We start from the raw sequence: 46,434 nt of genomic DNA, 5'->3' as shown, positions 1-46,434 counted from the left end.
GGTCTCGTTGGCGGCGAGACCGCCGAGATCGGTTGCCGTCACCTTGACGCCGTAGGTCCCGGCTGTCGTCGGCGTGCCGGAGAAGGTGCGCGTCGCGGCGTTGAAGGAGAGCCAGGCGGGAAGTGCCGTGCCATCGGCAGCCGTTGCCGTGTAGGTCAGCGTGTCGCCGCTGTCGACATCGGTGAAGGTCGTCGTCGGCACTGCGAAGGAGAAGGCGGAGCCTACGGTGGCATTCTGGGTCGTCGTCTGGACGGCGAGCACCGGTGCATCGTTGGCACCGTGGATGGTGATGGTCAGGCTCGCCGTGGCAGTGGCCCCGGCGCTGTCGCGCATCGTGTAGCTGAAGACATCGCTCAGCGTGTTGGTCGACTGGCGCAACGCCTGGACGGTCGCATTATTCTCGTTGATCGCATAGCTATAGGCACCCGATGCATTGAGCACGAGGCTGCCATAGGTGCCGGCGAGCGCCGTGCCGAGCGTGCCCGCCGTCGCACCGAAATTGACCGCCGTCACCGTCTTGGTGTCGCCGGCATCCGGGTCGGTGTCGTTGGTCAGCACGTTGCCGCTCGCAACCACGCCGCCCGAACCATTGGCGACACCACCCTTCTCGGTCGCGTCCCCCGTATCGGCTACCGCCGTCGGCGTCGTGTTGCCGGGCGTGGTCGACACGGCGATGCTGAAGGTCTCGTTGGCGGCGAGACCGCCGAGATCGGTTGCCGTCACCTTGACGCCGTAGGTCCCGGCTGTCGTCGGCGTGCCGGAGAAGGTGCGCGTCGTGGCGTTGAAGGAGAGCCAGGCGGGAAGTGCCGTGCCATCGGCGGCCGTTGCCGTGTAGGTCAGCGTGTCGCCGCTGTCGACATCGGTGAAGGTCGTCGTCGGCACTGCGAAGGAGAAGGCGGAGCCTACGGTGGCATTCTGGGTCGTCGTCTGGACGGCGAGCACCGGTGCGTCGTTGGCACCGTGGATGGTGATGGTCAGGCTCGCGGTGGCAGTGGCCCCGGCGCTGTCGCGCATCGTGTAGCTGAAGACATCGCTCAGCGTGTTAGTGGACTGGCGCAACGCCTGGACGGTCGCATTATTCTCGTTGATCGCATAGCTATAGGCACCCGATGCATTGAGCACGAGGCTGCCATAGGTGCCGGCGAGCGCCGTGCCGAGCGTGCCGGCCGTCGCACCGAAATTGACCGCCGTCACCGTCTTGGTGTCGCCGGCATCCGGGTCGGTATCGTTGGTCAGCACATTGCCGCTCGCAACCACGCCGCCCGAACCATTGGCGACACCACCCTTCTCGGTCGCGTCCCCCGTATCGGCTACCGCCGTCGGCGTCGTGTTCGACGACGATGTCGGATTGAACATCACATCGACCCAATAATTCGTCTGCTGGAAAGTGGCCGAGGGGAACAGGCTGCTGGCGCCGTATCTGTATACGCCGTTGCCGCTCGCAGGTGCCGTCAGCGGGCCACTGGTCACATTGGAGGCGAAGTAGTTTGCGGTCGAGGAATAATGACCGGCATTGGTGTGATAAGATGCCGTGTAGGTCTGCCCCGGCGTCAATGTCACTGGACTGGAGAAAGTCGCGGTCTGCCAGCCGCTGGCGGTCTCGTTGGTGAAGGTGAGAGTGGCGAGCTGCGTACCCGTGCTCGACCAGAGCGTCCCTGTATGCGTACCCGTATCCTGGCTACCCTTGTAAAAACGAAGGCCGGTGACGGTTCCTGCGACAGAGGTCTGGAACTTGACGCCGAGCTCGACGGCAGACGTGTCGTCGGTATTGACGACCGCCGGCGTGGCCGCGCCGAACAGGGTAGCATAACTCGGCCCGCTAACGGTGACCGTACGTCCCGCCGAAGGGGTCTCAAGGTTGACGCTATCGTCCACCGCACGAGACAGGATCGTGTAGGTACCGGCTATCTGCGGCGACCAGCTATAGGTCCAATTCTCATCGCCTGTCGCTGGATGCCAGCTCGCACCATTGTCGGTCGAAACCTCGACGCTTGCGATGACCCCACCGCCCGTGTCGACGGCGGTGCCCGTGATCGTGACAGTGGATCCAACCGCCGCCGTGGAGGGTGATGTGATGACGGAGGTCGGTGCGGCATGGTCCGTGGAACCCGTTGCGGCCGTGAGCCCGGATTGCAACGTCCCAGGCTGAATGCCCATGTCGGCAAGCAAATTGACCATCGCCTGTTGCACGCGAGGATCGGACGGGGTGGCCTGATTGTCGTGATTATCGCTCAAGCCCCATGTCCAGTAGACAGTACCGGCGCCGAACACCAGCGCACCGCTGGGGGCACGATAGAGCGTCAGATTATGGGTGGCGTTCGCATTGCCGGTCGTGTTTCCGTAGTCGAGCAAGTAAGTGCTGACCGGGAGCGTCGTCGACGACAGCTTGACGAGGCCAGCAGGATCGAAGCCATTATCCGGCGCCTCATCCCACTCGTAACCAAGATAGTTCTTGGTGAGCGTCGCCGTCTGGCCTGGTTGAAGATTGGCAACGCTCGTATTGCGCCAGAAGCGCAGGTTGGCGTCGTCATAGCCAACGGTGATCGCGCCGAGGTTGCTGCCGACATCATCGACCTTGAATAATTGGCCGGTCAGCGAATTCTCGGGATTGCCGCCGCCAATGGCGGGTGGGCTGAAGCGTGGATCGCGGAAGGTGCCTGTCCATTGGTCGGAAGGATCAATGTCGCTGCCGGCCCATGTCTCCTTGTAGGTGATCAGGGTGCGATAGGGTGTGCCGTCGGCGCTGTAGGCATTGCCCCAGCGCGTGCGCCAATAGACCTCGTTGCCGCTCCAGAACATAAGGTTGACGCCGGCATCGCGCGCAGCTTCGACATTGGTCCTCTGCTGTCCCGACCAATATTCGTCATGCCCGGCATCAACATAGGTCTTGTGATTGAGCAGTAGGCTGCCATAGCGGTCGACATCGATGCCGGACATGTAGGAGACGTCATAACCGTTCTGTTCCAGCCAATAGATGCCAGCATATTCGGCGCCGAACAGATAGTCCTGCGGACCGGCATAGGTGCCGACCCCGCCGCGGGTTGCAATCGGCCTGTTGTAGCTGACCGCATAGGCGCGGCCAGCCCCTTGCCCCGTCGCTGGACCGTTGCCGCCGTACAAGTTTGCGCCACCCCAGCCGTTATAGGCCTGCCAGGTCTCGTCGGCGGTCTGGAACACGATGTCGCTATGGCTGGCGTCGTCGCGCACGATGAACGGGATTTGATTTTCGCCGAAAGTGCCATCCTGTCGAACGAGCTTAGCGATATAGACGCCGGAAACCGCGTCGGCAGGTACGGTCCAGGAAGCCGAAACCGCCCAGTTACCGGCGTCGACCGTGCCTGTCGTGGCATTTCGCAACGGATTGGGCTGAACCTGCAGTCCGGTGTGCTGCAGGGTGTCGACCTTGCGCGCACCCATACCGCCATAATAGCCAAGCCGGTAGATATCGATGCGATAATTGGTGGAATTCGTATTGATCTTGAAGTTGATCGTATTCCCGTTGTCGACGCTGATGTCAGTCGCAAAGCCCTCGATGTTGGAGCTGCCGGCACCATCGATGCCCCACTCACTCTCCGGGTTACCCTGCTTCTGGTTTTCCAGTACGATGGGGTTGACGGCCGTCGCCGCTGCCGTTGCCGTTGCCGTCAGGCTCTGTGTCCGCAATGACGGCTGCGAACTGCGCATTGTGGTGACCGAGCCGGAAAGGGTGCCGATGCCCATGCCCGTACCGGTCGCCTTCCCCGTTTCTCCACCGCCAGGCAACGAGCCGTTCCCCGTCGGGTTCGTCCATCCGGCGGTTCCGCGCCAGCCCACAAGCGGAGACAGGTCACGGCCGAGAAGCGGATCGCTGACCGAAGCCCCGAAGGCGGCCTTGAATGTTGTCACATGGTCCGGCCCGTCGGTCAGCCTGGTGCCGGGCAGTTGACCGTCCTGCTGCATCAAAGCGCTGCCATGGGCCCAATCGAGAAGACGTATGGGCGAGGTATAGTAGCCGCATCCGCAGATACCATAGGGCATGCCAGACGCCAGTGATCGAGCTCCAGCAGCTTGCTCAATCGCCTGCGCTGACGGACTCGACTCGAGAATGACGACATTGCCGGACGCAGTGCGTTCTCCTGCACCTGTGGCCAAACCTTCTGCTGATGAGGTCAAGCTCGGCTGCAGATATGGCGCCAGGGGATCGTCGCCTATCAGGTTCATTCCAGCATAGGCGCGATAAAGGGACGATACGGCCCCGAACGCAGTTCCGCTCGCACCGTGCTCGAAAGGCGCAAAGACCGGCCCATGAACGCCCGGCAGAGGCGTGGCAGAACCACCGCTTCGAGCTCCATGGGCCACTGCAAAAGCGTCGGGCAAGGCTACGTGATTGATATTGTCACGATCGTCCGTGTCGCCGATCACCTCCACTCTCTGTTCAAGGTCATGTCCATTGAGCGCAGAGTTGTTATGGGAACTGTCGACAGGGGTGCCATGCTTTTTTGCGTCCGCAGTCTGTACGGGTGTCGCAACCTGAGCACTGTCCTCTTGCTTATCGGCGGTCTTGCGCGACCTCGCCTCTCCACCGACGGCTAGCCACCGCGGGACCCACGAATCCATCAAAATTGGGCGCGAAGCCCACCGATAAGCATTGCGATACATGGTGTGACCTCTCGCGAAATTGTCAGGATCAAAATCAATGAGGATCGTTCGATACGAGGCGCTCCAAGTATAGCTAAAAAACAGGCGGGTATATCCTACCCATTTCGACCTACATGAGGTATCCCTTTAGGCAAAAGCTCTTTCTCATAGAGAAGTCGCTCGCTTTCCACGCAGCAACCGATCGCACGATCGTGCCCGGCGACGACCTCTAACCGACTTGAGCGGTCATGTCTGTTGCCTTCCAAAATCCGTGCACTGCCTCAAAATCGTGCGCCTGACCGCGTCCGGAGCCGTTCCAATCCGAAAGAACTAGCTTTTGACGCAATCTTCGCCCGTTTGGAGTATTGATGCATCGCTGTAACAATATAGGCTCTGCCCCGCCGCAACAGCACGCCGATATCGCAGGATATCGCCTGCAAGGGAGGGAGCCCCTTGTGCGGTCAAAATCTGGAAAAAGCGAGAACTGACATGAGACAATCCATGGAGAGGGTCATGGAGCGGCGGTTGAGTGCTATACTCGCCGCCGATGTGGTCGGTTACAGCCGGCTCATGGGCATGGACGAGACGGGCACGCTGCAGGCATTGAACCGCCATCGCCGCGAGCTGATCGATCTCAGCATATCCGATTACAAGGGCCGGATCGTCAAGCTGACGGGGGATGGCATCCTGGCGGAGTTTCAGAGCGTCGTGAATGCTGTCGCCTGCGCTGCCGAAATCCAGCGAAGTATGGCCGTGCGCAACGAGAATGTACCAAGGGAGGAGCGCGTCGAATTTCGCATCGGAATCAATCTCGGCGATGTCGTGGTCGAAAATGACGATATCTTCGGCGACGGCGTCAACCTTGCCGCACGTCTGGAAACCGTCGCCCCCGCTGGAGGCGTCGCCGTCTCGTCAATCGTGCGCGATCAGGTTGGTTCACGCCTCAATGTCGGTTTCGAGTTTTTAGGTGAACACGTGTTCAAAAATATCCACCAGCCGGTCCAGGTCTATATGGTTTCCTTCGAAAGACCGAGTTCGGCGCGCTTTGTCGCTCAAAACCGCAATACGTGCTTCATCGCGGTCCTACCCTTTACCAATATGAGCGGGGATGCCGATCAGGATTATTTCTCCGACGGCATCACGGAGGATATCATCACCGATCTTTCGAAGATCTCCAGCCTGCATGTGGTACCTCGCAACACGGTCTTCACCTACAAGGGCACCTCGGTGAAGGTGAAGCAGGTCGCCCAGGAACTCGGCGTGCGTTACGTGCTGGAGGGCAGTGTGCGCATCGCCGGCAAACGCGTACGCATCTCCGGTCAGCTCATCGATACGATGAACGGCGATCATCTCTGGGCCGAACGCTATGACCGCGACCTCACCGATATCTTCGCCATCCAGGATGAGATCACCAATGCGATCGTCGAGCAGCTGAAGGTGCGGCTTCTGCCGGAGGAGCGCAAGGCGATCGCCGCCGAACCGACGGCTAATGTCGAAGCCTACACCTATTATTTGCGTGGCCGGCAGCTTTCCCACAGCTGGACCAAGTCTTATCTGCAGCTTGCCCGGCGCATGTTCTACAAGGCCGTCGAGCTCGATCCGGACTACGGCCGCGCCTATGCAGGCATTGCCGACTGCGACGCGGCGATCCGAGACTGGGCACCAGCAGACGTGCCCTTGGAGCGTATCCTTCAAACGAGCGCGAGAGCCCTCGAACTCGACCCGGACCTTGCTGAGGCCCATGCCTCCAGGGGCCTAGCGCTTCATCAGAATGGAGAGGACGACGAGGCGACGGCATGTTTCGAACGCGCCCTGGCCCTAGATCCCAATCTCTACGAGGCGAATTTCCACTATGCCCGCATCTTCTTCATGCGTGGTGATTTTGCAGAAGCGGTGCATTACTTTGCGCGCGCGGCCGACATTCGTCCCGACGATTACGTATCGCCGATCCATCTGATGTCCGCGTACCACTCTCTCGGGCGGGTGCGAGACAAAGAAAACTGGGCGCGCATAGGCATTGCAAGAGCGGAGCGGGCGCTGAACCTCAACCCGGAAAATTCGGGCCCGGCCCATCGCGGCGCCCTTGCCCTTGCCCATCTCGGCGATGCGGTGCGCGCCTACGATTGGGCTGCACGGGCAATCGCTATCGATCCCGATGATATCGTCGCCCAATACAACCTCGCCTGCGTCCACTCGGTGCTGGGCGATGTGGAGCGGGCAATCTATATCCTGGAAGGTCTGTTGCCTCGCAGCTCCGTCTACCACATCAAGTGGTTCACGCATGATTCCGACCTGGACAATCTGCGTGGCCATCCGCGCTTCAGGACGCTCTTGACAGAGGCCATGAGAGAAAGAGAACGGATCACCGAATAAGGCTGGAGTGGGAGAGATTGCTGTCTGGGCGGCCAGCATTTCCCCATCTGAAGGGCCTACATTACGACCCGGCGCTATCGCAGGGTCACCCGCGCGCGCCAAGCCGGCGGGAAAAACCGGCTCGGCAGTTTATTTGACCGGACACAGCAAAAGTGCCGCACGAACCGAACCTGTGCTTTCGATTGATTGGCGACCGAAATATCGGCCAAATTGGCTCGTTACCGTCGTTGCCTACACCAAAGTCCAGTTTGATGCCTCCGCCACTCTGGTAATTCCCAGGTTGAGAAGCTTAGAGCGAAGCCTAGCTTCCCGTTGCGATCCACCCCTAGACAAAGCACAGGAGCCTTTCGATGAAATCCAAGGTAGCTGATGTCCTGACAGAAGTGCTGCATTCGGCGGGGGTCAAGCGAATATATGGCGTGGTCGGAGACAGCCTGAACGGGCTCACGGAGGCGCTTCGGAAAAGAGGCGATATCGAGTGGGTCCATACCCGCCACGAAGAGACGGCCGCCTTTGCGGCGGGAGCCGAGGCCCATCTCAGCGGCGAACTGGCCGTGTGCGCCGGAAGCTGCGGCCCGGGCAATCTCCATCTCATCAACGGCCTGTTCGACTGTCATCGTTCGCGGGTCCCGGTCCTTGCCATTGCCGCGCAGATACCTTCGGCCGAAATCGGCAGAGGCTACTTTCAGGAAACGCATCCCGACCAGCTTTTCCGGGAATGCAGCCATTACTGCGAGCTCGTCAGCCATCCGGAGCAATTGCCGGCTGTCATCGAAACGGCCATTCGCACAGCTATCGGAAAGCGCGGCGTTGCCGTCGTCGTCATTTCGGGCGACGTGGCATTGACCGATTTTGCTGCCAAGATTTCGAACCCAGCCGCGCTCACCCTGTCCCAGCCCAACATCGTGCCGGTGAACGATCAGATCGATCGATTGGCCGCGCTACTCAACAACAGTTCGAAAGTCACTCTGCTTTGCGGCCGTGGCTGCGAAGGAGCGCATGACGAGCTAATAGCATTTGCGGATCGGCTGAAGGCGCCTATCGTCCATGCGCTCGGCGGCAAGGAACATGTCGAGTGGGACAATCCCTTCGATGTCGGCATGACCGGTCTGATCGGCTTCTCTTCCGGTTACAAGGCCATGCTTGAGTGCGACACGCTTGTCATGCTCGGCACCGACTTCCCATATCGGCAGTTCTACCCGACCGATGCCGAGATCGTGCAGGTGGATACTCGGCCGGAAAATCTCGGCCGCAGGGTGCCTTTGGATCTGGCGATCGTTGGTGATGTCAAATCGACATTGACCGCGACGCTGCCGAAGCTCACGGAGCGAACGGACAGGGATCACCTGGACGAGTGCCTTGCCGCCTACAGGAAGGCACGGGAAGGCCTCGATGACCTCGCCACCGGCCGAGAGGGCGGCAAGATTCATCCGCAATATGTGGCACGCCTTCTGAGTGAACATGCATCTGACGATGCCGTTTTCACCTTCGATGTCGGCACCCCCACGATCTGGGCCGCACGTTATCTGAAAATGAACGGAAAGCGTCGTCTGATCGGATCCCTGGTTCACGGATCGATGGCCAACGCCCTTCCTCAGGCGATCGGGGCACAGGCAACATACAAGGGGCGCCAGATCATCAGCATGTCCGGCGACGGCGGCTTTGCCATGTTGATGGGCGACTTTCTGACGCTCGTTCAACAGAATCTGCCGGTGAAGGTCGTCGTCTTCAACAATTCCGTTCTCGGATTCGTAGCGATGGAAATGAAGGCTTCGGGGCTCCTTGAGACCGGCACCGAACTCAAGAATCCGGATTTTGCGGCGGTTGCCCGCGCAGCCGGAGTCCATGGGCTTCGCGTGGAGAATCCCGCCGAACTCGATAGCGCCATCAGGGAAATCCTGGCGCACCCCGGCCCGGCACTGCTCGACGTCGTTACAAATACCCAGGAATTGTCGATGCCGCCCAGGATCGAAGCGGCGCAGGTGAAGGGTTTCGGTCTCTGGGCCATTCGAGCGGTGATGAACGGCCGGGGAGACGAACTCGTGGACCTGACTGTCTCGAATTTTCTGTCTCGATGAGGTCAGACGCTGCCCGTCGGTGCCAATACTGACCGAAGCCCCAATCAGTTCAGGTAAGCATCGCGCCAATCACTGCCGGAACCGATCGTCGTGCCAGCCGCGTCGAACAAGTGGACGAAAGGTTCGCGTATGGCGATCGGAATCCGCTCACCGGAGACCGCCCGGCTGATGCCACGCAGAGCGACGGTGAAACCATTCCCGGCCGCCGTCTCGGCATGGATGATTGATTCCGAGCCGAGGATTTCGGTATCACCGACGGTAATTTGCAGGCCGCCTTCGCCGATCTCGCAGTGTTCGGGCCTGATGCCGAATGTAATCGGGGCGCCATCGGCCAGATCAACCTGGCGACCGGGCAAGGGAACATGGGTGCCATCCTCCAGTGTGACGCCCAACAGGTCACCGGTGCGGCAGACCTGACCCGTCAGAAGGTTCATGGGCGGTGCGCCCAGAAAGCGAGCAACGAAGAGGTTTGACGGGCGCGCATAAAGCTCGATCGGTGGGCCGACCTGTTCGATGCGGCCTTCGTTGAGCACGACGATCTGATCGGCCATGGTCATCGCTTCGACCTGATCATGCGTGACGTACACCATTGTCGACTTCAGCCGCCGATGCAGGCTGATCAGCTCGCCACGCATTTTCACACGCAGCTCGGCATCGAGATTGGACAGAGGCTCATCGAAGAGAAAAGCCTTCGGTTCCTTGACGATGGCGCGGCCGATCGCAACACGCTGGCTCTGGCCGCCGGAAAGCTGGCTCGGGCGACGCGCCATCAGATGCTCGATCTGCAGGATGTTCGCAGCCTTGGCGACGCGGGCGGCAATCTCCGGCTTGGCGAGCTTTTGGTTCTCCAGGCCGAACTTGAGGTTCTGCTCGACACTCATATGCGGATAAAGCGCATAGGACTGGAAGACCATCGCCATGCCGCGTGCGGACGGCAAAAGATGATCGCAACGCTGCCCGTCAATGCGGATTTCGCCTGACGTGACTTCCTCCAGTCCCGCCATCATGCGCAGCAGGGTCGACTTGCCGCAACCGGAGGGTCCGACAAAGACAGTGAACGAACCGTCGGCGATCGTCAGATCTATACCATGGATGACTTCGAGACTTTGAAATGCCTTGCGGACATCCTTGAGTTCAATGCCGGCCATTACGCCACCGTCCCGAGTTCAATCGACTGCCCTGCTCCGATGGGCGTCTTTCCGGCAAGCCGATGCTTCAACCCGTCCACCGATATTTCGGCGGCGTTGAGGCTGCCGCCGAGCACTGCAAGACTGACGCCATCGCCCTTGCGGGTCAATGTGCCGAATGCGCTGCCGGCCGACCAGAACAGCTTGTAGTCGCCTTCCACTTTCGGTGCGAAGGCAAGCCTGCCAGAGACGAAATCGGCGCTGAGACCGGAGAAGGCGTTGACCAGCTGCCAGGCCGACATAGAGCGTGCATAGTAGGAGCCGCATTCGATATCGTTCCAAGGGTTGCGGCGCGAACCGTCGTGACGATTGCGGGCAGCGCGGACGATATCCATGCCCTCTTCGATCAGGCCATGCATAATGAGGTGTGAGGCGGCCATATATTCGATGCCGGTCCAGACCTCCTCCGCATAGGGGGCAGCCACCATCGGCTGGCGGATGCCTTCGGGATAGGTTGCGATCAACAGTCCCGCCTCATTTTCATAGGCGTAGTTGCGGCAGGGATTGAAGTGGTCCTCCAGCGTCGGGCGAAAATTGTTCTTGTGCACCGATTTCAGTGCGGTCCTCACCTTGTCCGCGTCGAGGAAATCGCCGATGCCGGCAACCTCGGCATGCCACTGGCCGAGGATTTGGTCGGCGATGCAACCCTCGCCCATCTGATATTTGAGCTCCTGGAACTCCTCCGACCAATAGGTTTCCATGAAGCCATCGGCAAGCACGCCGGCGGCGCGGCCGACATCGAAGGGGGTGAGCACCCCCTTGTCCGATAGGTCGATCTTCTGAATGAACCAGCGGCCATTGAAGAGCTCGGAATTGATATAGGCTGCGCCCGCTTTTCCCATCCGCGCTGTCTTTTCCGACAGTTCACCGTCGCCGAGGACGGCCGCCATTTCGGATATGCCAAGGAGAGCCGCCACATACATGGAGGCGAGCCAGGAGTTCGGGCCGAACAGCTCCATGTCGAGCGTCTGGTGCTGGCGGCCGGATAGGATGCCGCTTTGATCGGGATCCCAGCGATCGGGATTTTCCGGCGACCAGGCATATTCGATGGCCCGTTTGACGTTCGGCCAGTAGCGCCGCAGCCAGTCCGTATCGCCGCAGAGCTTCCAGTCGCGATAAGTTTTGATGATCGCACCGAAATGGCCGTCGGCGCAGGGGCCGATAATATCGAAACCGGAACCGAGCGGCAGTTTCTGGCGGAAGGTCAGCCCGCCCGTCGGCAGCTGATTGTAGGTGAACTCGGTCTCGCGCAGCGTCCGCTCGATTGCGGGAAAGAGGTGCGAGATCGCCTGCTGATAGTTCCAGACATGGGTGCAGCTGCCTTCGCAGGAGCCATCCTGAGTATGCTGGCCTTCCCAGGCCCAAAGCTCGCCATTCTCCAGGCGGATGCAGGTGGCCGTGCGCAGTAGCGCCAGCGTCGCGCTCGCTGCATCCTTGACTTCCGCCGGAAGCGTCGTGTCGAACAACCCGTCGCGGAAAGCGGCAGTTTGCGAGCTCAATGTATCCCAGCGCGTCAGGGCTTCGGTTGCGCTTGCCGTCGAGTCCGCCCATTGCGTCGCATAATAGTTCGTCCAGCTGGGCGTCGACCGATCGGGAATGGTGCCATCCGGTTTGTCGCGATAGGCCCAGTAGACATCTCCCTGCGGGAAGTTCCATGTGATGACGAAGCGCACCTTCTTGCGCGCCCCAGGCGCGACCACAAAGCGGGCCGCGAGTGTGCCATGTTCCGGCTGCAGGCTCATGTGCCGGGAAGTGCGCGGCTCGTCATAGTGCCGCTTCGGCAGACGGCCAGGTCGCGCGAACTCCTTCCAGTAGACGGCGAGATCGTCGAACCACTGGCCGCGATAATGATGATCGGTATGGTCGACATCATCGGCGTCTGTCGCGATCGTCAGGTCGCCCCGTTGCGTCGCAGGCAAGGTCGTATCGGACGAGGTCAGATGCAGGCTGCTGATCTTGCCTTCCTGCCTGAATGTGTGGATGCCGCTGTTCGAGCCATAATTGCCGAGTGTACCGGCAAGCGTATAGGTCAACTGATCCGGCGTATCGTTGACAACATCGAATTCGAACATCGCAACCGGCATCGAGGAATCCCGATCATTATGCGGAATGAAGGGACTTAGCGCCGAAAGCCTGACGCCGCCGGGAAAGCGCTCATCCTTGAAGACGAGATCGGCGGTCGGGAAGCGCCCGTAGAAATCGACCTCACGGAAATGCGGCACGCCGACCAGCGTCTGCCGGTTGGCGCCATGGCCAAAGCCATCGAACATCTTGCGCAAGCCCGGCGCGCCGGAGGGATTGAGATCATAGGGTCCGTTCAGGACGCGGGCATCGACGAGCTTCCCGTCCCTCTCGGCCTTGATGGCGAAATGCGAGTAGCCGTTATAGCCCTGAAGTGCTGGCCGATTGCGGATCGACCAATCGATCAGCCGGCCGCTACCCGAGATCGACAGGCCGCCCGATCCGATGCCGCCGAGCGGAAAGGCGATATAGCGCGTGCGCTCGCCCGTATAGGCAAAGCGGGCTTCGATGGAGGCGAGATCATCCCACATGAAAATACAATGTCCCTGATGTTAGTTTTTGATGCCGCTCATCGTGATGCCTTCGATCACGAATTTCTGGGCAAGGAGAAAAAGAAGAACGACCGGCAGGATCGACATGCTCATCGCTGCCATGACGACCGAGAGATTGCCCGACGCCATGTAGCCGCGCAGCACATCCATCGCGACCGGCAGCGTCAGCGATTCATTCGAGCTCAAGAGGACCTTTGCCTGGAAATAGTAGTTCCAGGTCTGGGTGAAGGTGATAATGCCGAGCGCCGATAGGGCCGGGCGAAGCTGCGGCAGCGAGATCCGCCAGAAGATCTTGAAATAGCCGGCGCCATCCATCAGCGCCGCCTCCTCCAGCGCCTTCGGCTGGCTCAGCATGAATTGACGCACCAGGAAGATGCCGAAACTGGAGGTAAGGTACATGAGCGCCAACCCGATCGGCCTGTCGAGCAGACCAAGGCGTGCGTAACCCAGATAGATCGGCAGGATCGTCACCTGTGCAGGAAACATCAGGCCGATGAGCAGGATGAAGAACAGGGTGTCACGACCGCGGAAATTCAGCCTGGCAAAGGCGAAGGCGGCAAGTGTGCAGGTCACCATCTGGCCGATGGTGACGATGACGGCGATCATCACGGAATTGAAGTAGATTTCCAGGAACGGCACGCGCGACGCCAGGACCTGCCGGTAGTTGGCGAGATTAAAATTCGGCGGCAGGAAGCTCGGCGGCAGCTTGTAGGCGTCCGAAACGGGACGGAAGGACATCGAAAACAGCCAGAGGAATGGCAGCAACATGCCGATCGCCATCACCACCATGGTGGCGATGATCGCCCAGTCGATCCAACGCTGGGCGGCGCGCGTCTGGATAAGCTCGTTCATTGCTGCACCCATTTGCGCGAGACGATCTGCTGAATGGCGGTGATGATGAGGATGATCACGGTCATGACGACGGAGATCGAGGCGGCATAACCGATCTGGAAACTTCCGAAGCCTTCCTCGACAATCTGGATCGACAGCGAGCGCGTGGCGTCACCTGGCCCGCCCTGCGTCAGGATGACGATCGATTCGAAGACCTGCAGCGCGCCGATCGAGGCATAGACGATGCAGAAGAAAACGACCGGCGAGATATAGGGCAGCGTGATGCGGAAGAACTGACGCCAGGCAGGTGTCCCGTCCATGACCGCCGCTTCCAGAATGTTCTTCGGCACGCCCTGGAGGGCCGCGATGAAGATGATCATGAAGAAGCCGGTATTCTTCCAGACGTCCATGATGATGATCGAAGTCATCGCCTGGCCGGCGTTCGTCAGCCAGCGGACCCCGGGAAGGCCGATCAGGCGGAGGTAATAGTTGATGACGCCGAGATCATCGCCGTAGAAGTAGGTCCAGACGATCGAGACGAAGGCGGCAGCGATAATGACCGGCAGGAAGAATGCCAGCCGGAAGAAATAGAGCAGCCAGCCCGGCATGGCGCGGTTCAGCGCCAGCGCCAGCAAAAGCCCGATCGAGACATTGAAGGTGACGGCAAAGAGCGCGAAGCGCAGCGTGTTCCAAAGGATCTGCAGCGAACGCTGATCGGTGAAGAAGCGGACGAAGTTGTCGAAACCGACCCATTGCGACCCGAGCATGGGATCGTAATAGGCAAAGGCAAGGATTGTCGTGACGATCACCGGCGCAATCACGAAAGTCAGATACAGTATGCCTGCCGGCAGGACGAAGAGATAGCCGGTCGCCGCCTGTGCGCGACGAAGCTGCGATGTCTGGCGTCTTTCAATGGTTGCGGTCATGGCACCTGTCTCGGATGGCGGGCATGGTTTGTCATCCGCCGCGTCCGGAGCGGCAGACGCCTTCAAGGCAATCTGCCGCCCGGCCGCGACGGCGGGAGGAAGATCGTGAGAGCCCTTGGTCGATCAGCCGCCCATGCGCTTCTTCAGCCTTTCGAAGGAGGCGTTGAGTTCGGCATCGGCCTGCTTGACGCCGTCGGCGATCTTGACCTCTCCGGCCATCATCGCCGTGTGATAGCGGATGAAGATCTTCTCGACCTCCTGGAAATTGGCAGGCGAAGGCACCGCCTTGGTATTCGGCAGCGTCTGGTAGTAGAGCGCTGCACTCGGCGGGAAACTCAGGAATCCGGGTGTCTCGGCTGCCGACTTGCGACCGGGAACACCGCCACCTTTTTCGCCCTCTTCCTTCTGCGTCTCCTCGCTCGTCAGTTCGAGGATCAGTGCCTTGGCAAGATCGGGTTGCTTGCTGGTCTTGGCGACAGCGTAGCCGCCAAAGCCAATCACCGTCGTGTCCGTCACCTTGCTCGGCGGAATGGCGACGTCCATGTTCAGCTTGTTGTTCTTGGCACTCTGAATGATCCAGTGGCCGCGGCTGATCATGGCCACCTGGCCGGCCATGAACTGATTGTCCATCGTATCCTTGCCGGGGATCGGCGAGACGCCGTCGACATGAATGAGGTCGTAGAGGAACTGCAGGCTCTCGGCGACCTTTGGATCGAGCATGTTCGATGCCGTCCACTCGTCATTGATGACGCCGGTCCCGTTCGAAAAGAACCAGGGCTGAATGAAGAAATTCTGGTTTGGCACTTCATAACCGAACTGGGTCACGTTGCCGGACGCATCTTTGACCGTCAGCTTCTTGGCGACGTCGCGGAACTCGTCCCATGTCCACTTGCCATCCTTTGGATAGGCGATGCCGGCTTTGTCGAACAAATCCCGGTTATAGTTGATCATGATGTTGTTCCAGCCGATCGGGATATAGTTGATATCCCCCTTGTAGCTCGACTGCTTGAAGAGGCTCGGCGCGAAGTCGGAAAAGCCCGGATTGGCGGCAACGAAATCGTTGAGCGGCAGAAAGAGGCCGCGCGACGAGAAGCTCTGGAAGGTCTCGATAGCCGTGCCGTAGACATCGGCTTGCTGGCCGGAATTGAATTGGCTGAAGACCTTGGTGACGTAGTCGCCCCAGCCGGTCGAAATCGGATCGACGGAGAGTTCAACCTTGACGTTGGGGTACTTCTTGTTGAAGCGCGCAATGGCGTTGGTCATGGCGGACAACTCGGCGTCGCCGCCGAAGCCCTGCATCTTCAGTGTCGCCGTTGCATCCGATTGCGCGAAGGCGCGCCCGACACCTGCGCCGGCGACAAGAGCAGCAGACGAAATCAGCAGCGAACGCCGCGAGAACTCATGCATGTAATCCTCCCTTTGCGCCTCCTTCCGGCGCGTTCCCATCTGTCCCGGCCTCCACCGGTCGAAACGTTTCGTATTCTTTTACTGAGATTTCGCGGACCCAGATCCCTCCCGGCTCCGCGAGCTGCCATTTGCTTAGTCGAAACGTTTCGTATAAGAGCATCAGAACGGCCCCATGGCAAGAGGTCCGAGAAAAAGCTCTGGAGGATGGGATGGCCACCATCAAGGATGTGGCGAAACGGGCTGGGGTCGCCATATCGACGGCATCGGCCGCGCTCAATCGTTCAGCCCCAGTCAGCGACGAGGTGATCGCCAAGGTCGAGGCCGCCGTCCGCGACATCGGCTACATCCCGCATGCTGGCGCGCGCAGCCTGCGTATGGGCCAGTCGCGGCTGATCGGCCTGATCCTGCCGGATATTACCAATCCGCATTTTGCCAAGGTCGCCAAGGTCGTCGAGTCCGCCTGCCTCAATGCCGGCTATATGGCGGCGGTCTATTCGACAAGCGAGGATCATGACCGCGAGCAGCAGATCCTGACCATGATGCGCATGCAGCGCGTCGAAGGTCTCATCATCATTCCGACGCGCTCGGATGCCGAGCATGGCGCCCGGATGATCGACAAGATCCATGTGCCCACAATCCTGCTCGACAGCTTCATTGAGGGCTTGCCCTATGACGTGATCAAGCTCGACAATATCGCGGCCGGCCGCATGGCCACTGAGCACCTTATCAGCCTTGGCCACAGACGGATCGCCGTCACCATCGGACGCAACAATATCGTCACCGGTGAAGATCGTCTTGCCGGCTATATGCAGGCGCATGCCATCCATGGCCTGCCGGTCGATCCGAGCCTGCTTCTTGAGGGGCGTTTCGACCAGGCGCTGGCGCATGACAGCACGATGAGGCGCATGCGTGAGCCGGAGCCGCCGACAGCGATTTTTGCGCTGTCGAACATGATGACGCTCGGCGTCCTGAACGCTCTGCGCGAAATGGCTTTCAAGGTGCCGGACGACGTCTCCGTCATCGGCATAGATGATTTCGATTTCGCAAATATCATGAACCCGCCGCCGACCGTCGTCGCCGCCCCGGTGCTTGAAATGGCCCAAAAGGCGATCTCCTCTCTGCTCAACGAGATCGCCACAAGAACGCCGCCAAGCGCTGCGCGCACGGTCTTTCCCCCTAGGCTGATCCTGCGCGAATCCTGCGCTGCGCCGGCGGACGAGCGAACCGAGGCATGACATTGTGGGGCCGCAGCAGATTTCGGTGCCCGCGACCGTTAACGCAGCGTTGAATGTCGTTGCGCCCGCTTCATAAAAGCATCATGCACATTTGTAATGGAAACGGCTTAATCGCCTGCCATCCTCAGTCATCACACGGATTGTCTTCATGGAATTGTCCTCGACCGCCGCGCGCCTGTCGCCGGCAGCCTCGCCCCGCCTGCTCGTGCTTGCCGAAACCGCCCTCAAGGCAGGCGAAACGGCGTGCAAGGCGCTCAGACGACGCACGGCCGCCGAGATGGTCCACAAGGCTGCCCGCGACTATCAGACCGAAATCGATGTCGCAGTCGAACGAATCATCGTCGAGGAGATGATGAACGAATTCCCAACCTATGCGATCAAAGGCGAGGAAGAGGTCGGCAACCGGCAGGGCGGCGCGGACGCGCCGGTCATCTATATCGATCCGATCGATGGAACGACCAATTTCGCCTGGGGTATCCCGCATTTCGGCATGACGATCTCGATCGCCGAGGCCGACCGTGTCGTTGCCGGGGTCGTGTATGACGCCATGCAGGACGAGCTCTTCAGCGCCGAGGCCGGCGGCGGCGCCTGGCTGAACGGCGAGCAGATCCACTGCGCCGAGGTCGCCGATATCCAGAACGTGCTCGTTGGCGCCGGCCTGCCGATCCCCGGCCAGGTGAAGGCGGTCCCGGAGGATCTCTATTTCGATGCTGTCAGACGGCTGATGGCCAATACCGCCGGTGTGCGTCGGCTCGGTTCGGCAGCGCTCTCAATCGCCTATGTCGCCTGCGGCCGGTTAGACGGCTTCTTCGAGGATGGTCTGTTAGTGCATGACTTCGGCGCTTCGGCGCTGATGGTCGAGGAAGCGGGCGGCATCGTCACGCGCTTTTCCGGCGCTGGCGTGAGCGGCAAAGGCGATATCCTCGCGGCAAGCAAGGCACTTTATCCCTGGCTGCAGGCAGGCTTTCAGCCGAAAGCCTGACTTATTCAGGCCGTAAAGAGCGGCTGCACGGTTGCAGCCGCTTCGGCCGATCCCGACTGATGGATCAGCGCGTTGTCGCGGAAGGCGAAAAAGGCGGAGCAGCTCGCAGTCACGAGCATACCGGCTCTGATCATATCGCTTGGCGCAACCATCGCCTTTAGCCTGAGGCGATCGGCAAGGTCGATATCCACGATCTTATGCGTGCCGAAATCTGTAACGCGATGGACCGTCGCCTCTGCCGCCTGGCTGGCGGGACGCACCGTCAAAGCTTCCGGGCGTATCGCAAGTGTCACCTTTCCGTCTGCAACGGGAATGGGGAAACTGAACAGCGGATGCGCGCAGACCCCGTTATGGATCTCGGTCTCGACGAAATTCATCGAGCCGATGAAGCTTGCGACGAAGGCCGTCTGCGGCGCGCGATAGATGACGCTCGGCGGTGCGACCTGCTCGGTGCGGCCGTCGCGCATGACGACGATGCGGTCGGCAAGCGCCAGGGCTTCATCCTGGCCGTGAGTGACGAAAAGCGTGGTGATGCCGAGCCTCTGCTGGATATCGCGCACTTCTTCGCGCAGCCGCTCGCGCAGGTGCTGGTCGAGGCTGGCAAAGGGTTCGTCGAGCAGCAGGATCTTCGGTTCGAGGACGAGCGAGCGCGCAAGGGCCACGCGCTGCTGCTGGCCGCCAGAAAGCTGCGTCACAGCCCGTCGTCCGTAGTCGGCAAGACCAACGAGGACCAAAGCATCCTCGACACGCCGGCGGATCTCCGCCTTCGGCAGGCGCCGCAGCTTCAGGCCAAAGGCGATGTTGTTAAAGACATCCATGTGGGTCCAAAGCGCATGGCTCTGGAACACCATGCCGGTCGGGCGCCGCTCCGGCGGCAGGGTCGTCACGTCCTTAGCGTCGATGCGGATGCTGCCGCCCGTCGGCCGCTCAAAGCCGCCGATCATGCGCAGCAATGTCGATTTGCCGGAACCTGACGGGCCGAGCAGGCAGACGAGTTCGCCATCGCCCACCTCAAGCGTAAAATCGCGAACGGCAAAGGTATGGCCGAAGCTCTTCGAAACGCCTTCGATTGCCAGATGTGCCATAGTCCTATCCTTTCTGCCGGCGCTCAGGCGCCCAAGCCCCTCGCAAAGGCGCCGGTCCCGACAACGCGTCGCGCAAACATCAATGCCGCAAAGGACGGCACCCACAGCATGACGGAGAGGACGGCGCCATATTGGACGACGATCTGGCTATTGATGAAGCTGATCATCAGCACCGGCATGGTGCGAATTTCCGGCGCGCCGATCAGCCAGGCGCCCTCCGTCTCATAGAACGTGCCGACGAATGTCAGGAGCACTGCGGTTGAGATCGTCGGCGCAGCCTGCGGCAATGTGATAGACCAGAAGACGCGAAGCGGCATTGCGCCGGCGTCGCGCGCGGCCTCCTCCATGCGCCGGTCGACATTCTGGAAGGCGGCCACCGGGATCCAGATCATCAGCATCAGCGTGCCGACGAGCTGGATCAGCACCACGCCCCAGAAGGTGCTGATCAGCCCCAGCTGCAGGAAAATGCCGGCAATCGCCACCAGCAACCCGAACTTCGGAAAGGCGTGTGAAGCGAGAAAGGAGAGGAAGAGGACGTTGCGCCCTGGAAAACGCATGCGCGCAAAGGCGTAGGCCGCAGGAAGACAGATGATCGCCGATAGCACCGTTACCGTCGCCGTCAGCCGCAGGCTGAGGAAAAGCGCATCCCAGACATCCTTGCGGGCCAGCGTCTGCGACCAGAAACGCAGCCCGAATTGCTGGGGAATGACCGAGGGAAAGCGCCAGACCTCCGTGAAGGCCCAGGTGGCAACGACCAGCAGCGGCAGTGCGATGAAGAGCGTCAGCAGCAGCGAGAGAGCCACACCAATCCAGTCGAGTTTCAATGTGGCCGCCTGGCGCATCATCGGCCCTCGCGGTTGCGGGCGATCGACCAGACGTAGACGACGCCGAAGAAGAGGCAGAAGCAAAAAGTGATGACGGCCTGTGTCAGGGCATTCAACGGGTCGTTCATATCGGCGAAGGTGCGCTGCATGAAGGGTCCCATCATCTCAGGCGAAGCGGGACCGAGCACGTAGGGGAGCGTGAAGGCCGAGAATATGCCAAGCACGGCGAAGGATGCCGTCACCAGCAGCGAATTGCCCATGCGCGGAAGGATAATCGAGATGAAAACTCTCAAAGGTCTTGCACCGACATCGCGGGCAGCCTCGATGGAGTTATTGGAAACGGATGAGAGCCCGGCCGCCAGCATCAGCACGGTCAGGGGCAGATTGTCCCAGACGAGGCCGATAACCGGTCCCCAGGGCGTCAGGTAGGGGCTCGGCAGTTTCGGCAGCCCAACGGCGTTAAGCAGGATGTCGACCGTACCATTCGGCCCGATCGTACGGATCAACGCGTAGGAGAGAATGATCGAAGGGACGAACATCGGAAAGATCGCAAGCCCCTGGACATAAGCAGCAAGGCGGCTGCCGGAAAACCGCAGGTAAAGCGCAATCGGAAAGCCGATTGCAAGCAGGAGCAGACCGCAGATAAGGGTGGTCCAGAGCGTCAGCCAGAGATTGTTCAGGCTGTACCCATCCGTGAAGAAGAAATGATAGGAGGCGAGCGAAAACGCGATCGTCCCGTCCGGTTGCCGCACGAAAATGGTCGCGGCAACTGCCGAGAAGATCGGAAAGATAATCAGCCAGCCGACCAGAAAGACCGGCATGCCGACGAGGAGGAGCCCGTAAAGGCTTCCCCTGCTAGGAGGCTGAGCGCGGTCAACGACCGCAGGCTGCGCCGTATCGACCGCCATCAGGTGCGGCTGATGCCGGGCGCGACGTTGCGGTACCAGCCGTCGTTGATCGCCTTTTCCCAGTCGCCGCCCGGGAAGGTCGGGATGGTCGCGGGGATGACGTCGGCATATTTCTTGCGCAGGTCTTCGGAAACGTGATCCCAGGAAACGCCCGGGAAGCCGCCAATCTCGGTGATGATGGCTTCCTGCATCTCGCTCGTCAGCATGAAGGCGGCGAGCTTGAGGGCAGCATCCCTGTTGGCGCCGTTGGTGAAGATCGTCATGGCAGAAAACCCGCCGCAGAGTGCGAGATCGGAGAGCTGCACGAGGCCGGTCGTCTCGGGCAGAACGCCCTGCGAGATCGCCTGCAGGACCTGATCGGACCAGACCGGGGCCATGGTAACGACGCCCTGAGCGAGAAGCTGGATCGACTGCGTGTTGCCGGCGGTATAGGCGCCCTTCTGATAGAGTGACGGCGCGAGATCATTGAGGATCTTCCAGGCCGGCGTCAGCGACTGTTCGGCAAAGTCGGCGCTGAAATTGTCGATCTTGAACTTCTTCGGATCGCGGCCATTGGCTTCGTGGATCGCACGGCGAACGAAATTTCCGCCCGAACCGCCCTTGTCCGGGCGGTTGTAGATGAACTGGCCGGGATTGGCCTTGATCCAGGCCGTCAGCTGTTCCCAGGTCTTAGGAGCGTCCTTCGGGTCGAGCTTGGTCTTGTCGCAGGCAAGCAGAACCTGCGAGCCGCGATAAGGCAGCGCGTAGGGCGTGTCGATAGCGAGGGGGTTGACGCGGTCGAAGCCAGGAACGTTCTCCGCGGAGAATTTTACCCAGAGACCCGCATCGATACCGCCGGCCGGAAGGCGCGGATCGAAGGATTCGAAGAGATCTGCCTGCGGATCGGTCTTGGTCTTCAGCGCGGCGAGAGCGCGATCGGCGATGGCGCGCAATCCGTTATTGTCGCCGCCATCGGTCACCTTCAGCGCGACTTCCGGATGCGCTTTTTCGAAAGCCGGACGGATGATGTTATTCCAGAGGTCGATGATATTGGAATCCGAGCCGCTGTAGAGATCGATCGTGCCTGCGGCGGCCGAGGCGAAACGCGGAAGGGCAAGAAGACCCGCGGCCGCCGATGAGGTGATCAGAAATTCGCGCCTATTCATACCTGTCTCCCTTCGTTCTCGAGGCCGCGCCGCAGATGAGTTCTGAGACTTGCTAACTCCGGCGCGTAACATCGGAATGACAGAAGCGAAGAAAATGCACACGTGTGCCAAATGCTGGTAGACGAGGCCGATACTCGATTCCGGGCAGCATTATCGACCCCGGAAAATTCGTCAGACAAGTTCGTTATTTCCTGAGTGAAACAGCCCGGCCAGAATGCCTGGCACCAAGGAGTGGTCAATACGCGACTTGATCGCGTGGGCGTGAGAAAGCTCGCAGTTAAGCCGCTGCCGGGCCTACAGCTGGCTTCCTTGGTCCGCTCGACCGGGTTGCGCGTCAGACCAAGAGATTGGAGGCGACGATGCGCGGAGGTGGTGGACGGGGTTAAAACGCATTTCCCAAGAGTCTCCGGAAACACCCTGTATTTCGCCGTTTACAAGCCGCATAACTCGTTTCCGACACCTTTCAGCAAACAACCCCGTCCACCCCCTCCAGCAGACGATAATCATTTCGAATCAACCGCCTAAGCCGGATGGGGTTACCCCGTCCATACACCCTCCACCTCTGTGAACCCCGTCCAGAATCTGCCGTTGATGGACGGGGTTCCAGGACCGGACGGGGTTGCCGTGGACGGGGTTCGTCATCCTTCAGGAAATAAAAACCGAGGTTTGGCCGCCTCCATCGTCTTTACTCCGCAGCCTGCCGCAGTGGGGTAAAACCGATTTGCCGTCGCTGCGGGCTTTCTTGCCGCAACGTCCGCAGCATCTCCTCGTATTCCTGCTCCATTTCCGGGGTGACGGACGGGCGGACTTCCTGGAGCGCCTTGGAGAAATCCTCTTTGGTCACGGTGGAAGCGTCGAGCGAAGTTCGCAGCGCGATGAGTCCAGCGCGACGCGTCAAGTCCTCAAGGTCGGCCCCGGTAAAGCGCACGGTCTGTTCGGCGAGTTCATCCAAATCGACATTGTCAGCCAATGGCATCTTCTTCGTATGGATACCGAGGATTTTCCGCCGCGCTTTGGCATCAGGGACCGGAACGTAGACCAGTTCGTCAAAACGGCCCGGTCTCAGAAGCGCGGGATCGAGAAGATTTGGCCGGTTGGTCGCCGCCATGACAACGACGCCCTGCATGTCCTCCAGACCATCCATCTCTGCCAGAAGCGTGTTGACCACGCGTTCGGTTACCGCCGGCTCACCCAAGCCTCCGCCACGGGCCGGAGCAAGCGAGTCGATCTCATCGATAAAGATAACCGTCGGGGCGACCTGCCTGGCGCGCTCGAACAGCCGCGAAACCTGCTGTTCGGATTCGCCATACCATTTCGACAGAAGGTCGGATGACTTCGTCGCCACGAAATTGGCTTCAGCCTCGCGCGCCACGGCTTTTGCGAGCAGCGTCTTGCCGGTTCCCGGAGGCCCGAAGAGCAGGAAGCCCTTGGCGGGGCGAATGCCCATCCGCTTGAAGGACTGCGGTGCGCGCAGCGGCAGCTCCACACCCTCCTTCAGCTTCATCTGTGCTTCGTCCAGTCCGCCGACGTCCTCCCAGCGCACGTTGGGTGCCTGGATCATGATCTCACGCAGAGCCGATGGTTGAATACGCTTCATCGCCGACAGGAAGTCATCCTGCGAAACCGTCAGCTTCTCCAGAACCTCACTCGGAATACCTTCCCGAAGATTGATGTCCGGCAGCACACGTCGCAACGCATCCATCGCTGCTTCGCGAACGAGTGCCCCCAGATCCGCGCCGACGAAACCGTAGGTCGTTCTGGCGATTTCGTCGAGATCGGTATCTTCCGCAAGCGGCATGCCACGGGTGTGGATGGCCAGGACTTCGCGCCGCCCGTTCTGGTCTGGAACGCCGATGACAATCTCGCGATCAAAGCGTCCCGGACGCCGCAGCGCCTCATCGATCGCGTCGCGCCTGTTGGTCGCACCGATAACGACAATATTCTGCCGGGGCTCCAGCCCATCCATCAAAGTCAGGAGTTGGGCAACGATACGTCGCTCGACCTCGCCAGTGACCTGTTCACGCTTCGGCGCGATGGAGTCGATCTCGTCGATGAAGATTATGGAAGGAGCGTTCTGCGAGGCTTCCTGGAAGACCTGCCTCAGCCGTTCCTCGGACTCGCCGTATCGGCTGCCCATGATTTCGGGTCCGGCGATATGGTAGAAATTGGCCTCCGTCTCGTTGGCGACGGCCCGGGCAAGAAGGGTCTTGCCGGTTCCCGGAGGCCCGTAGAGCAATACGCCCTTCGGCGGGTCGATGCCGAGGCGCTGAAAGAGCTCCGGATGGCGCAAGGGCAGTTCCACCATCTCGCGGACCTGTTCGACGGACGAGCCTAGACCGCCAATATCATCGTAGGTGACGTCCGCGCGGCGTGCCTCCTTCGGCTCCTCGAACTGCGGACGCAGCTCGACTGTGGTCTGCTCTGTCATCTGGACGATGCCACGAGGCTGCGTCGAGACGACAACGAGCCTGATTTCCTGAAGACCGTAAGCCGGAAGATTGAACCGTGGATCCCTTATTCGTTGCTGCACCGATGTCGAAACGACGTCTCCCGCAACCATCGGCATCTGGAGGAAAGTTCGCTGCAGAGCCTCACCTGATCCCTGTAGCACCAAATTCTTCTGCGCCGGCGCCAGAACCACCTTCGTCGCCGGACGCGCCTCGGCTTTGCGGATTTCGATGTGGTCTCCGCTCGTCACTCCGGCATTTACGCGTTGCAGGCCATCGAGGCGCACAATGTTCAATCCCTCGTCATCGGGATAGGGACGCATCGCGACCGCAGCCGTATGGCGCTTGCCGATAAGTTCGATGAGGTCACCCTCTCGAATACCAAGCTTGCTCATCGCGCTCGAAGATAGGCGCGCAATGCTTGTTCCCGCATCCTGCGGTCTCATGTTTGCAACTTGCAATGTGAGTATCTGATCATCTGAGACGGACACAAGAACCTCCATAAAGTCGGGAACTGAAACGCGTAAGGATCGGCACGAGGATTATTACGCCCGATGACCCTGTCGGAAGAAGTGGATCAAAGTATAGGGCATGGATGACGGTTTTCGAGCCGCCGCATTGATCCAGTCTGTGTGCGAGGCGGCTGCGACCATAAGCGATGCATCGCTAGCCGATCGGCCTTAAGGAAGGCTGGGCGAGCAATTTCGCTCAAAACTTTCTCGACTGAAAAGCCCAGAGGGTCCATGGCACGCGCAAATCCGTCGAAATGCGAATTGGTTCGGCCACTGCTGAAGAACGTGCCGATGACGGCGGCCTGACACGTCCCTCGCCGATGGCCGAGCGCCTTTACAAACAGCATCGGGACGCTGCTTTCAGGACGCGGATCGCCAACCACTCATCGAAGCAGAGAGCGGAGCGCATCTTTTGCTGCGCTCGTCACCGCATCGGTGGTGATGCCGAACTTCTCGTAGACGTCGCCGATTTTGCCCGACGCGCCGAAGCTGTGCATTCCGACGAACCTGCCGTCGAGCCCGAGATATCGGTCCCAACTGTCCCGGACGGCCGCTTCCACCGCGACACGCGCCGTTCCCTGCCCGAGAACCGCGCGCTTATAGTCGGGCGTCTGCGCCTCGAACAGCAGTCGGCAGGGGATGGAGACAACTGCAGTTGGAATGCCTTCCGCCTGGAGCCTGGCTCTTGCCTCAGCGGCGAGGTGCAATTCCGACCCGGTCGACATGATCGTCAGCTGACGCTCGCCGCCCGCAGCTTCAAGGAGAACATATCCGCCTTTTGCCGACAGGTTTTCGGAGCCCGGCTCCTTTCTCAGAAGCGGCATGGGCTGGCGGGACAGCGCAATCAGCGCAGCCCGCCGCGGGGCGTCGAGAATGGCCTGCCAGCATTCCGCCGTCTCGATCGGATCTCCCGGGCGGAATACGGCAAGGCCCGGAATGGCGCGCAGCGCCGTCAGATGTTCGACCGGCTGATGTGTCGGGCCGTCCTCGCCGAGGCCGATCGAGTCATGCGTCATCACGAAGATCGACCGCACCTCCATCATCGCCGCCAGTCGAATGGAGGGGCGCGCATAATCGGAGAAGGTCAGGAAGGTGCCGCCATAGGGGATCAGCCCGCCATGAAGAGCGATCCCGTTGATGGCTGCAGCCATGCCATGCTCACGCACGCCATAGTGAATGTAGGAGCCATTATATTGGCCAGGCGCGATCTCGATCATGGATTTGGCCTTCGTATTGTTGGAAGGCGTCAGGTCTGCCGATCCGCCGATGAGCTCAGGGAGCGCTTCTGCGAGATGGTTGAGCACAATCCCGCTCGCCTGCCTGGTCGCAAGGTCCTTTTCAGCAGAGAGAAGCTCTTCTTTTGCCGCCTCGATCGCCTTCGTCCAGTCCGAGGGCAGTTCACCCTTCATGCGGCGTTCGAAATCAGCGCGAATGTCAGCCTTCGCCGTCTGGACCCGGACCGCCCAGGCCATTCGGGCATTGCGTCCCTTCGCGCCAATCTTTCTCCAGTCTTCCAACAGGTTGGACGGAATCTCGAAAGGTGGCGCATTCCAGCCGAGTATCTTGCGGGCGCCGGCAATCTCCTCTTCGCCGGGGGCGTCGCTATGGGCCTTCTGCGTGCCGGCGCGGGTCGGAAAGCCGAAGCCGATGATGGTCTTGCACGCGATCATGGACGGGCGATCGGTGACCCGTTGGGCTTCGACGATCGCATTGCGGATGGCGTCGGTATCGTGGCCGTCGATTTCCTGAACATGCCAGTTCGACGCACGAAACCGCGCCGGCTGATCGTCGGATTCCGCCAGGCTCGTCGCGCCGTCGATCGATATCGAGTTATTGTCCCAGAACGCGATCAGCTTGCCGAGCTTCAGATGGCCGGCCAGCGATATGGCCTCCTGGCTGATGCCTTCCATCAGGCATCCGTCGCCGAGGAACACGTAGGTATAGTGGTTGGATAGATCGTCACCGAACCTGGCGTTCATGATGCGCTCGGCAAGTGCGAAGCCGACCGAATTGGCAATGCCCTGTCCGAGCGGACCCGTGGTCGTTTCGATCCCCGTAGCATGGTGATATTCCGGGTGCCCCGCCGTTCTGCTGCCGATCTGGCGAAAATTCTTGATTTCGTCGATCGTCATGTCCCGATAGCCGGTCAGATAGAGCAGGCTGTAGAGCAGCATCGAGCCATGACCGTTGGAGATCAGGAAACGGTCCCGGTCGAACCAGTAGGGATCTTCGGCATCGAATTTCAGAAATTCGGAAAAGAGCACGACAGCAATGTCGGCCATGCCCATCGGCATGCCCGGATGCCCGCTCTTGGCCTTCTCGACGGCGTCCATCGAGAGAAACCGGATGCAATTGGCCATGTCGCGCAGGTGTTGATCGCGGGGCGCCGGTACAGACTTCACGGATTCCGTCATGATCGTTTCCTCAGGTCTGGGTGAAAGGACAAACCGAAGATAGTGCCCGATGCGGACTGGGCTACTGCGACATGTTGAAATCTCGCCACGAACGCCTCATCCAATGGTCATCTCGCCGACCGTGGCTCGTTCCGGGTTCGATTGAGACATTCACACACGCCGCGATCGCTCCTCACGAGCGATCGACAATGGGTTCGAAACGCGTAATGACAAGTCCCAAAGATGGTTGCGGCTAGTTTTGCTGCAGCCGCCAAGTCCGAATTTCAAAGGGCATGATGTCGGCAGGTCCCGCACGTTCGATCGGCTCTTCTAGGATGTTCAGAGGTCCTGAAGCCTGCCACCCCGAGGGCAAGGCGATTGAAAGACGACCGCGCCGGCCCGCAGGCTCGTAAAGCCGCAGGATAAGGCCTTCGCCCTCCTCTGCCGGTTTCAGCCCCGAAATGGCAACCGGTATGCCCTGCACACCGAGGGGCGATAATGTGCCCGCCGAAAGCCCAGTCGCCTCGACGGTGACCAGCGGCTGATTGAGATCAATCGCTTCCTGCAGGACATCTCCTTCATGCCAGGCACCTTCATGCGGCATCAGCGCATAGGTGAAGTTCTGCTCCCCTTCGTCGGCGAGCGGATCGGGATAGATTGGCGAGCGCACGAGGCTCATGCCGATGACATTGCCCCGAGCGCTGTGTCCGTATTTGGCATTGTTGAGCAGAGCAACGCCAAAGCCCGGCTCGCTGAGATCGACGAATCGATGTGCGGCAGCCTCGAACATCGCCTGTTCCCACGACGTGTTGGTGTGCGTCTGGCGCTCGACGATACCGAAGGCGCATTCGAAGGTGGCGATGCGAGACCGCACGGCCACCGGGTTCAGGGTTCTCAGGAGGGTCCGCCGATCATGCCAATCGATCGTGGTTTCGATATCGAGCCGGCGCGCATTGGCGCACAGCACGTAAAGCTGGGTAACCGTCGAGTCCCGGTATCGATGGACGACGCGGATCGCGGCACGATGCGGCCCCTGTTCGACGAGCGTAATGCTCTGCGGCGCCTCAAGACGGACAGCTTTTTCGGCATAGTCGGCATCGACGTCCCAGGCATCCCAGTTGCGCGGCTTATCGGCAGGATAGACCCAGAGCTGATTTGCCGAACCCTCGATGGCCTCCCTACCCGTTGCTTTGTGAACAAGGCTCGAAACGGCGCCATCCTTGCCAATGACGACCGACAGATGCTCGTTTTCGAGACTGTGGGTATCGGCTTTCAGGAGTCCGGCGGGCTTCAACGCCTTGCGGTCGAAAACAGCCACGGAAAGAGGTGCCACGGGATCGGCAGACGACAGGACCGTGCCATCGGAAAGCTTCGCGGTGAGTGGCCGCGGCGCGAGCGACGGGTTGACGACGACCAGCGCATCGGCCACGCCACCCGCCGGAAGATGAGTGGATAGCGTCTTCAGAACCCTGGCCTGTTCAGCCCTGGCATTGCCTATGACGCCGTCGAGTTCTCGCTCGGCATCGATATAAACTTCGCGGATGCTCGAGCCCGGCAGGATATCGTGAAACTCGTTCTTCAGGACGACGCGCCAATCCGCTTCCAGGCTTTGTGGTTTGCTGCCACCCAGCAAATGGGCAAGCGAAGCAATCGTCTCCGCCGTTATAAGCGCCCGCTCGGCCTGCCGGTGCTTGCGCTTGACGCCGCTTTGCGACGTCAGCGTCGCGCGGTGCAGTTCAAGATAGATTTCTCCATCCCAGACCGGAAGCTCCTTTTCTGTCGCCGTGCGATGGGCTTTTTCGTAAAATCCCTTCACCGTGCCCCAACGCGCCCTGGGGATGGCCGGAAAGTCGCGCAATTGCACTTCGCGTTCGACCATCTCCGGTGTCACGCCACCGCCGCCGTCGCCATAGCCGACGGCCAGCAGCGAGGTGTCGTGCTGCGTCTTGCCGCGGAAATTCTTCCACGTCGGCACGAAGCAATCCGGCTGCACGAAACCATTATAGCCGTGCATGGGATTGTCGAAGGTATGGGTCAGAACCTTGCTTTCATCGAGCCCCTTCCACCAAAAAAGATCGGATGGGATATGATTGGTCTCGCTCCAGTTCACCTTGATGGTGAAGAAGCTGTCGATCCCGCCGAGCTTTAAAATCTGCGGCAAGGCACCCGAGAAGCCGAAGCAATCCGGCAGCCAGCAGACCGTATGGCGCAAGCCGAAGTTTTTCTCGAAATAGCGCTGCCCGTAAAGGACCTGCCGCGCGAGGCTCTCGCCCGTCGGCATGTTGGTGTCGGGTTCGACCCACATGCCGCCGACGGTTTCCCATTTGCCTTCGGCGACCTTCTTCTTGATCCGCTCGAGAAGCTCGGGATCATCCTCTTCCATCTGCGCATAATAATGGGCCGTCGACTGATTGAAGCGGAAGTCGTCCGACCGCTCCATCAGCGAAAGCGCAGTATTGAAGGTGCGCCGCATCTTCCGGCGCGTCTCGCCGTAAGGCCATAGCCAGGCGAGGTCGATATGGGCGTGGCCGGTGAGCAGCAACTGCCCATTCGGCGGAAAGCGTTCCTGGAGTTCCTTCAGTCGTGCGACCAGTCCATCATGGGCAGCACCTGCCGAAGCGCTCTGTACCTCGGTAAGGCCGGCCGGATTTACCTGGAGTTCCGGCAACTCCCAGATCTTTTGCTGCATCACCGCGCCGGATGTGCGCGAAATATAGGCTGACGTATCCGATGGCCAGTCGAGGCTGCGCAGCGCCCGTTCGGCCGCGTCGATCAGATGCGGCACGACCTCATGGCTTTCGAGTACGGCAGCGGCCTCGCCGATCTGCCGCAACAGGAGGTGCAGTTTGTGGACCGGCTCATCCAGCCGGATCAGCCGCGCCTCGTTGAGTCGCGGTGCCCGGTTCGGCTCTCCAAACGGAAAGCGTGCGACGCTCTCTGTGCTGATAGAGAATTCCCGGTCTTTGATTGGGAACTCCTGATGGTAGGGATCGAGCCCGAACGTCTCTACCTGGCCGCCGGAATAATGCAACGTGATCAGGCTCTCGCCACCGAGATCGAGCCGCAGGCGAACCTCATCGATCGGCCAGTCGCGCGGTACGGTCACCGATGCCGCGAAATGCACCGTCCCCTTGCGGTGCGGCCAGTCCTGATGATGAGCGATCGGCTTACCGTCAAAGGTCCAGCCGTCGATCAGGACGCTTTGCCTGTCGCGCCAGTGGGCGAGTTCGGCCGTACGGACCTTTAGACGATCGAGACGTTGGGCAATGGTGAGAGACATGGCGGGTCCTGTCGGAAACGAGCAAACTGACGGGCGGGGAGAAAGGCGGGCAATAGGCCGCAGCCCCGCGTCCCCGCCTCCTCCTCCAACCGGGCACGTGGTTTTTCTTAGATTAAGTAACTTTGTTTTGCAGTCAAGCGTGCAAGAAATAAGTTGCGAGACTTTTGCCGGTGATACACAAGCAATCAGGTGCTTAGGGAAGACGGTTATGCGGTATCTTCGATCCGGGCCGCGGCGGCGTCAGCCAGAAGAAACGGCCGTTGCACGCGGTAAAACAATCGGTCTGCGGTCAGGAGAAATCGCCGACAGAAATATCCGCGTCATCCTGGAGGCGATCCGTCGACACGGCCCGTTGACCCGCATGGAACTTGGCCAGCACTCCGGGCTCACCGGTCCGGGCATCACCAATATTCTGCGCCGCCTGAGCGACGAGGGCCTGGTGACGTCGCACCGCCGCAACGGCGCAGGCAGCGGCGCAACCGCCACCGAATTTGCATTGCGGCCCGATGGCGCGTTCTCGATCGGCGTCAGGGTCCGCCAAAATCGCGGCGAAGCCGTTCTGATCGACCTCAGCGGCCAGGTTCATGACCGCGAGTATTTTCCCCTCGTCCCGACAACGCGCGTGACGTCCGTCCTTTCGGCCACCCAGAACATGATCAGCCGGCACGACGGCCTGCCGATCATCGGCCTGGGGATCGGGTCAAACGACTGGAGCGCAGAAGAAAGCGATGAGCTCAACGCAGCATCGAGGCTTTCCCCTTGTCATGTGGAGAATGAGTGCACCGTAAGCCTGCTTGCCGAACGAACCATCGGCACGCCGGCTCCCGAAGGCGGACTGTCGATGATCATCATCGACGAGGACGTACAGGCCGGTTTCCTCATTCGCGGAATTCCCTATTCGGGCGTTCACGGTCGCGCAGGCAGCATCGGCGAGATGCTGACAGGCCCCGACAATGTCCAATTGAACACCGTTGTCGGCTTCGGCGCTTTGCGTGCGCTGGTCAGCGATAACGAGTTCAGACGGCTGATGGCGGGCGAAGAACTCTCTTCCCCGCAATTGACGCAGTGGATCCGTGATGCCGCAAGCCACCTGCTTGATCCAATCATTGCGATGGCCGGCTTCGTTGCGCCGGGAGTCATCATGATCGGCGGCGACCTGCCGCGAAGCGTCATTGAAGCGCTGATCCACCAGCTCTCCGTCGAACGCCGCGACACCTCGAAGCGCCCCTTCCTGACGCCCTGGATTTCGCCGATGAAGCCGGCAAGCTTCAGCGGCGGCGGGGTGGCGCTGGGGGCGGCACTGCTGCCCTTCCTCAACACCCTGCTGCCGCCGGTTTCGGCCTGACGCCGCAGCCTTCGCTCAGGCAAGCGCCTCGTCCATATGACTGATATCCGATGCGAGCGCCTTGTCGAGGACCTTCTGGATATTCGCTGCCCTGCGGAACGATGGTTCCTGCGTCTTGCCCGCCCGGACGGCCTGCACGAAGCGCTGGTAGTTCGTCTCCACCGGATCGAAGGGGATGTCGCGCCATGTTGCCGTGTGGACGTCTTCGCCGAGGCAGGCCCGAAGGGTCGACTTTCCAGTGTCATAGATCATCTCGATCGAACCCGTCTCGCCATAGACCCGGAGACGCAGCTGGTCCATCTGGCCGGCAGCTGTTCGCGTCGCCTGAATGGTGCCGATCGCGCCGGTCGTGAAATCGACGTTCATGGTGAAGCTGTCATTCGCATCGAGATCATATTCGCCGATCTTGTGGTCCGGCGCCTTGTTGAAGGTTTTCAACCGCGCGAAGACGTGGGCGACGTCGAGCCCCGAACCGTAGGACGCGAAATCGACGATATGGATGCCGATATCACCGAGCGCGCCGTTCGATCCATGCTTCTTGCTGAGGCGCCACAGCCATTTGCTCTCGGTTTTCCAGTCGCCCCAATGGCGGCCAACGAGCCAGCTCTGCAGATGCGACGCCTCAATGTGCCGCACCTCGCCGATCTCGCCGGCAAGCACCATCTGCCGGCCCTTCTGCAGGGCAGGCGAATTGCGATAGGTGAAATTGACCATGCCGACCTTACCCGCTTTCTCGATGGCATCGGTCATTTCCATCGCCTTGATGGCATCGGTCGCCAGTGGCTTTTCACAGAAGACATGCTTGCCCGCCGCAATCGCCTGAAGCGTCGTCGGGTGATGAATGCGGTCGGGTGTGACATTGGCAACGGCGTCAAATTCGCCCCAGGCCAGCGCCTCCTCCAAGGAGCTGAAGTGATTGGGAATACCGTGTTCCGAACAAAAGGCCGCCAGCCGCTCGGGCACGACATCGACCCCGCCCACCACGCTGACGCCTTCGATCGCCTTGAAATTTGCAGCATGCTGGTTGGCCATTCCGCCAGTGCCGAGAATGAGTAAGCGCATCTGATCCTCCATAGATGTCAGGTTCGGCTATCCTCTCGTAGCCGAGGCAAAAACTCATCGCTCCATTGCGGATGGCCGCAATGGCTCGATTTTTCAGTGATTGGGAAGTGGGGCTGCGGTCCGCTAGCTTGTGTTGAATGTCGCCAGCATCTCAATCCTCCCAAGCTGCGGCTTGACATCAAATCAAAGTAACTTAATCTAACTAATGCAGCATGGAAATGAGGAGAGGTCAACCGACCACCAGGCTGTATCCGTTTAAAATGGGGAGGAGACCCATCATGAAGAGAGCGTTCATCAGCGCACTAGCGCTGAGCACAATGTTATTTTCAGTGCCTGCCGCATTTGCCCAGGAGCTTGCGACCAAAGACCGGATCGGCGCCGCCGATGCGCCGAAAACCCTCGTCGTTCGGCTCACCAACGACAGCCCCAACAATGCCGATCCGGCAATCGCAGACGGTTATCAGAAGCTCTTTGTCGACTTCATCAAGAAGCATCCCGACTGGAAGCTGCAGATGCAGTTCATGTCGGCTGACATCGGCACCGAACAGGCCAAGATGCTGGAACAGGCCAAGGCCGGCAATGCCCCTGACTGCGCCGCGGTCGACTCCTTCGTGCTCTCGCAGTTCATGGTCAATCATGTGCTTGCCGACTTCACGCCCTATTTCTCGAAGGAGGAAGTCGCCGACCTCTTTCCCTTCATCCGCAACGGCATTACCGACAAGGATCAGACGATCCGCGCGTGGTGGTGGGATACGGACCTTCGTGTGCTCTACCGCAACAAGTCGATCGTCGCCGATGCACCGCAGACCTGGGATGATCTGAAAAAGGCCGGACTTTCTTCCGTCGAGCAGGGCATGGAAGGCATCCTCTTCAATGCCGGTCGATACGAGGGATCCACTTTCGACTGGTTGGCGAACTACTGGGCGCTCGGCGGCAAGCTCGTCGACGATTCCGGTAAACCAGTCTTCGGTGAGGGCGAAAACAAGGAGAAATTCCTGAAAGCCCTTAACTACTACAAGGACCTCGTCGATTCCGGAGCAGCACCGAAGCGCGTGACGACCATCGGCAACTATGACGACCTCAATGCTGCCGCTGCAGCCGGAACCACGGCGCTCTTCATCGGCGGCAACTGGCAATATGCCCAGCTGAAGGTCACGCTCGATGAGGACGAATTTGCCAAATGGACCTTCTCGCCGATCCCCGGCCCGACCGCCGATCAGCGCTCCACGGGTACCGGCGGCTGGACGATCGCCTCCTTCAGCAAGGACAAGGACAAGGTGGAGATGTGCGCCAATCTTGCCCGCGAGGTCTATATGGGACCGGCCAATGCGCTTCAACAGCAGCTGCCGACGCGCAAGTCGCTCTTTGACAAGTACGATGTCTTCGCAACCGACGCCAACAAGACCTTTGCCGGCGCTCTCGTCAACGGTCAGGCCCGTCCGGGCGCCCCGATCTATCCGGAAATCTCCAACCAGATACAGATCATGATGGGCGACGTGCTGTCCGGCACCAAGAAGCCGGAAGAGGCTCTGGACGCTGCGTTCAACGCGACGATGGAGGCTTACAAGCGTCTCTAACGATTGAGATCGCGGCGGCGCCCATGACGGGCGTCGCCGGTCATGTCAAACCCGGACAGAGAAGCCCTATGAGCCCCATTGCCATCGAGGCTGCCAGCCCGCCTCACAGCAGATCGTTCATGCGCCGTTTTGCCGGGGCACCCTTGCCCTGGATCATGCCGGTGATCATCGTCATCGGCATCTTCTATCTCTACCCTGTCATCGACGTGTTTCGCCTGTCGTTCACCAATGCGACGCTGATCGGCGACAATCCGGTCTACACGCTCGGCACGATTTCGAACGCGCTGAGTTCGCCGCAGTTGCCTGACATCTTATGGGCGACCCTCATCTTCGTCGGCGGCAGCGTCATCGGCCAGCAGATATTCGGTCTCGCCGTTGCCGTCGTCGTCATCAGAGGCGAGAAACGCGGCCTCTTCGGCACCACGATCCTGCGCACCACGGCACTCGTCGCCTGGGTGGTCCCTGGCATTGCCGGCGGCATCATCTGGCAGATGCTGTTTTCCGAAGCCCCCTATGGGGCGCTGAACAGCATCCTGCGGCTCATGCACCTGCCAACCGTCGCCTGGCTTTCCGATCCGGCGATCGCCCCATGGTCTGCGCTGATCTCCAACATCTGGCGTGGCACGGCCTTCTCGATGGTTGTCATGTATGCCGCCCTCAAAGCGATCGACCCCTCGCTCTACGAAGCGGCCGACGTCGATGGCGCAACAGGCCCGCAACAATTCTTCTTCATCACGCTGCCCCAGCTGCGCGCGGCCATGCTCGTCAACATGATCCTCATCACGATCATGACGCTCAACACATTCGACGCGATCATCACACTGACAGGGGGCGGCCCCGGACGCGCGACCGAGGTGATCTCGCTTTATGTGTTCAATATCGTCTTCCGCAATTACGACCTTTCCGGCGGTAGCGTGCTCTCCGTGCTGATGCTGATCATCAGCCTCGGGCTTGCCTTCGTTTACGCATCGTTCCTGCCGAAGGAGGAAGAGCAATGAGCAGACGTACCGGCACGCGCTTCGGTGATTTCTTAAGCTACCTCTTCATGCTGGCGATGTTCATCTTCTTCGCCGGCCCCCTCAGCTACCTCCTGTCGATGGCCTTGCGAGACAGACGCGAGATCTATCGGGGTGTGGCGCGCTACATCCCTAAAAATCCGACCATCGACAATTTCATTACCGTGCTCAACAACAGCTACTTCCCGATCTATCTCTGGAACGGCCTGAAGCTCGCAGCACTTAGCGGTTTTGGCGTTCTGATCGTTGCGTTGCCCGCAGCTTACGCATTTTCCCGCTACCAGTTCCGCGGCAAGGGGCTGTCGATGATGGGGCTCCTCCTGTTCCAGATGATCTCGCCACTCGTCATTATGGTACCGCTTTACCGCTACATGAACCGTCTCGGCCTGCTCGATACGCATTTCGCAGTGACGATGGTCTACATCGCCCTCGGCGTGCCGCTCGCGACCTGGCTTTTGAAAAGCACGATTGACGGCATTCCGCGCAGTCTCGACGAGGCGGCGATGATCGATGGATGCAACCGATTTTCGGTCTTCTGGCGGATCGTCCTGCCGCTTTCGGCGCCTGGTATCGCTTCCGTCTTCATCATCACCGTGATTGCGGGCTGGTCGCAATTCCTCGTGCCTTTTCTTCTGCTCACTCAAAACAATCTGATGCCGATCGGCGTCGGGATCTTTAACTTCCGTGGCATGCAGACCGACTCGTCCATTCAGCTGCTTGCGGCCGCCTGCCTGATCTCCGTCGTGCCGGCGATCGTGGCATTCCTGTCGCTCCAGCGGCTGATCCTCGGCGCCATGACCAGCGGCGCGGTGAAGGGATAGAGCCTGCTTGCGTGAGTGGCTGACAGAGGATCCCAACCCATGAACCAGATGACCGGCGCCAGACTGTCTCCTGACCTGACGGGGGCCAATGTCGAGGATGCGGGCGAGCACAACAGAGCGGTCGTCCTTCGCTGCATCCATCGACAGGCTCCGATTTCGCGCGCCGAGATCGCCCGGCAGACAGGTTTTACAAAGCCGGCGATCGCCCGGATCGTCGACCGTTTGCTCGACGAGGGCCTGATCATCGAGGCCCGCCGCCGGCATGGGCTGAGGGGCCAGCCGGCAATCGAACTCGAGATCAACCCCGATGCGTTTTTCGCGATCGGCATCAACATCGATCGCGATCATCTGACAATCGTCGCCGTCGATGCCGTCGGTAATATCCGGGCTCGTGTGCACCACGAAAAGCGCCACGTCCGGCCGGCGGAATTCATGCAGCTGACGGCGGACGCTATCTCGCATTTCCAGCGGAGCCGCCTGATCGATGATGCGCATCTGGCTGGTATAGGGCTCGCCATGCCGGACTGGCTTGGCGAAATCACCTTTCTCGGCATGCCCGACGACTATTCGGAATGGATGGAATTCGACGTGCGGGCTGCGCTTGAAAACCTGACGCAGCATCCGGTCTTCATCGAAAACGAGACAAATGCCGCAGCCCTTGCCGAGCTTGACTATGGGCTCGGGGCCGAAAGCCGCAGCTTCTTCTATATCGCGATCAACGCCTGTCTGGGCGGCGGCCTCGTGCTCGACGGCAATGGCCATCGCGGCGCCATGGCGCTCAGCGGCGAAATCGGCTGGCTGCCGATTGCCAACGGCCGCGATAAGGCGGCGCAGAAGGTCGACCTTCTCGGCGAAATGGTGACGCTCCTCTTTCTCTATAAATTCCTGGCCGAACACGGCATCCGGGCAAGCGTGCCCCAGGACCTGCTTTCACTCGACGCACATGGCAGGGCGCTCGTCTCGAAGTGGCTGAAGGACATGAGCGCGCATCTGGCCGTCGCGGTCAAGCATATCGGCATGATCGTCGATCCTGACGCCATCATCATCGGCGGCCGGCTGCCGATCCGCATGATCGACGAGTTGCTGCGCTACGTTCACGAACACCTGACGGCCGAAGACACCACTTTGCCCACGCTGCATCGCGCCTCGATCGGCGAGGACGCATCGGCGCTCGGAGCAGCAGCGATGCCGATGGCGGCCGCCCTGATGCTCGCCTCGGCTGACGCCGTTCAACGCACCCGTTCGCCCCTCAAATTCATGGATCGCCTGAACAATTGAAACTGCCCGCAAGGCCACTGGGAGGATTTTGATGAGGATTGGCTTTTATACGTCGACATTCAACGACCGGCCGCTTGAGGAAGTGGTGGATTTTGCGGCCTCGTCCGGTTTCGACGCGATCGAAATCGATCTCGCCGGCCACATCAAGACGCCAGACAGAGTGCGGGCCGCCGTCGCACTTGCCCGCGACCGTGACCTCTTCGTCTCCTCGATCACCTATTTCGGCAATCAGCTCGATGCCGACAGAGCCAAGCGCCGCGAGCTTCGTGCCCGCACGGAGGAATTTGCTCACGCGATCGCCGAAGCGGGCGTGCCGATCTTCGTGATTTTTCCCGGCCGTGACGACAATGCAGACGATGAAGCTAACTATGATGATTTTGCCGAATTCGCCAACCGGCTGATTGGCAGGACGACGTCGAGCGGCCTCGTCTTCGCGATCGAAAACTGGCCGGGCCCCAAGGACAACTTCATCGGAACCACGCCGAAGGGCTGGCAGGAACTGTTCAAGCGGATTCCTGACCGGCGCTTCGGTCTCGAATTCGACCCATCGCACCTCATCCGCATCGGCGTAGACCCCTATGCCGCAATGGACGCGGTCAAGGATCGCATTGCCATTCTTCATGCCAAGGATACTGCAATCGATGCGGCCGCACAGCAGGCTGTCGGCTATCACGGCAAGGGCTGGTGGCAGTACAAGCTGCCGGGCCACGGCCTCCTCGACTGGCAGCGATTCCTGCGCCAGGCGCGGACCGGCGGTTTCGACGGCACGCTTTCGATCGAGCACGAAGATGCTGCCTACGGCTGGCCGGGCAAGGATCTCGAAGCCCGAAAAGAGGGAGAACGCCTCGGTCTTGCCTACCTCAGAAACGTCTTGAACACGCTTTGATAGTGACCGCGGAGGACGGAAATGGCTCATGTCAGAGTGAACAATGCGCGCAAGGATTATGGCGCGTTCAAAGCCATCAAGGGTGTGTCGGTCGATATCCGCGACGGCGAGTTCGTCGTTCTCGTCGGCCCCTCGGGCTGCGGCAAATCCACCCTGCTCAGGATGATCGCGGGCCTGGAGGACATCAGCTCGGGTGATATCCAGATCGGCACGCATATCGTCAACGAGCTGGCGCCAAAGGATCGCGATATCGCCATGGTGTTCCAGAACTATGCCCTCTATCCGCACATGACGGTCGCCAAGAATATGGGCTTCTCACTGCGGCTAAAGCGCATGCCGAGGACGGAGATCGATCAACGCGTCGGCAATGCCGCAAAGATCCTCGGCCTGGAGGCTCTTCTCGAACGCTACCCGAAACAGCTGTCAGGCGGCCAGCGGCAGCGTGTCGCCATGGGCCGCGCGATCGTTCGAGATCCTGCCGTCTTCCTCTTCGACGAGCCGCTGTCGAACCTCGATGCCAAGCTCCGCGTCCAGATGCGCACGGAGATCAAGGAACTGCACCAGCGGCTGAAGACCACGACGATCTATGTTACGCACGATCAGATCGAGGCGATGACGATGGCAGACAAGATCGTCGTGATGAAGGACGGCCTGATCGAGCAGTCGGGCTCGCCGCTCGAACTCTACGATCGTCCGAGCAACCTCTTCGTTGCCGGCTTCATCGGCTCACCCGCCATGAACTTCATCAAGGGAAACATGACGAATGAAGGTTTCCAGACGGCAGACGGGCTCATCCTGCCCAGCGAGCGGCGCCCGTCCGGTGCCGTCACCTACGGTATTCGCCCCGAGCATCTCACGCTCGACCCCAACGGCATCGAAGTGACGACTGCCGTTGTCGAGCCGACGGGGTCCGAGACATTGGTGATCGCCCGCCTTGGCGCGCAGACGATCAGCTGCGTCTTCCGGGAGCGGATCAGAGCAGCCCCTGGCGATGTGCTGCGGATCGCTCCGCTCCATGATGCCGTCCACCTGTTTGATGAGGGCGAGCAGCGCATTACCGCTGGCGAACCGGCGCTGAATTAGCAATGAAACTGGTCGCGGGTCACGTCCACCGAAGCGGCGTGACCCAGAGTATTCAAAGCGAAAAGAACGCCCTTCGGCACCGGTATTCAAGCCTCTCGTCAGAGGTCGAGCAGCAATTCGCCAGCGCTTTGACCGTGGCTCAGGCTGCTGATTTCGAGCGGCTTGGAGCTCGTAATCTCTTTGCGCTTCCTGGAACTCGTCCTTCTGCCTTTCGGCGGCAGATCTCCTGAGAATTCAAGAAGTTTTGCGGCCGGCGCCGCAGGCCCGGGCGCTGCCGCAGATGGCATTTCCACCTTATTGGTTCCATCCTTAACGGCAGCGATGGAAGTCTCCGCCAGCTCGACGTCGGATCTTATGTCGACGTTCGACTTTGCAATTTTGATTGGCGGAGCCGTATCCTGTTGTGCCTTGGGCGCAAAACGTATCACGAACGCTGATCTCCTTCTTGTTGTTCGCTTTTTGTTCTCATCAAAAGGCGTGCTTGTCAACTGGCCCGCATCAGAGCAGCAAGTGTAGTAACAACCTCTGCGCCATGCGCGAACATGGCGCGGGTTGCCGGGCGGCATTGTTCGCCCGACACTGACCCAAATGCTTCCGATTGCCAAACAATCAGCCTGCGATCCGACGCAACCAATAAGGAGAGAATGAAGCCTGTCTGAGCTTTCAGCATGGACCATTTGCCGCGCGCGAACGTTGGATAAACATCACACGATGATCGCAAGCGGGGCAACCGCAGGTGCCTCACGCGGCATCATGCTCCAGCGTCACCGCCCCCGAGAGGTCGAACTGCAGTTCGGCAAGCTTGGCATATGCTCCCCCCTTGCGCACTAGGGCGGCGTGTGTCCCCTCCTCGACTACCTTTCCGCCATCGATCACCAGAATTCGATCCGCCTTGAGCACTGTCGCCAGCCGATGCGCAATCACGATCGTTGTGCGATTGCTCATCAACTCGTCGAGCCCCTTTTGCACGAGCATTTCGTTTTCTGCGTCGAGCGATGCCGTGGCCTCATCCAGCAAAAGAACCGGCGCGTTCTTCAGAATAGCACGGGCGATAGCGAGTCTTTGCCGCTGGCCGCCAGAGAGCGTCAGACCACGCTCGCCGACGACGGTGTGATAGCCGTCTGGCAGATCGGAAATGAACCCGTGCGCCCTTGCCGTTGTCGCTGCGGCCGCGATCTCATCCTGCGATGCGTCTGGTCGTCCGAGACTGATATTGTCCGCGATGGTCGTTGCAAAAATGGTCACATCCTGCGGCACGACAGCAATTTCACTTCGGACCTCAGCGGTTGCGGTTGCCCGCACATCGCTGCCATCGAGAGAGATGTTGCCGGAATAATCCCTGTAGAAGCCGAGCAGGAGCGAAAAGATCGTGCTCTTGCCCGAACCCGAAGCACCTACCAGTGCTACGGTCTCGCCGGGCCGGACGCTCATTGACAGGCCGGCGAGGACTTGCCTGTCGGGAGAGCCCGGATAGGCGAAATGCAGATCGCGGATTTCGATCGCGCCTTTTGCAGGCTGGCTGAGTGGAGCACGCGGGACCGGCTCGCTCTCGCCGGCGTTTTCATCGAACAATTCGAAAAGCCGTTCGGCCGAACCCGCTGCCTGTGCCAGCTCGCCCCAGACCTCCGAGAGCGAACCCAGCGAGCCGGCGGCGATGACGGAATAGAGCAGGAATTGACTGAGGCTGCCGGCCGACAACGTTCCGGAAAGCAGATCATGGGCGCCGATCCAAAGAACCCCGACGACGCTTCCGAAAATCAGGGCAATGGCAACGGCGGTCAGCAGCGCCCGAGAGCGGGCGGCAAAGACGGCGGTGCGGTAGGAGGCCTCGACTTCTCGTGCATATCTGTCGCTTGCCGCAGCCTCCCCGTTGAACGCCTGCACCGTTCGGCTTCCAGCGATGATTTCGCTGGCAAAGGCGGATGCGATAGCAAGCGTGTCCTGCGCCGCCCGCGATTTTCTGCGAACCGAGCGGCCGAAAAGAACGAGCGGCGCAATGACGAGCGGGATGGCACCCAACGTGATGGCGGAAAGGCCCGGGCTCGTAACGAACATCATCACCAGCGCGCCCAGGCACAGCAACGAATTGCGCAGGGCCACCGATGCGGCGAGGTTCAATGCGGACTTGATCTGCGCGGCATCCGCCGTCAGCCGCGATGCGATATCGCCGGATTTGTTGGCGTCAAAAAACTTCGCCGGCAGACGAGTCACGTTCCGGAAGGTTTTCACACGGAGATCGCTGACGATGCGCTCGCCGAGCGTCGTGACAAAATAATAGCGGCAGGCGCTTGCCAGGGCGAGCGCGATTGCGAGCCCAAGAAGCATCAGGAAATAGTTGTTGATGAAGCCGCCGTCGGACTGGCCAAAACCATGATCGATCATCCGGCGGACTGCCATCGGCAGGGCAAGTGAGATCAGAGCTGCAGCCGCCAGCGAGAGGAGTGCCGACAGTAACAAGCCCCGGTGGGGTCGCAGCAGGGGCAGCAACCGGACGAGACCGGAGACGGGCGGATTCCTTTCTCCGGACCGCGGTCGGGAACCTGCGATCTCGTCGGTGGAAGAAGTGGCGGATCGGTCGTGCGCGGCAATCATCAAGGTGAGAGTCTCCGGACTGAATGCCTCCTTTTGGGCACTGGCGCGGCGGTCGTCTTTGACCGCGATCAATTACCAGTCGGTTCCGCCGGAGCGTTGGCAGAAGGTCCTTCAATAAGCCGCGGTACGAGCGCTGCTTTGACGGTCAGAGGCCGGACCCTGAGGAAAATAGAGACGTGTGACCGCACCAATAGCCGCAGGTTGATCCGGGTCAATTAACGCGAGGGGTTTGGACGCTAGATCAGGCCATGACCTATGTCAGACCCATCAAAGACATCATCACCGGGCTTTCGCAGCCCACCAGATTTCTGGAACTCGCGGATCGGGTCCTGCCTGGACTTACGATCGCCACCATCCTCTGTTTGGCGCTCGGACTCTATCTGAGTTTTGTCTCGGATGGCGATTACCAGCAGGGCGAGACAGTCAGGATCATGTATGTCCACGTCCCGGCGGCGTGGATGGCAATGTTCTGCTATGTGGTGATGACCGTAAATGCCACCGGCTCACTGGTATGGCACCATCCGCTTGCCGATGTCGCCGCGCGCGCTGCTGTGCCGATCGGCGCTGCCTTTACCTTCATATCGCTCGTGACAGGCGCAATCTGGGGCAAGCCGATGTGGGGAACCTGGTGGGTGTGGGACGCGCGCCTGACTTCGATGTTCGTACTTTTCCTGATGTATCTCGGACTGTTGGCGATCAACCGTGCGATCGACGAGCCGACGCGCGCCGCTCGTGTCACGGCAGTTCTCATCATTGTCGGCTTCATCAACATTCCGATCATCAAGTTCTCGGTCGACTGGTGGAACACGTTGCATCAGCCGGCAAGCGTGCTGAGGCTGAATGGCCCCGCTCTGGACATCGAATTCCTTCGTCCGCTGCTGACTATGGGGCTGGCCTTCGCGGCACTCTTTTTTACCCTCCACGTAGCCTCGATCAGGAACGAGATCTGGCGACGGAAACTCATGTCGCATCACCGCCTGGCCGCGCGGGCCGTAGCACAAAGGGAAAATTGAAATGACCCATCAGCATTATGTTCTGGCAGCCTATGCCGTCGGACTCACCGTCATGATTGCCATCAGCGCAACGACCTGGTTTCAGGGCCGCGCCTATCGTCGGCAGGTCGAGGTGGTGGCGAAGATCAGGCGTAGCGCGCGGCGCGAGGCACGCTAGGTGCGCCGCTATATGCTGGCTGCAGTGCCGCTGCTCGTCTTTGCGACGATCGCCGGCGCCGCCGGGCGCATACTTTATCGAGAGGCGGCCGAGGGGTATTCACCCTCCACCCTCCCCTCCGCACTGATCGGCCAGGCACACCCTGCGATCGATTTGCCGCCGCTTGCCGGTCTGCACTCTCCTGGCTTTCGAAATGGCAGCCTTTCTGGCCAGGTCGCGATCGTCAACGTGTTCGCGTCATGGTGCATCCCCTGCCGGCAGGAACATGCCGCGCTCATGCGCCTGTCCAAGGACAGGCGCATCAAGCTGATGGGCATCAATTACAAGGACGACAGCAGCAACGCGCTGGTCTTCCTGCGCGACAACGGAAACCCTTACGCTGCTGTCGGGGTCGATCCGACTGGCCGGGAGGCGATCGATTGGGGAGTCTACGGCGTGCCGGAAACCTTTGCCATCGGGCGAGATGGCCGCATCCTGTTCAAGCATGTCGGCCCGCTCGACGATAAGGCTCTGTCTGCAGGAATCGGTCTCGTGCTCGAGAAGGCGTTGGCTGCTGGCGGGTGACCGGAAGCCCCTCGTTCGCAGCACTTCAGCAATCGGAATTTAGGCCGGTTGCGACCGCTTTCCGGATCTCACTCTGCGGCAAGCTGCAGTCGATCGAGGCAACCTCCCGATCCGAGATTCTCGACGAGCGCCAGCACGGCACGGCGTTGCAAGTCGGTCGCCACACTTCCTTCGAGGACGATCTGCCCGTTCCGGACGGAGACGCGGACCCTTTGCGGCGTCACGCCGAGATCGTATTTCAGGCGTGTGCGAACCGCCAGGAGAATCGCGTCGTCCTCACGCGGCAACCTTGGGGTCGGCGCGTCTGCTATCAAAGCGAGAATATCGCGCCGGCTGATGATACCGACCAGTCGTCCGGCCTCGACGATCGGAATACGCTTGATGCGATGAACCTCCAGGCTCTCGGCGATGTCGGAGACCTCACTGTCCGGGCTGGCAACGATGACGTCGCGTGACATGATATCTCTGACTGACCAGCCGTTGCCGCGAATGTAGCGATCGAGATCGACATCGGACGTAACCTCCGCGCCACGCTGGGCGCGCGGGGCAAGTCGGATCTCGCGACGCAGCAGCAGGTCGCCTTCAGTCACAATCCCGCAGACCCGCCCTTCATCGTCAACCACGGGAAGTCCGCTAACATTGTTCTGTATCATCATCGCGACGGCGTGACGGACCCCAACCGCAGGGCCGATCGAAACCACGTTATTCGTCATAATATCCTTGGCCTGCATGCGCGCACCTTCTTCCCGGAAACATCTGATAGGGTCAGGGTAAAGCGGACCGAATGGAGCGACCTTGACCTCCGTCAAAGTCGCAGTGTCGGATCGAGCAACTTCGCAAGCCTTTCCTGCTCTTCCGCCGTGAGTTTGCTTCCGGTCGGCTTGCCGGCTCGCTTGCGGGCAAAGACGACGAGGGAAGCTCCACCCGCGAGGATCAGCAGCACGGGCGCGCCCCAGAGGAGCAGCGTGCGCAGACTAAAGCGCGGCTTCAGCAGGACGAATTCGCCATAGCGCGAGACGATATAGTCCAGCACCTGCTGGTCGCTGTCACCATCGGTGATGCGCTCACGCACGAGCAGGCGCAGATCCTTGGCGAGATCGGCGTTGGAATCGTCGATCGACTGGTTCTGGCAGACCATGCAGCGCAGTTCGGCTGAGAGCGTCCGGGCGCGGGCTTCGAGGGCGGGGTCGGCGAGCATCTCGTCGGGGTTGACGGCGAAGGCCGGGGCGGCCGCCATCAACAGGGTCAGGGCGAGGAGGAGCCGCCGCATCATTCCGCCGGCTCCATGGCCGGTGCTGCCGGCTTGCCGGTCTTTGCCTTCGCCTTCCTGCTCGGCGCCCCGACCCGCAGGCGCCGGTCGGTCAGCGACACGAAGCCGCCGAGCGCCATGACGAGCGCCCCGCCCCAGATGCACAGAATGAACGGCTTCCACCAGATGCGCACGACGATGCCGCCGTCATGGGTGGCGTCGCCGAGCGACACATAGAGCTGGCTGAGGCCGAAGGTCAGGATGCCGGCCTCCGTCGTCGGCATCTGCCTTGCGGTGTAGAGGCGCTTGGCCGACCAGACATCGGCGATCTCGGCGCCGGCGCGGCGGATCGAGAAGTGGCCGCGATCCTCGGTATAGTTCGGGCCGGTCGCCGGCTGCATGCCGTCAAAGACGATGCTGTAGCCGCCGGCTTCCGTCGCCTGGCCCTGCTTCATCTCGATCACATGCTCGGTCTGGAAGGTGGTCACGGCGACGATGCCGAGCACGGTGATGCCAAGGCCGGCATGGGCAAGCGCCGTGCCGAAGGCCGAACGCGGCAGGCCGGTCAGCCGCCGCCAGGCAATATCGGCCTTCACCTTGCCGATGCCGGCGCGATACCAGAGATCGGCGGCCGCGCCCAGGATCAGGAACAGACCGGCGGCAAGGCCGAGCACGGCCATGACCGGACCGCCATGTTCGATATAGAAGAAGACCAGGGCGGCGGCGAAGGCGAGGCCGGCCACGACATAAAGCCGCTGCAGGGCGCCGAGCAGATCGCCGCGCTTCCAGGCGAGCAGCGGCCCGAAGGGCACGATGACGAGCAGCGGTGCCATCAGCAGGCCGAAGGTCAGGTTGAAGAAGGGCGGGCCGACCGAGATCTTGTCGCCGGTCAAGGTTTCCAGCACCAGCGGATAAAGCGTGCCGGTCAGAACCGTGCCGCAGGCAACCGTCAGGATCAGGTTGTTGACGACGAGCGCCCCCTCGCGCG

At 60.6% G+C, this 46,434-nt stretch carries 33 protein-coding genes; 14 read left to right on the top strand and 19 right to left on the bottom strand.

The annotated features are described in order from the left end of the window. The coding region (locus EV281_RS30890) for a N,N-dimethylformamidase beta subunit family domain-containing protein (protein WP_132658644.1) at positions 1 to 4,638 on the bottom strand (4,638 nt) is incomplete at its 3' end. Positions 4,639 to 5,130: 492 nt separating this feature from the next. On the opposite strand from EV281_RS30890, the gene EV281_RS30885 reads away from it, so the two are divergent. Together EV281_RS30885 and poxB are read left to right on the top strand one after the other, a co-directional pair. Further along, positions 5,131 to 6,990 carry an adenylate/guanylate cyclase domain-containing protein gene (locus EV281_RS30885; RefSeq protein WP_132658647.1) on the top strand — a complete coding sequence of 620 codons (1,860 nt, stop codon included), beginning with the start codon at positions 5,131 to 5,133 and terminating at the stop codon, positions 6,988 to 6,990. 350 nt (positions 6,991 to 7,340) lie between these two features. Next, on the top strand, positions 7,341 to 9,068 hold the full coding sequence (poxB, locus tag EV281_RS30880; protein ID WP_132658643.1) for a ubiquinone-dependent pyruvate dehydrogenase: 1,728 nt from the start codon (positions 7,341 to 7,343) through the stop codon (positions 9,066 to 9,068). Positions 9,069 to 9,112: 44 nt separating this feature from the next. On the opposite strand, the gene ugpC (EV281_RS30875) is transcribed toward poxB, so the two are convergent. The 5 genes from ugpC (EV281_RS30875) to EV281_RS30855 form a co-directional block, all read right to left on the bottom strand. Next, positions 9,113 to 10,216 (bottom strand): sn-glycerol-3-phosphate ABC transporter ATP-binding protein UgpC, encoded by a 1,104-nt coding sequence (gene ugpC / locus EV281_RS30875; protein WP_132658642.1) that lies wholly within the window; start codon positions 10,214 to 10,216, stop codon positions 9,113 to 9,115. Beyond that, positions 10,216 to 12,807 carry a GH116 family glycosyl-hydrolase gene (locus EV281_RS30870; protein WP_132658641.1) on the bottom strand — a complete coding sequence of 864 codons (2,592 nt, stop codon included), beginning with the start codon at positions 12,805 to 12,807 and terminating at the stop codon, positions 10,216 to 10,218. Before EV281_RS30870 ends, ugpC (EV281_RS30875) begins: the two co-directional genes overlap by 1 nt. Before the next feature lie 21 nt (positions 12,808 to 12,828). After that, positions 12,829 to 13,680 carry a carbohydrate ABC transporter permease gene (locus EV281_RS30865; protein WP_132658640.1) on the bottom strand — a complete coding sequence of 284 codons (852 nt, stop codon included), beginning with the start codon at positions 13,678 to 13,680 and terminating at the stop codon, positions 12,829 to 12,831. Further along, positions 13,677 to 14,585, bottom strand: a complete 909-nt coding sequence (locus EV281_RS30860) for a sugar ABC transporter permease (RefSeq protein WP_132658639.1) — start codon at positions 14,583 to 14,585, stop codon at positions 13,677 to 13,679. Before EV281_RS30860 ends, EV281_RS30865 begins: the two co-directional genes overlap by 4 nt. 123 nt (positions 14,586 to 14,708) lie before the next feature. Then, positions 14,709 to 15,992, bottom strand: a complete 1,284-nt coding sequence (locus EV281_RS30855) for a sugar ABC transporter substrate-binding protein (RefSeq protein WP_132658638.1) — start codon at positions 15,990 to 15,992, stop codon at positions 14,709 to 14,711. 209 nt (positions 15,993 to 16,201) lie between these two features. Between EV281_RS30855 and EV281_RS30850 the strand changes: the two genes are divergently transcribed. Together EV281_RS30850 and EV281_RS30845 are read left to right on the top strand one after the other, a co-directional pair. Next, positions 16,202 to 17,227 (top strand): LacI family DNA-binding transcriptional regulator, encoded by a 1,026-nt coding sequence (locus EV281_RS30850; RefSeq protein ID WP_132658637.1) that lies wholly within the window; start codon positions 16,202 to 16,204, stop codon positions 17,225 to 17,227. Between the two features lie 148 nt (positions 17,228 to 17,375). Beyond that, positions 17,376 to 18,209: an inositol monophosphatase family protein gene (locus EV281_RS30845; RefSeq protein WP_132658636.1), complete on the top strand. Its 834-nt coding sequence runs from the start codon at positions 17,376 to 17,378 to the stop codon at positions 18,207 to 18,209. Between the two features lie 5 nt (positions 18,210 to 18,214). On the opposite strand, the gene EV281_RS30840 is transcribed toward EV281_RS30845, so the two are convergent. The 7 genes from EV281_RS30840 to EV281_RS30810 form a co-directional block, all read right to left on the bottom strand. Further along, the gene (locus EV281_RS30840) at positions 18,215 to 19,294 is read right to left on the bottom strand and encodes an ABC transporter ATP-binding protein (RefSeq protein WP_132658635.1); all 1,080 of its coding nucleotides are present in this window, start codon (positions 19,292 to 19,294) and stop codon (positions 18,215 to 18,217) included. Between the two features lie 23 nt (positions 19,295 to 19,317). Beyond that, a complete protein-coding gene (locus EV281_RS30835) occupies positions 19,318 to 20,139 on the bottom strand; it encodes an ABC transporter permease subunit (RefSeq protein ID WP_132658634.1) in 822 nt (273 codons plus the stop codon). Then, positions 20,136 to 21,026: an ABC transporter permease subunit gene (locus tag EV281_RS30830; RefSeq protein WP_132658633.1), complete on the bottom strand. Its 891-nt coding sequence runs from the start codon at positions 21,024 to 21,026 to the stop codon at positions 20,136 to 20,138. Before EV281_RS30830 ends, EV281_RS30835 begins: the two co-directional genes overlap by 4 nt. Then, a complete protein-coding gene (locus EV281_RS30825) occupies positions 21,026 to 22,171 on the bottom strand; it encodes an extracellular solute-binding protein (protein ID WP_132658632.1) in 1,146 nt (381 codons plus the stop codon). The genes EV281_RS30830 and EV281_RS30825 overlap by 1 nt, the downstream gene beginning before the upstream one ends. A 685-nt stretch (positions 22,172 to 22,856) precedes the next feature. Further along, entirely contained in the window at positions 22,857 to 25,109 is a 2,253-nt protein-coding gene (locus EV281_RS30820; RefSeq protein ID WP_132658631.1) for a CDC48 family AAA ATPase, read from the bottom strand. A gap of 404 nt (positions 25,110 to 25,513) precedes the next feature. Continuing rightward, the gene (tkt, locus tag EV281_RS30815; protein ID WP_132658630.1) at positions 25,514 to 27,544 is read right to left on the bottom strand and encodes a transketolase; all 2,031 of its coding nucleotides are present in this window, start codon (positions 27,542 to 27,544) and stop codon (positions 25,514 to 25,516) included. Between the two features lie 232 nt (positions 27,545 to 27,776). Further along, positions 27,777 to 30,803: a glycoside hydrolase family 38 C-terminal domain-containing protein gene (locus tag EV281_RS30810; protein ID WP_132658629.1), complete on the bottom strand. Its 3,027-nt coding sequence runs from the start codon at positions 30,801 to 30,803 to the stop codon at positions 27,777 to 27,779. A gap of 208 nt (positions 30,804 to 31,011) precedes the next feature. Here EV281_RS30810 and EV281_RS30805 point away from each other — a divergent pair, with 208 nt between their 5' ends. Further along, positions 31,012 to 32,148: an ROK family transcriptional regulator gene (locus EV281_RS30805; protein ID WP_132658628.1), complete on the top strand. Its 1,137-nt coding sequence runs from the start codon at positions 31,012 to 31,014 to the stop codon at positions 32,146 to 32,148. 15 nt (positions 32,149 to 32,163) lie between these two features. On the opposite strand, the gene EV281_RS30800 is transcribed toward EV281_RS30805, so the two are convergent. Continuing rightward, positions 32,164 to 33,210, bottom strand: a complete 1,047-nt coding sequence (locus EV281_RS30800; RefSeq protein ID WP_132658627.1) for a Gfo/Idh/MocA family oxidoreductase — start codon at positions 33,208 to 33,210, stop codon at positions 32,164 to 32,166. A gap of 278 nt (positions 33,211 to 33,488) precedes the next feature. Between EV281_RS30800 and EV281_RS30795 the strand changes: the two genes are divergently transcribed. From EV281_RS30795 to ugpC (EV281_RS30770), 6 genes are all read left to right on the top strand, one after another. Next, positions 33,489 to 34,787: an extracellular solute-binding protein gene (locus EV281_RS30795; protein ID WP_132658626.1), complete on the top strand. Its 1,299-nt coding sequence runs from the start codon at positions 33,489 to 33,491 to the stop codon at positions 34,785 to 34,787. Positions 34,788 to 34,855: 68 nt separating this feature from the next. Further along, entirely contained in the window at positions 34,856 to 35,785 is a 930-nt protein-coding gene (locus tag EV281_RS30790; protein ID WP_132658625.1) for a sugar ABC transporter permease, read from the top strand. Next, entirely contained in the window at positions 35,782 to 36,624 is an 843-nt protein-coding gene (locus tag EV281_RS30785; protein ID WP_132658624.1) for a carbohydrate ABC transporter permease, read from the top strand. The genes EV281_RS30790 and EV281_RS30785 overlap by 4 nt, the downstream gene beginning before the upstream one ends. Before the next feature lie 39 nt (positions 36,625 to 36,663). Continuing rightward, positions 36,664 to 37,902 carry an ROK family transcriptional regulator gene (locus EV281_RS30780; protein WP_132658623.1) on the top strand — a complete coding sequence of 413 codons (1,239 nt, stop codon included), beginning with the start codon at positions 36,664 to 36,666 and terminating at the stop codon, positions 37,900 to 37,902. 31 nt (positions 37,903 to 37,933) lie between these two features. Next, entirely contained in the window at positions 37,934 to 38,788 is an 855-nt protein-coding gene (locus tag EV281_RS30775) for a sugar phosphate isomerase/epimerase (RefSeq protein WP_132658622.1), read from the top strand. A 21-nt stretch (positions 38,789 to 38,809) separates the two neighbouring features. Further along, positions 38,810 to 39,871 (top strand): sn-glycerol-3-phosphate ABC transporter ATP-binding protein UgpC, encoded by a 1,062-nt coding sequence (gene ugpC / locus EV281_RS30770; protein ID WP_132658621.1) that lies wholly within the window; start codon positions 38,810 to 38,812, stop codon positions 39,869 to 39,871. A 98-nt stretch (positions 39,872 to 39,969) separates the two neighbouring features. Here the strand turns inward: ugpC (EV281_RS30770) and EV281_RS30765 are convergent, their stop codons facing one another. Then, positions 39,970 to 40,359 carry a hypothetical protein gene (locus EV281_RS30765; protein WP_210288349.1) on the bottom strand — a complete coding sequence of 130 codons (390 nt, stop codon included), beginning with the start codon at positions 40,357 to 40,359 and terminating at the stop codon, positions 39,970 to 39,972. 253 nt (positions 40,360 to 40,612) lie between these two features. Beyond that, positions 40,613 to 42,463 (bottom strand): ABC transporter transmembrane domain-containing protein, encoded by a 1,851-nt coding sequence (locus EV281_RS30760; protein ID WP_132658645.1) that lies wholly within the window; start codon positions 42,461 to 42,463, stop codon positions 40,613 to 40,615. A 248-nt stretch (positions 42,464 to 42,711) separates the two neighbouring features. Here EV281_RS30760 and EV281_RS30755 point away from each other — a divergent pair, with 248 nt between their 5' ends. From EV281_RS30755 to EV281_RS30750, 3 genes are read left to right on the top strand one after another with little or no spacing between them, the layout of a single operon-like run. Further along, on the top strand, positions 42,712 to 43,476 hold the full coding sequence (locus tag EV281_RS30755) for a heme ABC transporter permease (protein WP_132658620.1): 765 nt from the start codon (positions 42,712 to 42,714) through the stop codon (positions 43,474 to 43,476). Between the two features lies 1 nt (position 43,477). After that, complete coding sequence (locus EV281_RS31395) at positions 43,478 to 43,633, top strand: heme exporter protein CcmD (RefSeq protein ID WP_165912019.1); 156 nt, start codon at positions 43,478 to 43,480, stop codon at positions 43,631 to 43,633. Then, on the top strand, positions 43,634 to 44,197 hold the full coding sequence (locus EV281_RS30750; RefSeq protein ID WP_245508418.1) for a DsbE family thiol:disulfide interchange protein: 564 nt from the start codon (positions 43,634 to 43,636) through the stop codon (positions 44,195 to 44,197). Between the two features lie 68 nt (positions 44,198 to 44,265). Here the strand turns inward: EV281_RS30750 and EV281_RS30745 are convergent, their stop codons facing one another. The 3 genes from EV281_RS30745 to EV281_RS30735 all read right to left on the bottom strand — a co-directional run. Further along, positions 44,266 to 44,928 (bottom strand): CBS domain-containing protein, encoded by a 663-nt coding sequence (locus EV281_RS30745; RefSeq protein WP_132658619.1) that lies wholly within the window; start codon positions 44,926 to 44,928, stop codon positions 44,266 to 44,268. A 74-nt stretch (positions 44,929 to 45,002) separates the two neighbouring features. Next, positions 45,003 to 45,470 carry a cytochrome c-type biogenesis protein gene (locus EV281_RS30740; RefSeq protein WP_132658618.1) on the bottom strand — a complete coding sequence of 156 codons (468 nt, stop codon included), beginning with the start codon at positions 45,468 to 45,470 and terminating at the stop codon, positions 45,003 to 45,005. Beyond that, a partial coding sequence (locus EV281_RS30735; RefSeq protein ID WP_281027949.1) for a cytochrome c-type biogenesis CcmF C-terminal domain-containing protein occupies positions 45,467 to 46,434 on the bottom strand: 968 nt, incomplete at its 5' end. The genes EV281_RS30740 and EV281_RS30735, both read right to left, overlap by 4 nt.

It is taken from the genome of Rhizobium sp. BK418, from assembly GCF_004341105.1.
In the GTDB taxonomy this organism is placed as follows: domain Bacteria; phylum Pseudomonadota; class Alphaproteobacteria; order Rhizobiales; family Rhizobiaceae; genus Rhizobium.
The sequence above is the reverse complement of the archived record's forward strand: the minus strand, read 5'-3'. Positions and strand labels throughout refer to the sequence as shown.

Coding starts and splice junctions, on each gene's coding strand:
- EV281_RS30885 (WP_132658647.1), top strand. CDS start 5,131: ATGGAGCGGCGGTTGAGTGCTATACTCGCCGCCGATGTGGTCGGTTAC.
- poxB (WP_132658643.1), top strand. CDS start 7,341: ATGAAATCCAAGGTAGCTGATGTCCTGACAGAAGTGCTGCATTCGGCG.
- ugpC (WP_132658642.1), bottom strand. CDS start 10,216: ATGGCCGGCATTGAACTCAAGGATGTCCGCAAGGCATTTCAAAGTCTC.
- EV281_RS30870 (WP_132658641.1), bottom strand. CDS start 12,807: ATGTGGGATGATCTCGCCTCCATCGAAGCCCGCTTTGCCTATACGGGC.
- EV281_RS30865 (WP_132658640.1), bottom strand. CDS start 13,680: ATGAACGAGCTTATCCAGACGCGCGCCGCCCAGCGTTGGATCGACTGG.
- EV281_RS30860 (WP_132658639.1), bottom strand. CDS start 14,585: ATGACCGCAACCATTGAAAGACGCCAGACATCGCAGCTTCGTCGCGCA.
- EV281_RS30855 (WP_132658638.1), bottom strand. CDS start 15,992: ATGCATGAGTTCTCGCGGCGTTCGCTGCTGATTTCGTCTGCTGCTCTT.
- EV281_RS30850 (WP_132658637.1), top strand. CDS start 16,202: ATGGCCACCATCAAGGATGTGGCGAAACGGGCTGGGGTCGCCATATCG.
- EV281_RS30845 (WP_132658636.1), top strand. CDS start 17,376: ATGGAATTGTCCTCGACCGCCGCGCGCCTGTCGCCGGCAGCCTCGCCC.
- EV281_RS30840 (WP_132658635.1), bottom strand. CDS start 19,294: ATGGCACATCTGGCAATCGAAGGCGTTTCGAAGAGCTTCGGCCATACC.
- EV281_RS30835 (WP_132658634.1), bottom strand. CDS start 20,139: ATGATGCGCCAGGCGGCCACATTGAAACTCGACTGGATTGGTGTGGCT.
- EV281_RS30830 (WP_132658633.1), bottom strand. CDS start 21,026: ATGGCGGTCGATACGGCGCAGCCTGCGGTCGTTGACCGCGCTCAGCCT.
- EV281_RS30825 (WP_132658632.1), bottom strand. CDS start 22,171: ATGAATAGGCGCGAATTTCTGATCACCTCATCGGCGGCCGCGGGTCTT.
- tkt (WP_132658630.1), bottom strand. CDS start 27,544: ATGACGGAATCCGTGAAGTCTGTACCGGCGCCCCGCGATCAACACCTG.
- EV281_RS30810 (WP_132658629.1), bottom strand. CDS start 30,803: ATGTCTCTCACCATTGCCCAACGTCTCGATCGTCTAAAGGTCCGTACG.
- EV281_RS30805 (WP_132658628.1), top strand. CDS start 31,012: ATGCGGTATCTTCGATCCGGGCCGCGGCGGCGTCAGCCAGAAGAAACG.
- EV281_RS30800 (WP_132658627.1), bottom strand. CDS start 33,210: ATGCGCTTACTCATTCTCGGCACTGGCGGAATGGCCAACCAGCATGCT.
- EV281_RS30795 (WP_132658626.1), top strand. CDS start 33,489: ATGAAGAGAGCGTTCATCAGCGCACTAGCGCTGAGCACAATGTTATTT.
- EV281_RS30790 (WP_132658625.1), top strand. CDS start 34,856: ATGAGCCCCATTGCCATCGAGGCTGCCAGCCCGCCTCACAGCAGATCG.
- EV281_RS30785 (WP_132658624.1), top strand. CDS start 35,782: ATGAGCAGACGTACCGGCACGCGCTTCGGTGATTTCTTAAGCTACCTC.
- EV281_RS30780 (WP_132658623.1), top strand. CDS start 36,664: ATGAACCAGATGACCGGCGCCAGACTGTCTCCTGACCTGACGGGGGCC.
- EV281_RS30775 (WP_132658622.1), top strand. CDS start 37,934: ATGAGGATTGGCTTTTATACGTCGACATTCAACGACCGGCCGCTTGAG.
- ugpC (WP_132658621.1), top strand. CDS start 38,810: ATGGCTCATGTCAGAGTGAACAATGCGCGCAAGGATTATGGCGCGTTC.
- EV281_RS30760 (WP_132658645.1), bottom strand. CDS start 42,463: ATGATTGCCGCGCACGACCGATCCGCCACTTCTTCCACCGACGAGATC.
- EV281_RS30755 (WP_132658620.1), top strand. CDS start 42,712: ATGACCTATGTCAGACCCATCAAAGACATCATCACCGGGCTTTCGCAG.
- EV281_RS31395 (WP_165912019.1), top strand. CDS start 43,478: ATGACCCATCAGCATTATGTTCTGGCAGCCTATGCCGTCGGACTCACC.
- EV281_RS30745 (WP_132658619.1), bottom strand. CDS start 44,928: ATGCAGGCCAAGGATATTATGACGAATAACGTGGTTTCGATCGGCCCT.
- EV281_RS30740 (WP_132658618.1), bottom strand. CDS start 45,470: ATGATGCGGCGGCTCCTCCTCGCCCTGACCCTGTTGATGGCGGCCGCC.